The organism is Streptomyces chryseus, from assembly GCF_014650755.1.
GTDB classification, from domain to species: domain Bacteria; phylum Actinomycetota; class Actinomycetes; order Streptomycetales; family Streptomycetaceae; genus Streptomyces; species Streptomyces chryseus.
This window is the reverse complement of sequence record NZ_BMVO01000027.1, coordinates 1-55,725: the sequence shown is the minus strand read 5'-3', so window position 1 is coordinate 55,725 and position 55,725 is coordinate 1. Positions and strand designations below refer to the sequence as shown.

Sequence of the window (55,725 nt, the reverse complement as noted above, 5' to 3'; positions counted from 1 at the left end):
CGCCAAGGTCCGACTGCGCCCCCGAAGCCGGACTTCCGGTTCGCGGAGATCTTCAAAGCGCCTGCGTACCCGGACCAATGGGTGGCTGAGGAAGACACAGACGACTGGGGCGAGCCCGTGGCACCCGGTCTGTGGCGGTGAGTTGATCGCCAATAGCTCTGCTGCTACGGGAAGTCTCAGCAGTGAGGGCCAGCTGGCCAGCCACCGTGCCCTGACAACTCGACACAGCCACGAAACCGTCGGACAGCGGTATCCCACGCGGCCGATACCCCAACCGAGGATGGCCTCGCACAAAGGGCTGCGCGGTACGTCGGCAGGAGTCGCGGGGTCGTAGGCCAGGCTCGCCATCGCCACTCGCCTCGGTGAAGGCGTCGGGTCTGGTGTGCTCAGGCCGTGAAACAGGGCGGCCGGCTGGTAGCCGAACCGGTTGACGACGCCGACCGGAGACCCTTCGGGTCACCCCACCATAACGATCTCCCCTCCCCGTACAACCTGGGACACCCTTCGGTGATCTCTCGTACGACACGTTTGGTTGCTTGAAGCAGGGGAGCCCGCATGCAGCACGTCCCGTTCCGTAGGCGTGTCGTGCCTGGCGCCCTACTCGGCGCCCTGGCGCTCAGCTTCTGCTGCGCGCCGGGGGCCGCGGCCGCACCGGTGCGTTCCGGGATCGAGGCCGACAACAACGGTGACGGGTATCTGGACCTGGCCGTAGGCGCGCCGAACGCGAAGGTCGGGTCGCGGGAGCACGCCGGAGCGGTGGTCGTGCTGTACGGGTCGGCGTCCGGGGTGTCCGGCGGACGGCGGACGGTCGTGCACCAGGACTCGCCGGGGGTGCCGGGGACCGCGGAGAGGAACGACAGATTCGGTCGGTCTCTGGCATCGGCGGACCTGGATGGTGACGGGTACAGCGACCTGGTCGTGGGCTCGCCGAGCGAGACTGTCGGCTCTGTGCCCTACCGGGGGTCCGTCACCGTGCTGTGGGGCGGCCGGCAAGGCATCGCGGGCGGCGCGAGCCTGCCGCTGCCCTCCGACCTGGACGAGGAGAGCGTGATGGGGACGGGTGTCGCTGCCGGGGATTTCAACGGCGACGGGTACGGCGACTTGGTCGTTGGCGACGCCCTGGATCCCGGCGGCGACAGGACCCGCGGGCACAAGGGCGGCCAGCTCACCGTCTGGTACGGAGGCCCCACCGGCCCGGCGCCGGCCCAGCGGCCCACCGTCGTCCACCAGGACACCCCCGGTGTCCCCGGCAGCGGCGAGAGCGCTGACGGCTTCGGAGTGAGCGTGGCTGTCGGTGACATCGACAAGGACGGATACGCAGACGTCGCCGTGGGAGCCCCCTACGAGGACCTGAACGGCAGCGCCGAAGCGGGGGCCGTCACTGTTCTGTACGGTTCAAAGGGAGGCCTGACCACCGCAAGGGCGCGCATGATCACCCAGGACACCGCGGGCGTGCCCGGGTCCCCGGAGCGCTACGACTACTTCGGGCACGCGCTCACCCTGCGCGACCTGACCGGCGACGGACGCTCCGACCTGGTCATCGGGGCACCGGAAGAGAACAGCTACGGCATGGTGACCGTCCTTCGCGGCGCCGCCTCCGCGCTCTCCACCAGCGGAGTGGTATCAATCACGGGCACAGCAGCCGGGCTGTCCGGGGCATCTCAGGAATGGTTCGGCATGGTTCTACCGGACGCCGCCCGCTCACGGCCTGCCACCTGAACCGAATGCGGCACGTGATAGTGCTGCCCGGGGGACGTCGTGAACCCTGGAGCCGGTGGCAGCAAGCCGTCCGGCCACAGCATCGGCCCGCCGACATGGCTGTCGCGCATGCTCCGCCGCCTTGTCCTGGGGTGCAGACGCGAGTCGCCCGGCCCCGGTGAGCGGCCAACCGCGGAACACCGCCTCCACGGACACCGGTCTGGCCGGCGTGGTCCTCGTGATGCGCTGCCAGTGGCCTGCGGTATCTGCGGTCTCCCGGCCGCCACGCGTGGGACGAGGGGGACCGGTGCCGGTCAGCTGGTGCGCGCGAAGTCGCCCCGTACGGTGAGCGTGTCGTCCGTTGTCTTCGCGGTGGCTCGGTACGTGTCGTCGTAAGCGTTGCGGCCGTCTGGAGCATGGTCGTACCGACCGGCGAAAACATGCGTTCCGGGAGGCACGGTTCTGCCTGCTTTCAGTGTCCAGCGGTGGATCAGCGTGCCGTCCCGCTGATCCAGTGAGTGGGTGAAGTCGTCGATGGGCAGCGACTGAGACGTACCGGTGGGTACGATCCCGTCCCTCCGCGCGAGGGAGAGTTCCACGGTCAGCGCCGTGAGCGGTTCCTGGGTCTTGAGGGTGACGTCGCTACGAGCCGTGTTGCTGCTGTCGCCCGGAACGACGGAGCCGTCCGACCACAGTGAACCCTCCTCGGTGTGACGCGCGCCGAGTTCCGGGGAACGGGAGGTCGCCGCCGGGGGCGGGGTGGTGGCAGCCGGCGGGGGCAGTACCCCGGCGGTCGCACCGCCGCGGGGGGTCGCGGTCGTGTCCGGCCCCTGAGGCGGGGATGCGGACGGGTCACCGGTCGGCGCTGCGGGTGACGACACGATGTCGGAGTTCTGCGGCAGGGGGTTTGTGGACACGTGCTGCCGTCGTTCCCCGGCGTCGAGGACGGACTCAACTGCGAATGCGACGATGCACGTCGCGCTCACGGCAGCCGAGACAAGGGCGGTTCGCGGCCAAGCGAAGACCCGGCGTGTTCGCGTTCCTCGCTGCCCGGCCTGATCTGCCATGCCGCGCTCCACACGGGCCAGCATCCGGGCCCGGTCCGGCTGCTGCGCCTGGGCCGCATCGCGCAGTTGCCTGCGCGGATCGCTCATCGGTTTCCCCTTCCCGTGAGCTGGCGTGCGGCGGGCCGGTCGCCCAGTATCCGCTCCAACTCCGCCATCCCCTTGGATGTCTGGCTTTTGACTGTGCCGACCGATATTCCCAGGGCCAAGGCGGTGTCCTTCTCCGACAGGTCGAGCGCGTGCCGCAGGACGACGCACGCCCGCTTGCGGAAGGGAAGCGTCCGCAGCGCCTGCCGTAGGTCGACGGCGGCAGCCACGTCCGGGTCGTCCACCCGCTCGCCCCGCTGGGACCAGAACAGCGCGATTCGACGGCGCTCACGCACAGCCGTACGGATCCGGCTGCGAGCCAGGTTGGTGACCACCCCGCGGGCATACGCCACGGGGTGGTCGGCCGCGCGGACCCGTTCCCAGCGGTCCCACAGCGCCAGCAGAGCGTCAGCGGCGAGGTCGTCGGCGGCGTCCGTCTCGCCCGTCAGGAGACGGGCGAGACGGGCGAGTTCGGCGTGGTGGCGATCGAAGAAGGCATGGAACTCCGCGGCTGCGTCGTCGACCGCCATGATAGGAGCCCTTTGCCTGTCCGCGCCGATAGGGTCAGAGGGGGACGAGCCTACTGGACGGTAACGAGCGCTGGGCACGCAAGCCTCCCCCGCGCTGGTTGACGCGCCCCGCGCTCACGCCCCTCACCTCTCACTTCATTTCCGCACCGATGGAAGGCGTCCCGGTGGTCAGGAACTGTGTCCTGGGGAGCGATCCGTCAGCCCGGCGCGGCCCGTACGCCGTCGCCGGGTCGGTGCTCCGCAGGGGGAAGCGGGCCTGACCTGCCGAGTCCAGGTTCCAGGTGTTGGCAGCCGACACCGTGCGGGGTCCCAGCTTCGCGGCGCTGTCGGCGTTCCGCACGGCGAGGTTCCTGGAGAGGCGGGACCGGGACTTCACGAAGAAGTACCCGCCGGCCTTGTTGGCGTAGGCGGTATTGCGGTGGATCCGCTGTTGACCCGGGTTGCTGTTCTCCGTGAAGCCGTGCTGAGTGTTGTGCCACGCGGCGTTGCCCGTGATGAGATGAGCGGCGCTCGCGCCGCCCCCGCCGAGCTTGAAGCCGTTGCCGTTGCCCTCGAAGGCCGGGTCCTTCCAGCGGTTCACGCCGTTGCCGTACGCCCAGCTGCCCTCGATACGGACCGGGCTCGCCCACTGCCACAGGTCCACACCGTCGTCCGCGTTGTTGTACAACCGTGCGGCGACGACCCTGTTGTTGCCGCCGGATCCGAACTTGACTGCCAGGCCGTCCGCGTTCTGCCCATGATTCTTCGGGTCGTAGTTGTCGTAGGAGTCCAGGTTCTCGATCAGGTTGTCGCTGGTGCCGTCACCCCGCAGCGTGAAACCGGAGTCGCCGTTGCTGTGGGTGGTGAGGTTCTTGAAGACCCCCCCGACGGACGAGGTCACCACGACACCCTGCGCGGGCGAGCCGCGGAACCTCAGGTCGGACAGCGTCCAATGGTCCCCGCCGATCGCGACCAGCCACTCCCCCTGCGGTAGCTTGGAGCCGTCCACGATCACCTTCTCCGAGCCGTAGGCGGCGACGGTGATCCGGCTTCCAGGAGTGCCGTTCGCCTGGCTCTTGAGGCTCTTGGACGGGGAGTAGGTGCCGCCCCGGAGCTGGATGGTCGTCCCGGGCCGCGCTGCGGCGAACGCCTTCTCCAGCGTCGCGGTGGTGGACACGACGACCGGACCGGTGACGGATGCCCCGGCACGGCCGGGGCCCGCGGCCACATAGAGGCCCGCGCCGCCTGCGACCACGCCGACGGCCGCGGCCGCCGAAAGCGTCCGGGCCCTGCGGTGACGTCCGTTGTTGCTACGCACGTGTGCTGATCCTTCGTTCGGTGGGTCGAAAGCTCGTGGCGGAATCAAACTGCGCCGCCGAACAACCAGTTGCCGCCGAGCGCCGAAAGGTTGCCGTCGAGCCGGGATCAGTACCGAGGAGGGGAACCTCTCGTCCCGCGTCAGTGACGGCGCGCTCGAGCTCGTGGTTGCTCAGGCTGAGCCGGCCTGGACAACCTGGAACACCGCGCGAGTGCGGGTGCGGCTGCGGCTGCGGACCGGGTCCAGCAGGGTAAGGCACTCGTCGAGGGCTCGGGTGGCGAGGGCCGGGCGGCCCAGGTCGAGCCAGCAGCGTCCGGCATCGACCTGAAGGTCGGCCGCTGAACATCCAGCTCACCCATGTCGGTGTGGTCCCGGGGTGGCGAGCGCGCGGGTACGGCGGACGTTCAGCAGGGACAGGGCTGCTGGTGAGCGGGTGCGTGTGGCCCCGTGGTCGAGGATCGTGACGGCGTGGGCGGGGTGATGGAGCCAGGTCGCGAGGTAGGCGAAGTCGGCCAGGCAGCACGCGCCCGGGCCGCGGTCGCCCGCCTGCTGCGTGGCGCGCAGGGCGGCGCTCCGCATGCGCTGGACTGCACCGTGGCGGCCCTCGTCGAACAGCGCCAGCCGAATGTGCTGGCGAGTTCGGCGGCGCAGATGTGCAGGCGGAACCCGGCGGAGGTGTCGTAAACACCGGTGTCGATGAGGGTGGCGACCGTCGTGAGGTGCGCCTGGAGCAGGCCGGCCATCAGGGGGCCGTCGATAGTGGCGTGCCGACGAGCGCGGCTGCCTCGGTGTGGAGGAGGGCGCGCCGGTCGATGTGGGCCACGGTGGCCTCCATCGAGGTGAGCCGGCTGCCGGCAGGGGTGAAGGGGAGCACGTCGGTGCGGGCGGGGAGCCAAGTCGGCCAGCCCAGCGCCGGGGCTGCGGCGGTCACTTGAAGGACGTCGGCGAGCAGGCCCTGTGATTCGGGAGCGGCGTGATGCCGTACTCCCACTTGGAGATCCGATGTCCGTCGATGCCGGTGCACTCGCCCCCGCTGCGCTGCGGCGCGGACCAGGAGGCGGGCCAGGCCGCTCTGGGACCCAGCCGCGGTCGCTTCTGATCCACGCCAGCGGGTGAATGAAGGCTCTGCCTGATCGCCTCCGTGGGCCGGATGTACGCGTGCTATCACCGTAGCGAGCAACGTCGTCGCACGGCGTGGGTGTCGGGTGGGCGGGCCCAGGGCGAGTCCCGGGTTGTCCCCTTCGCGGGTGGGGGTGCTGGTCGTCTTGAGGCTGAAGCCGCGGCCGATCGGTGGAGTGAGAGTCAGCACCAACAAAGCCCCGCCCCCCCGAGCGTCACCAGGGCACCGCAGACAGCTTCCCAGGGCCGTGACCGGCCCCCGGGCCTCCTGAAGGCCCGGGGGCGCGCGGGTGTCGGGGGCGGGGTGGTGCGGGCGCTGTCGACCGGTCAGCAGCGGGGGATACCGGGGGCCGGATCGGCGCCCACGTTCACGTTGCCGCCCCACATCCACACGTTGGAGTAGATGTGGCCGATGTCGTAGTCGATGACGGTGCCGAAGTACCAGACGTCGGTGGTGTATCCGCCCGCAGTGACGCGCTGGCCGCGGGTGTAGCACTCGACGCCGGCCTCGGTCACCTTCGTCGTGGTGCCCCAGATGCGGCTGCTGGTGTTGGGGGCGTCGCGCAGGTTGCTGTGCGCCTGCACGGTCGTCGCGTAAGCGGAGGCGCCGGTGGGGGCGGCCTCGGCGGTCCCGGTGGTGCCGAGCAGGGAGACGGCCGCGCCGAGTACGAGGCCGGCGGCCGCGGTCGACAGACTTCGCTTGGTCATGGGTGTGCTCCTCGGTCGAGTTCCGGATTCAGCAGCGGGGGATGCCGGGGGCCGGGTCGGCGCCCACGTTGACGTTGCCGCCCCAGACCCACACGTTGAGGTAGGCGTGCGGTGGGTTGGCGCCGTCGTCGAAGACGTTGCCGAAGTACCAGACGTCGGTGGTGTATCCGCCCACGGTGACGCGCTGGCCGCGGGCGTAGCAGCTGATCGACCCCACGCTCTCGGACTTCGTGGTGCCAAGGAGCCTGCTGTTCGTGGTGGCCGCCGCCCGGATGTTGCTGCCGGTCTGCACGGTGGTGTCCCTCGCTTGCGCGGCGGCCTGCGCACTGCCCGCCGTGCCGAGGAGAGAGAGGGCCGCGCCGAGCGCCAGCCCCGTGGCCGCCAGCCTGGCGGATCGCTTCACCATCAAAGTCCCCTTCGCCGTGGATTCTTCCTGTCCGGCCGTAGGACGGAAGGCGAGGCGCGCCCGTATGACCGTGTCGCCGGGGCGGCCTCGCCTTCTCCCTACAGCGGGTCCTCGGTGCAGGAGTGCACCCAGCGGTGGGCGGAGATGTTGTTCTCCATCTTCTCGCCGCCACCCGCCCCGTTCGCCGGGAACCGATACGCGTACAGGTGTCCGTACGACCAGCCGTTCTGGATGCAGGCCCGGGCGCCGTCCCAGCCTCCGGCGTCGTCCGCGTTGTCCCAGTACACGAGGACGTCCTCGTACGCGCCGGGAAAGCCCCGGTTCTCGACCGAGCTCGCCTGGTTGCGGATACCGCCTCGTGGCGAGCAGGTGCTCCAGTTGGCGTCGTCGCCGGCCCAGGCGCAGTACTCGCCCATGAGACCGACGAACTCGTAGGCATAGAAGTTTCCGTCGGCCGCGGGGGCCGCCGTGGTCGCCGGCTCGGGGGTCCGGGCGCCGTTCGGGTCCGCGGCCTGTGCCGTCGCCGGTACCGCGAACGCGGTGAGCCCGGTCAGAACGGCCGCGGCCAGCCCTGCGCGGAGCGCAGTGGTCCTCATGTTCTCCCTCTTCTCCATGGGTGGGTTGTCGGTGATCTTCGATGGTCTTCCTTGTGGGGCAGCCCGTGCCGTCCGGTGCCGGTCAGTCGTTGCCGACGATCGCGCGTGCCCGTGGCAGCGCCGCGCGCTGCAGGCGGTCCCGCTCGCGGAACGCCGAGTGGTGCTCGGCCTTCAGGGCATCGCCGTACCGGCTGCTCAGTCGGCCGGCTGTGCCGGACAGCCCGCTGCTCAGCGCGCACTCCGCCTCGGCGACCGCCGTGCGCCGTTCCTCTGTGGGCGTGGCATTGCCGGGTGCGTCCAGGAATCGAGCGCGGGCGGCCGCCGGGTCCGGGTGGTGCAGGCCGCGCCGGCTCATGCAGGCGGACCACGCGCGCACGGCCCCGGTGTAGGCGGGGTCGGCGATCACCTGCGACCGGCGCAGGCCGGACAGCACCTGGGTGACGGCTTCGGCACGGAACCAGGCCGCGAGGTCCGCGTAGAGCTCCTTCTCGGCCCCCGCCGTGCATCCCTCGTCACTGCGGCCGACCTCGGCCCCGGAGGGCAGTGTCACCGTCAGCGCGTTGCGCTGCCGCCCGTGCAGCGCGTCCATCGCCTCGGCACGGCGTTCGGCGCCGAGTGACCGGGAGTATCGCCGGTTGGGGTCGGTGTCGCGCAGCGCACGCGCCCACCGCTCCAGCTCGCTCCCGTACCCGTGCTCGCGCGCCCAGGCCACGTCGTCGACCACGTACGGGAAGTCCCGTTGCTCGGGAAGCGGGTGCTCGGGCACCTTCCGGACGGTGAACCCGTGCCGGCTCATGCAGTGGCGGATGAGCGTCTGTTCCGCGTCGTGCAACAGTGACCGTTCGGCGTTCGAGACGGGAGCGAGGGCGGCGACAGGTGCCGGGACGTCGCGAGATGCCTCCGCCCCGCCGCCGACCGAGCAGCCGCCGACGATGAGGGTGACGGCGGCCAGCGCGAGCAGCGGGGGGACCGCCGGAGCCGGGCGGGCCCGGCGTCCTCGGCGGCGGAATCGTGCCATGTCAGTTCTCGCAGTCACTGACGTGTGCCAGGTGTTCGTCCCCCGTGATGTACACGTTGTTCACCCAGCCCCACTGGCCGCTCGGTGACTCCAGGTACGTCCACCACCGGCTGCGGTAGCCCGAGTCGGTGATGAGCTCCCCCTGCTTCTGGCAGTAGGCGGTCACGGTGGCCCGCGACACCGATGCCACGACCCGGCAGTTCGAGCGGGAGGGAAACGTGTAGCACTGATCGAAGGCGGGTGTTCCCGACGGGTGGTTGCGGACATTGACGCCGGTCGCCCACACATGGACCTCAGTGAACTCCATCGCCCCCGCCTGGGTCCTGTCTCCGGCCGTGGCCCCGGTCGCCGTCGTCGCCGCCGGTCCGGCCACCGTCGCGGCGGCGACGAGGAGGGCCGTGGTCAGCGTGCGGACCGTTGCGCGTGCGTTCATCGTGTCCTCCGGTTTCCGAGGGTGCTGGCGGCTCAGACGTACTCGCAGTCGATGGACGGGTCCGTGGGGCTGTCGACCGGGGCGCCGGGCACCGGGGAGTTGTTGGAGCCGCCGCCGGCGTACACCGCCGAGATCCAGCCCAGGGTCCTTCCGGGCGTGATGATCTGGACCCAGTAGGTGTTGGTGTAGGGGCCGTCGGTCACGCGCCCGCGCTCACCCGCGTCGATCTGGCAGTACGCCTGGACCCTGACCCGGGTCAGCCGCTCGGTGGTGGCGAGGGCACAGGTCGTGCTCTGGCACGTACGCACCCGCACGTCGCTCGCCCACACGTACACGGACCCGCTCGGCGGGTGTGCGGCCGCCGGCTGTGCGACCGAGACCAGGATCGAGACGACGGCCACGAGGAGCCCGGCGAAGGAGCGCAGTGCCCTGAAGGGGATACGAGATCCGGGTTCGCCCTGGTGTCTGCGTCCGCCCGTGCGTGGTGACGTACTGGTCATGGTGGAGTCCTCTTCCGGCAGTGGTCGCTCGCGGCGGGTGCCGCGCCGTCCACCTGGCGACGGGGGGTGGTCGCCTCTCGTATGAGTGCCGGGTGAGTACCGGGCCGACTCGCTGGCCGTGCGGGTGCCGGCTCAGCGTCCCGGGGCGTCGTGCGGCTGCAAGGGTTCCAGCGCTTCGCGGCTGCCGAGTTGGCGGAAGACGCGGTGCGCCTCCTCTGCGAGCTCACGCCCCGTTCCGGCCGCGCCCTTGGCCAGTTCGGCGCGGGCGAGGTCCCGCAGTGTGCGGGCGCGCCACAGGGGCAGCTCCAGCTTGTCCCACAGGCCGAGAGCCTGTCGCAGGGTCTCGGTCGCGGTCTCCCCGTCGAACGCGGCGAGGTGCCACTCGCCGATGGTGCGCAGGACGAGCGCCTCTCCGAAGACGTCCTGGCGCTCGCGGGTGATCTCCAGACACCGGTCGAGACGCTGCCGGGCCGTGGTCATCCGGCCCTGCCGGAACTCCACCTTGGCCAGGGACTGGCTCGTGTACATGACGCCGAAGGCGTCGTCCATCTCCTCGAAGATGCCGAGGGACTGCCGCAGCAGGACCTCCGCGCTGGGCAGGTCACCCCGCGCCCGGTGGTACAGGCCCAGTGAGCGCAGCACGAGCGCGTCGCCGTACCGGTCGCGGGCGGTCACGTACAGGCGGTGTGCGCGGGAGAGAGTGGCCCATGCGTCGTCATCGCGGCCCTGATCCCGGTACACACATCCGATGCCGTGCAGCACATGCGCCATGGACGCGATGTCCTGCGGCTCCCGGTAGTGTTCGAGCGCCGAGGTCAGCAGGGCCAGCGCCTCGTCGAAGCGGGCCTGTTCGCGGCGGACCATGCCCATGCCGGCCAACGCGTCCGCGCGGCCGCGTCGTACGGCTCGCTCCTCGAACAGGCGCAGTGCCGCGGCGAAGAACGCGTGCGCCTCGTCGAAGCGGTCCTGTTCCAGGCGGAGTTGGCCGAGACCGTTCAGCAGCCAGGCCTCGCCCTCGGCATCTCCGCCGCGGCGCACCGCCCGCAGGGCCACGTCGTGGGAGCGGGACCAGGCGTCGAACTGGTTGTAGAGCGCCGCGGAGGCGGCCATGAGGGCGGCGGCGAGTTCGCGGGCGGCATCGAACATGCCGTGCTCCGCACAGTGGGTGACCGCGGCGAGCAGGCACCGCTGCTCGGCCGCGAACCACGCGGTCGGCTCACCCGCCAGGTGGGCCGGCGGTTGCGTCAGTGATGTCGGCTCCGCCGCGAAACGTGTCAGCTCCGCCGCGGAATCCATCGGCTCGCCCGCGAAACGTGCCGACCCGCCCGCGCCACCCACCGGTTCATCCGTGCGACGTGCCGCCCCGCCCGCCGAACGTGCGGTCTCGCCCGCAGGACCCATCACCTCATCCGCCGAACGTGCCGACTCGCCCACCGCGGTGGCAGGAAGGAGCCGCGACGCGCCGCCCGGCCCGCGGGCTGCCGCGCTGCGTGCCATGCCCAGCCAGCGGTCGACCAGTCTTCGGACCGCCGTCTCCCGTTCCTGCCGGGCCTCGTCGGCCAGGCAGCGTTCCCGGGCGTACTCGCGCGCCAGGTCGTGGATGCGGTAGCGCGTTCTGCCCGTCTCGTCGGTGCGTACGACCTCCACGAAGTGGCAGTCCACGAGTTGTTCGACCGCGTCCTCCGCGTCGTCCTCGCTCACGTCGAGGAGCGGCCCGGCGACCCATGCGGCGAAGTCGGGGAGATCCATCAGGGCCAGGCGGCGCAGGGCGCCCTGCTGCTGTGGGTCGAGGTCGGCGTAGCCGAGTCCGAGGCTCGCGCGTACTTCCAGGTCGCCCGCCTGCAATTCGTCCAGGCGGCGGCGCTCGTCCTTCAGGCGGGACGCGAGCCGTTCCGGTGTCCAGTGGGGGCGGGCGGCGAGACGGGCGCCGGCGATGCGGACGGCGAGCGGGAGCCGGCCGCACAGCGCGACGAGCTCGGCGGCCCGGTCGGGCTCCAGGGTCGGCCGGGTCGGGCCGGCGACGCGGGCCAGCAGCTCCAGTGCCTCCGTTTCGGAGGGCACACCGAGGTCGAGGTGGGCGGCGCCTTCCAGGGCGACCAGCCGACGGCGGCCGGTGATCAGCACGGCCGAACCGCCACCCGGTGGAAGCAGCGGGCGCAGCAGGGCCTCGCTGACGGCATTGTCGAGGATGAGCAGGACGCGGCGGCGCGCGATTTGCGTGCGGTACAGGCCGAGGAGGTCCTCCTCGTCGCGGGCCGGGGTGTCGGGGTCCACCCCGAGGGCGCGCAGCAGTCGGGCCAGGGCGTCCGTGGTCCGTACGGGCTCGGAGTCCGCGGCGCGCAGGTCCACGAAGAGCTGTCCGTCGGGGAAGAGTGCGGCGGTGCGGTGGCCCACGTGGACGGCCAGGGCGGTCTTGCCGGTGCCCGACCGGCCGGAGATCACCCCGATGGGCGGCGCGGTGCGCAGCGGGTCCCGCACCTGCTCCAGGAGGGCGGTCGCCCAGGCGATCTGCTCGGTGCGGCCTATGAAGTCGGCCACGTCGGGCGGGAGTTGAGAGGGAGCCGGCCGACCTGGGTCGTCGTACGACTGCCCGGGACGGTGGTGGTACGACGGTGTGTCCGCGTCCGGGCGCGAGGAGACCGCCGTCTCCGCGGGCCCGTGGCCCTCCCCCGAGGATGTGGCCCCGCGGCGGACCGGCGCTCCCAGCACCGTCGTGTCCGCCCGGAGCAGGGCCTGGTGCAGTGCGCGCAGTTCCGGCCCGGGATCGACGCCCAGCTCCGTACGGAGCAGACGGCGGCCCTCGTCGTAGCAGCGCAGCGCGTCGGCCACCCGGCCGGTGCGGAACAGCGCGGTCATCAGCTGGCCGCGCGAGCGCTCTCTGAGGGGGTGGGCGGCGACGTGCGCCACGAGTTCGGCGACGAGATCCGTACGACGATCCAGGTCCAGCTCGGCGGCGAAGCGGAACTCCTGCGCCGCGAGCCGCAGTTCTGTCAGGCGCATCGCTTCGACGCGGGCGAAGGACTGGCCGAGCCCTTCCAGGGCGTCCTGACCGCGCCACAGCCGCACCGCCGTCTGCAGCGTCTCGGCGGCTTCCTCGGCCCGCCCGCCGAGGGCCGCGTTCCGGCCGGCGGTGAACGCCTCCTCGAAGCGCCGGGCGTCCACGGCGGAGGGAGGGAACTCGGCGACGTAACCCGGGGAGCGGGTGCGGATGGCGTCGCCGCCCTTTGCTCCGGCCAGGACCCGCCGCAGTCCGGAGACGTGCGAGGCGACGAGCGCCCGCGCGGTGGCGGGTGGCTCCTCCTCCCAGATCAGGTCGACCAACCGCTCGGCGGACAGCACCTCACCGAGATGTACGACGAGAGCCGCGAGAATTCCCGTCGGTTTGGCACCGTTCAGCGGAATACGGTGCCCCCCGCTCGACACTTCGACCGGACCCAGAAGGCGAACGTCCACGGTGTCCCCCCGATTCCACGCTCACGCAATCAGGGCCAACATACCGGCCGACGCCGACAGGCATGCCGCATACCGGACTGCCCGTTATTCGGCAGGCCGGTATCGAGTGCAAGTGGCTGGAATTCTCCGGGTGTCCTGTGTGAATCCCTCCCGACCCGAGGAAATTGACGTCTGCTGTCGACCTGTGGACGGAGGCGAGCGCCCCTCCGTATGACTGCCTCTCGCCGAAACGCATACGGCCGGCTCTCCGGAACCGTCATCCGGGCGTCATCGACGACCCGACTCCAACCGACCCGGAGGGCTCCATGACCGGATCACCGACCGCCGGATCAGCGACCAAACGACCCAACCGACTGCGCCGGACGGCGGTAGCCGCGGTCGCGGCGTGCGGCGCCGGGCTGTCCATGGTCGCTGCCGCACCCGCCCCGCAGGCGGCGGCCACGACGACGGTCTACGTCTGGGCGACCGGCGTGAACATGCGCGCTTGCCCGTCGTTCGAGTGCGCGCCGTACAGCGGGATCAAAGTCAGCCGGATGAACGTCACGGCGTACTGCCAGAACACGGGCGACACCGTCAGAGACGGGCAGTACGTGAACAATTACTGGGTCCAGGTGGACGCCGGCGGGCCCCGCGGCTGGATCAGCGCGGTCTACGTCAGCGGGGGCGACAACTGGAGCCCCATTCCCGGTGTTTCGCAGAACTTCGACGACTGCTTCTGACGAAAACCGAGGCCCATTCGCGCGGGCGGTGCGCGGGGCCCTGACGGCCTTCGGGCGACGTCACTTCCGCGCACCCGCTCTCCGCACTGGCACCGCATGCCATCCTGCACCGGTCCTGCACCGTCCTGCAGAGGATCTGCATCGTTCTTGCAGAGCCCACCTCCACGCTGTGAGCGTGACGGACATCATCCTGCTTTCGGACCACCGAGTGGCCGCCACGCGTGTCGCCGAGAACGGTGAACCCCTGGTCGACGCCCGGGAGGTCACCACGCTTCGGGTCGACACGCGGAAGGCCGACGACGACGGCTCGTACGCACACCTGAGGGCCGACGTGCTACGTCGGCTCCTGCTCGCACAGGACGCGCTGCCCCCGGGCATCCGCCTGCTGATGGTGGAGGGCTTCCGGCCGCACGCGCTGCAGCGCCGCTACTTCGACGCGTACGCGGCCACGCTGCGCACGGCCCATCCCGACGCCCCACCGGAGCGGATACGCGAGCTGGCCAGCGCGTACATCTCGCCCCCCGAGGTCGCCCCGCACGTCAGCGGCGGCGCGGTGGATCTGACGCTGTGCACCGGGGACGGCACCGAGCTCCCCCTCGGCAGCGAGGTCAACGCCACCCCCGAGGAGAGCGCGGGCGGCTGCCGTACCGCCGCGGTCGGCATCGACGCCGAGTCCCGGGCCAACCGGGCGGTGATGGGCCGGGCCATGACGGCCGCGGGGTTCGTCAACTACCCGACCGAGTGGTGGCACTGGTCGTACGGAGACCGGTACTGGGCGCTGCTGACCGAGGCGCCGGCGGCCACGTACGGGCCCGCCTCGCTGAGTCACCCGTAGCGCCGCAGCCCTGAAGCCCATGCCCGGCCTCAGTCCGAGACAGACCCCGGGGGAACACCGTGGAGAACACCCGCATCTCGCCGACGATGACCACGTCGCCCAAGACCGCCAAGAGCACGACGAGGACCACGACCGCCACGACGACGACCACCAGCGACCACATGACCGCGGCCGAGTTCGACGAGGCATTCACCGCCGTGATGCCGAGACTCCGGCGCAGACTGCTGGCCCTGACCGGCAATCCGCACGACGCCGACGACCTGCTGCAGGAGACGTACCTGAGACTCTCCCGCCGGGCGCGTGCCCGCAGCCTGGCGCGTCAGCAGCAGCCGTACGCCTACACCTGCGCGGCGGCGCTCAACCTGCTCCGCGACCTGTGGCGGCACCCCTCGCGCCGGGAGTGCTGCACCGACCGGCTGCCGGAACGCGGCTGGGACGGCGGCTTCGCGAGCAGGGAGGCCGAGGCGGCGGTGACCGCGCTGTTGCACGGGCTGTCCCCCAAGGAGGCGGCCGCCGTGATCCTGGTCGACATCGAGGGACTGACCCACGACATGGCGGGTGAACACCTCGGCTCGCACCGCGGCACGGTGCAGCGCAACCGCATGCGCGGCCTGGCCAAGATCCGCGCCGCACTCGACGCATACGAACCGGCCTCCGCTCCCGTCTCCTCCACGCGGGCCGACGGGCCCGCGCGGCCCCTCTCGACGGCGGGCACGACGACGGCATGAGGCTGCCCGGCCGACCGCCGGACACGGCTCACCCGCGCCCGGCTCATCCGTGCACCGCTCACCGCACAGTTCATCCACCCGTTCATCCGCACCTCGCGAACCAGACCAGGGGAACCACATGCGCCGCACCAACCGCACACTGGCGATGGCAGGAGGACTGCTGCTCGCCACCACGTTGAGCTGTACCGGTACGGCGATGGCCGCCGCGCCGCCGCTTCCCTCGAAGGCCGTGGCCGCCGCCGACTGCCGTCCCCTGGCGAACGCACCCGCTCAGGCCCAGGCGATCGTGGGCGCCGCCTGCTCGCAGATCGGGGTGCCCTACTCGTGGGGCGGCGGCTCCATCCACGGGCCGACGTACGGTCAGGACTACCCCGGCGGCGGTCCCGGCGCCCACGACAGTCAGGTGAAGGGCTTCGACTGCTCACACCTGGTGCAGTACGCGGCCTGGCAGGGAGCGGGCACAGCCATGCCCGAGGGTTCCTGGAACCAGGCCCAGTGGAGCGGCGCCACCGCCCGGTTCGGCCGCGCCCAGGGGCTCGGTCCGTTGCAGCCGGGCGATCTGCTGCTGTGGGCGTCGGACCCGGGCAATCTCAACAGCGTCCACCACATCGCCCTCTACCTCGGTGACGGCAAGATGGTCGAGGCCCGGGAGTCCGGAACGCTGGTGATGGTCAGCGACGTGCGGCTGAACGCCCAGTACGCGGGCGCCCTGCGCATCACGGGCGGCAACGAGCAGCCGCCGGCCGGCACGAAGCGGTTCATGACCTGGGGCACCGGTGTGAACCTGCGTCCGGAAGCCGGCACCCAGAAGCCTCCCGCAGCCCTTCTGCCCGGCCCCACCGCGGTGGACGTGCTGTGCCAGACGCACGGAGAGATGGTCCACGCCGAGGGCTACAGCAACGACGCCTGGTCGTACCTGCCGAAGTACAAGGCCTGGATCTCCAACATCTTCATCGACGACCCGGCGGCCTGGCTGCCCGGAGTCCCCACCTGCTGAACACCGACCCCCGCCCCGACCCCCTCCACAAAGGAGAATCTGCCATGCGCGTGCTCAAGCGCACCAAGTCCATCGGGATGCTCGTCGCCACCGTCGCCGCGACCGGGCTGATCCCGCTCACTGCCGGCACGGCACAGGCCGCGCCCACCGGTTACGCGGGCTCCTGCCCGACCGCCGGGACGGTCACCCAGTGGTGGCACTCCGGCCACGACGGCGTCGACATCGCCAACAACCGCGGTACGCCCATCCACTCCACCGGGCCGGGCACGGTCATCGTCTCCGGCACCGCCAGCGGCTACGGCCAGTGGATCCGCATCAAGCACGACGACGGCACGGTCACCGAGTACGGCCACATGTACGAGCGGCTCGTCTCCGTGAACCAGCGGGTGAGCAGCGGTCAGCTGATCGCCCGCATGGGCTCCGAGGGCGACTCCTCCGGCAACCACCTGCACTTCGAGGCGCACAGCTCCACGTCCAGCACCCGGGGCATGGACCCCGTTCCATACCTGAGAGAGCGCGGTGTGGGCCTGCCGTGCACTCCGGGCAGCGGCACGCCCGGGACCAACTTCACCACCTGGGGCACGTCGGTCCGGGTGCGCGCCGACGCACGGCTGAGCGCGACGGTCGTCCGCACGCTGAGCGGGCCGACGCCGGTCTTCGTGGAGTGCCAGAAGCGCGGTGACGTGGTCAACGCCGAGGGCTACAGCAACGACGCCTGGTCCTACATCCCGGCGCTCGGTGGCTACATCAGCAACATCTACATCGACCACCCCGCCGCCTGGCTGCCGGGGGTGCGAGAGTGCTGACCGGCGTCCCTGCCGGTACGAGGGGTGTCGCGGCGGTCGTTCTGGCTCCCGCGGCGCTCCTCTCCCCCCGGCCTCACCTCGTCCGCGCAGGCCAACGACTCCGAGGATGACCATGATGACCTTGAGCAGCACGCATGACGGAACGGTCGTCCGGTTCGCACGTCGTGGCGCGGTGCGGGCGGGGGTGCTGGCCGCCGCTCTCGCGGCACTGGTGTGCACCACCGCGCCCACCGCGACCGCCGCACCCACTGAGTCCCCGTTATCGCCCCCGGCTTCGGTTCGAGCCGACGTGCCGGCCGGGGTGACGGCGGGCGTTGCCGTCTTCGACCGCCACACCGGCACGTTCACCGAGCAGTTGAACACCGCCGGGCAGTTCCGGTCGGCGTCCGTGGTGAAACTGCTGATCGCCCTGGACGTGCTCTGGAACCGCGGCCCCGACGCCCTGCCGGCCGCCGACCGGTCCCGGATCGACAGCATGCTGCGCGGCAGCGACGACGCGGCCGCGAGCACGTTCTGGGCGAACAACGGCTCAGGCGCGATCGTCGACCGGATGGTCACGCGGCTCGGTCTGACGGACACCGCCCGTCCGCCGTCCACCCACCCCGGCTACTGGGGCTACACGGCCCTCTCGGCCCGTGACACCGTGAAGATCTACCGCTACCTGCTGGACTCCGCTCCCGCGGCGATACGCGACTACGTCCTCGGCAACCTGCGCCAGTCCACCCGCTGCGCCACCGACGGCTACGACCAGCACTTCGGCATCGCCGGCTCTTTCAACCGCCCCTGGGCCGTCAAGCAGGGCTGGTCGGGCTTCAGTTCCGGAGGCTGTACGGCGACGACCGCGACGGCGGCGAACGAACCGGCCGGGACGGTCGCACGGACGCCCGCAGGCGCCGAGGCCGTGGACCTCGCACGTCCGGCACTGCACACCACGGGTGTGGTGGGCGCGGGCGACCGTTCCATCGTGGCGGTCTTCACCCTGCATCCCGGCGGAACCTCCTACGGCAAGGCCTACACGGATGTGGGGCGGCTGACCCGTTCGCTGAACGTCCCCGGCGCCTCACGCCCGGCCGGTACGTGGATCGGCACCTGGGGCAGCGGGGTCCGGGTCCGCACCCAGGCGACGACCGCCTCGGGCGCGGTCACGACGCTGCCCGCCGGCGTCGAGGTCCTGGTCGGCTGCCAGAAGCGCGGTCAGCAGGTCAGCGTCCCGCCCTACACCAACGACTGGTGGGCCCATCTGCCGCAGTACGGCGGCTACATGAGCAACATCTATCTCAGTGTGCCGGAGAACCAGGTTCCCGGGGTGCCGGTCTGCTAGTACTCCAGTCAGAAATCGTTGCCTGAGCTGGTTCTTCTTCGGTAGTGGCAGCGGCGGGCGACGGCTTGGCGCCGTATGCGCCAGAGGGAGACCAGCGGACCGCAGGCCAGGTTGCGTCCGCGGCCCGCGTCCCGCAGCGCCGCACCGTACCGTACCGCCGGGCGGTCTCGGCGGTGCCGTCGGCGTGCGGCGCCACCGGGACGCCGACCACGGTGATGAAGCAGCCGACGTCGGGCAGCGGACCCGCAGGGAGACCGCGGTCAGCAGCCGGACGTCCGCGCGGCCCGCGACCCGGGTCCAGGACTCCGCGAGGGCGGCGCTCCGGAACTGATTGACCGTCATGCCGTCGGCCCGGCACCAGGACCTCAGCTCCTCGGTCTGCCGGGCGGACCGGTCCAGGGCGGTGAAGTCGGCCGCACGGTCCGCCCACCGGGCGGTCGCCTCGAACGGGACGGGCGCCGGGTCGGCCGTCCACGGCGGGGCGGCGGAGGCGGGCGCGGACGGCGGCCGGTACTCCAGCCGTCCGCGTCGGGCGGAAGCCGGTACACGTCCTCGAAGGGCCTGGCGGCAGCCGGCGCCAGACACGGGTCCGGAGCACGGTCCCGGTCGGGGCCGGAAGCGGGGTGGTCGGGCAGATGGTCGAGGAGCCTACGCGCCGCCGGTCTCGGCGCTCTCGCGGACCTCGGCTTCCGCGGCCTGGACAACGACGTACGCGACCCCGTGATCGTCACGGGCTTCCATGCCAGCCGCACCCACAAGCTCACCGCCGGTCAGAAGGACGCCAACCGAGTCCTCGCCATCGGACGCGCGCCAGTCGAGCACGGCTTCGCCCACCTCAAGAACTGGCGGATCCTCGCCACGCTCCGCACCGACCCCGCCCGCGCCACCCAGCTCCTGCGCGCCCTGCTTGTCCTGACGAACATCGAAGTCAACCGCTGACGGAGGTGGGGCCGCACCGTCTGAACGTTCAAAGTCACTCAGAGAGGGTGAGTGAACGAAGGTCAGCGTCCAGCATGCGGATCAACTCACCAACCCGTCCGCCGCCACTCGGCGCCGTTGGAAAGCGTTTGAGCACGTCAACGACGACCGGTGTCGCACGATGCACCGTCTGCTCAAGGTGTTCGGCACCAACGCTCCGATCGTCGTCGGCGACAAGTTCGGCCGCTCTGGCCGCGTGAGCGCCGGCTCCGAGAATGTGCTTGACCTGGGTGGCCTTGGCCAGCGGATGCAGGTAGGCGGCGCCTGCCGCAGACATCGCTGCCCGAGCCGCCTCGCGCGCAGCCGCAGTGTCCGCGCTCTTGGCTGCCTTGAGTGCCGCCCACGCTCCGTCTCGCAGAGCCTTCCCTCGCTCACCACCTCGAGCGAACTCCCACGCGGCGCCGATAGCGTCTCGAGGCCGCAAATCGTCCGGCTGATCGCCCTCGAACACCTCGAGCACCACTTCCGCGCACGCTGCAGCGAACGCGGTGACCTCACGAAGATCCTGCTTACTCAGAGCGATCTCGCTCACTTCCCCTGTCATGACTCCATCCTCGACCATTGCGCTGGGACAGCCAGGCGGTTGAGGCGGCTCGGGCCGGCTCCGGGCCGGCCCCATGCCGACTGGCTCCCGAGCAGACCGGATCGTAGAAGGCCACCCAGCCACAGCAGGCAGGAACCGGCGAGCCGACCGCTCTGCCGGCCTACCTGCGGCCCTACACCTCGAACGACGAGCGGACCTGGGACGTCCCTCGCCCTGGGGCGCCCCGAACGTCGTACATGCTCCATCCCGTCCACGGACGCCCCGAGCCTCACACGGCGCTTCAGCGGCAGGCGTGGCCCAGGGCCCGGTGGCTCATCCACACCACGTCGCACACCCGCAGCGCGCTCACCGTCTCCGGCAGCCCCGCTGCCTGTCTCAGCTCAAGCAGCCGGCGGTACAAAGCGGCGCCGTCCTCGCCCAGCGCGGCATGCAGATCGAGCCAGAAGGACGGCGGGCTGCCGAGGGCGCAGCGTACGACACGGTCGTAGACCGGGAGCAACCGTGGGCGCTTACGGGCCAGAAGCTTGCCTGCGATCACCCAGCCGACGTCCGCCTGGTCGCGAAGGAGATGCCAGGCCTGGTCCGCCGGCGAGCCGTCGGCCACGACGGCCGCGTCGACATCAACCATGTCGACGTCGCTGGGAATAGCGTGCAGCAGAGGGGACAGGCGCGCGCCGAGGCTGCGCCCTCAAGGATATCGAGGGCGACCGGCGCCGGAACAGTGACCGACAACGTTTGCACCGCGACGAGATCCTCCGCCGTGACGGTGTCGGCGACCTCCGGCCGGCCTCCCCCGCCGGCCAGATGCTCGAAGCGGCTCCCCGTGAGAGCAGCCACGCCCAGCGGCAGACCGATGCCGAAGTAGCGCCGCGCATTCCCCATGGCCTGAGGATCGGTGATGGCAGCACGCAGCCGTTCTTCGAACGGCCGTGAAAGACCAGCCGAGGACATGGGCACTCCGGTTCTGACGGGGTTCGACGGTGCCGGGAACTCTATGTGGCCCGTGGCCGGGTGGTCCCCGCGGTGACGCCAGCTCTGTGAACGCGACCGCCAACGGGCTGGTCGCACCCTGAGACGGTGCAGGAGGTCGTCTGCCGTCCGTCATCGCTGCCGGTTCGGAGTGCACGTGGACCGGGGGATGCCGCTTGCGGATTCGTGCCCGGCGTGGGGATGTAAGACCCGCCCAATCGCTCACCGCCCTGGCATTCCGGATCGTTGAGCTCAGGAACAGTGCAACCATTCGACCCACCCGAGTGTCTCCCTATATATCCGACACACCACCTTTCTAGGGGATGAAATGGGACGAAACAGAGCCGCATGGACAACGGTAGTCGCGCTCGTGGCTGCCACGTCGGGAGTGGCGGCGGTCCCGGCCGCGGCCACAACGACCACCACCACCCAGACCGCGGACTGCCCCACCGGCTGGGGCAGTCCGGCCAAGACCCGCTCCGCCGCGACGGTGGAGCCGGTGACGAACATCAGGACCGGCCGGCACGCCTGCTTCGACCGCATGGTCGTCGACGTCCCCGGCGCGGGCACCAGCGGCCTCGGCTATTCAGTCAGGTACGTCAGCCGCCTCCACCAGGACGGTTCGGGCAAACACATCCCCGTCGGCGGCGGCGCCGTCCTCGAGATACGGGTCAACGCCCCCGCCTATGACCCCGCCACAGGGAAGCCCACCTATCCCGTGCGGGCCGGTCAACACCTGAAGGGCGTTGACCTCACGGGATACCGCACCTTCACCGACGCCCGGTTCGCCGGCAGCTTCGAAGGAGACACGCAGATAGGGCTCGGCGTCCGGGCGCGGCTGCCGCTCCGGGTGTCGGTGGCAACCGACCGGGTCGTGATCGACGTGGCCCACAACTGGACGGGGGCACGCTGAGACTCCGAGGGGTGCTGGCACCGCAGCTCCCTGGCCCGAGCAGCCGTCACCGTGGGTCCGCGGTGAACCGCTTGGCCCGTCAAGCGGTCGGCTTGACCAGTTCTTCCAGCACTTCTTCACCACGCAAGCGGCTACTGCACTCCTAGTATGCCGACCAAGACAAGCACGCCACAGAGAGCGATTCCGCAACCAACGATTACCGGCATCATTCGCGCGAAGGAAGGGTTGCTCGCGTTAGCTCTGCCGAAGACGTTCTGCTGGCTCGTCGCACCCTTGGCGAAGTACGAGCGCGACAGCACCAGGACCACTCCAATGACGAGGGCCGCAACTCCGACTACGGTCTGCTTGTCCATTGATCCCTTTCTCTGCGGCACGGATCGCTGATATCGCACAGCTCTCAGCGACGTTGAGAGAGCTTCACGACGACAAGAACAGCGAAGGCTACGGCCACACCGATCAGTACGTACAGCAGAGGGCCTGTGACGGGCTCTTTCCCTTCGGCTGCCCATTGCAGTACGTGTTCCATTTCGTCCTCCAGTCAGGTGCCTCCCGGGCGTGGCCGCCCGGGAGGCAGGTGATCAGAACTGAACCTGCAGGCCTCCGGAGCACGTGGGGGTGGATGCTTTGGTTCCCAGACCGCCGGTCAAAGCCGGGTCACCACCCTGTGCGATGTGGCCGCCGATCATGCCGAACCCAGCTGCGCACTTCCCATAAGCCGATGTTGGGGTCGTAGTAGCGGGCCTCGAAGGGGGTAGAGGCCGGTGGGGTCCTGGTAGCCGCCGGCGAACCGGTGCGGCTGCAGAATACTTTCGGACGTGGCGGCGCGGGTGACGCCGCGGAGGCTGTAGGAGTACGGGTTGACCTTCGTGCCCCCTTCGTCGGCGAGCGCCATGACGGAGCCGAGCGCGTCGCTGAGGTAGTAGCCCCCGGTCGTCATGGGATTCAACGTGCCCCCGGGTTCCAGGTTGAATCCCATTTCCCACACCGCCAGTTGACTTGGCGGACAGGCGGCCGAAGGGCCCGTTACAAAAGAACGTGTCGCCGAGCTTGCTCCGCTCACTTCGGTCGGTCGATCCGTACTGGCCGGCGTACGTCTTGCCGCCCACGGTCAGCGAGGTGAGCTGAGAGCAGTCCGACCACTTCTCGGCGGTGCTGGCTTCGGCTGTCGTGGCGGCTCCGGCGGTTTCGTTGCCGAGCTTGTCGTAGGACCAGCCGGTGGTGACGCCGTCCTTCGCCGTCAGCTGCGAGGCGTCGTTGTACGTGAACGTCGAACCGGAGCCCCGGCAGTTTCCGGTGTCCGCTTGGGGCGTGAGGTTGCCGGCCGCGTCGAAGCAGTACACCCACGTCGTCTTCAGTGTGGTGCCGGCCGTCTCCTTGGCCAGCGTCATCCGCCCGCCACTGTCGTAGGTGCACGACAGGTTGGTCAGGGCGCCCTTGGGCGATGTCACCTTGATCGTGGTCGGGCGGCTGGACTTGTCGAGCGTGATGTCCTGCACGGTGCCGCCCGGGGGTGGTCTTGGTGCGGGTGTCGTTGTCGTTGTCGTTGTAGGTGTACGTGGTGATTTCGCCGGTCGAGTCCTTCAACTCGCTGAGCTTGTTGACCTTGTTCCAGATGTAGCCGGTGACGCCGGCCGGGTCCTGATAGGTGTCGACGTTGCCCGCCGGGGTGCAGGTCAGGCGGGTCTACGAGCCGTTCCGCGCTGACATCGGCAGCCCGCAAGGCCGGTGACCGCCATGCCCGCCGGTTCGCCGGGCCGGCGTGCGTCAGCCATCGGTGTGATGTGCGTTTGCCCGGCGCAGCAGCGGTCAGATGTAGGGCGTCCACTCGCCTGATCGGAAGGACGTGAGTGCTGTGGCCGATGAGAAGACCGAGGCCAAGGTCGAGCAGGCCAAGGGCAAGGCGAAGGAGGTTGTCGGCCGAGCGGTCGGCGACCAGTCAATGGAAGCCGAAGGCCGAGCCGAGCAGACCAAGGGCGACGCTCGCCAGGCGAAAGAGAAGATCAAGGACGTCTTCAAGCACTGAGCTGTGACACACGCATCCCATCAGGGCCCGGCAACCTCCCCTGCCGGGCCCTGACGCATGAACCCGGCCTTGCCGCCGGCGTGAGCGGGACGCGCCGAGCCTTGAAAGTGACGTGAACCAGGTCACCGAGCCGGCCTGGACACAACCAGCCACCGCCCCCTGTGCGTATCGCCTGCCGCCGCAGCGCGCGGAACGCGAACACCCTCATCGTCGTCGTCACCGCCGGCGGCCTGCGCGGCGGCGAGCCCTGGCCTGCCACCGCCGCCGCCCTGGCGGACCTGGAGGCCCAGCTCGCCGACGGCGTCTGGCGGCCGGCCGAGGAGAGCGACCCGCGCATCGAGGCGTGGCACGGCGCCTACCGCTCCTTCGGCACCAACCCCCGCCGCATCCGCCCCAGCGTCGACGCCCTGGGCCGCCGCATGGCCAAGAAGGGGAGGCTGCCCCGGATCAACCCGGCCGTCGACTCCTGCAACGCCGTCTCCGTCCGCCACAGCCTGCCCGCCGGTGCCTTCGATCTCGACGACGTCACCGGCGACGTCGTGATCTGTCACGCCGACGGCAGCGAGACCTTCATCCCGCTCGGCGAGCCCGGCACCGCCGAGAACCCCAAGCCGGGCGAGATCATCTACGCCGACACCACCGACGTGCTCACTCGGCACTGGAACCACCGCGACGCCCACCGCACCCGCATCGCCGAAGACTCCACCCACGTCGCCTTCGTCCTGGAGACTGTCACCGCCACCCGCGGCGGGCACCTGCTCAAAGCCGCGGCCGACGACCTGCAGACCCTGCTCCATCCGCACTGCGAGAAGAGCGCCGTGCACTACCTCAGCCCGGCACACCCCGACACCACCGTCTGACCACCCCCCTGGCCCGCCTACCCTGCACGGCGGCCCCAGGTACCCGGCGGCGCGGCCTCAGCCGACCGCCGCCGATGGATCACCCGCGCCTCTGGAGGTTCGCCTTGTTCACCGGTCTGAGCGCCTTTCCGCTCACCCCCATCCCCGGCAACGGCAGCGTCGACGAGAAGGCTTTCGCCACGCTGGTCAACCGGCTCGCCACCGCCGGCGTCGACTCGATCGGAGCGCTGGGCTCAACCGGCTCCTACGCCTACCTGACCCGCGAGGAACGCGCCCACGTCGCCCGCGTCGCGGTCGACAACGCCGACGGAGTGCCGGTCATCGTCGGCATCGGGGCGCTGCGCACCCTCCAGGTGCTCCAAGCCGCCGAGGACGCGCAGAACGCCGGGGCCTCCGGCGTGCTGCTGGCGCCGGTGTCCTACCAGCCGCTGACCGACGACGACGTCTTCGGCTTGTACGAGGAGGTCACCGCGAACCTGTCGATCCCCCTGGTGGTTTACGACAACCCGGGCACCACGCACTTCACCTTCACCGACGAGCTGTACGCGCGCCTGGCCCGGCTGCCGCAGGTGGCGTCCATCAAGATCCCCTCGCTTCCCGCCGATACAGCGAAGGCCCGGGCTCGCGTCGAGCATCTGCGCCGGCTCCTGCCCGACACGGTGACGGTGGGCATCAGCGGAGACGCGGCCGCAGCCAGGGGCCTGAACGCCGGATGCGACGCCTGGTACTCGGTGATCGGCGGCACGTTCCCCGAGCCGGCCCTCGCCCTTACCCGCGCAGCCCAGACCGGCCAGCACGAGCGGGCCCTTGAGGAGTCCCAGCGCCTCCAGCCCCTGTGGGACCTGTTCACCCGGCACGGAGGATCTCTGCGGGTCGTCGCCGCGGCCGCCGCGCACCTGGGCCTGACCGCCCAGCGCAACCTCCCTCTACCGCTACGCGGCCTCGACGCCGAGGAGCGCGCCCACCTCTCCACGGTGATCGAGCGGCTCCAGCTCCACACCTGACAGCCCGCCGCCCTCGCGCACACGAGAGGGCCGCAGCACTAGGGCCTGTGTGATGTCGTGATCATTCGGCGGTTTTGATCAGGTCGTCGATCCAGATCATTGCGGCGCGGAGGTGGAGGCCGGCGAGGTAGCTGTCAGGGCTCTTGTCATAGCGGGTCGCGATGCCTCGCCAGGCCTTCAGCTTGTTGATCAGGCGCTCGACCGTGTTCCGTTCCTTGTAGAGGTCGGCGTCGTGGCCGACGGGCCGACCACCTCGTGAGCCCTTCTTCCTCCGGTTGGCGGCCTGGTCCTTCTTCTCCGGGATGACCGCTTTGATGTTGCGTTTGCGCAGGTAGGAGCGGTTGCCGCGAGATGAGTAGGCCTTGTCGCCAGCGACTGCGCCGGGCCTGGTGCGGGGACGGCCGACCGGCAGACGGACCCGCACCTTCTCGAGCACGGGGATGAACTGCGGGCTGTCCGCGGCCTGCCCGGAGGTCAGGACGAACGCGAGGGGACGGCATCCGCGGTCCGCGGCAAGGTGAACCTTGCTGGTGAGGCCGCCCCGGGACCGGCCGAGCAGGGCTTCCTTCAGGCGGAGCTTGCGTCGGCGCCGGATGCGCCGGCGCTCGGCCTGTCCGTTCTGTTCCTCCGTGCCGCCCCCTTTTGCCGGGTTGTTTCCTGCTCCTGCGCGGCTTCTTCCAGGGCCGACATGAGGTGCTTGCTGACGCGGAGCCCTGCGGCGTCGTGGTGGGCACGGACCGTGGTCGAGTCCACACTGACCAGCGACAAGTCCGTTCTTCCCGCCCGGGCACCCTCGGCGATCAGGCCTTCCAGCAGGGCGGTGAACACACCGGCGTCCCGCCAGACGCGAAAGCGTCCGTAGACGGTGGCCCAGGGGCCGAACTCGGCAGGCATCTCCCGCCACTGGGCACTGGACCGGAACCGCCAGATCACACCCTCGAACTGCTCCCGCAACCGCTCCGGATACGGGCCGTACCTACCGATCGGCAGATACGGCTCGATGAACTTCCACTGGGCATGGGTGAGTTGCCTGCGCGTCACGACCACAGTCCTACCGGATCCCGCCCCTCGAACAGGACAGAATCCAAGAATGATCACGACATCACACAGGCCCTAGAGCCATCCCTCTGCCCGGCATCCGTACAGGAGAGCGCACGGCCATGCGCGCCCAAACGCCGACCACCCTTGCCGACGAGCCCGGCTGCGGACCGCCGGCCCGCTACGCCATCGCAGCGGCCCCCGCCCGCACCTCGGAGGTGGCGGCGCCGTCTGGGCCGTCGTGGATGGTCAACACCAGCGCGGCCTGGTTGGCAAGCGTCCTGGGCGCCTACATCACTGCACCCCACCTCCCGGGCTGCTTCGTCGCCGCAGCCTGGCCACCGCTCGGGACAACCGCACCGACATCGCCGCGACACGTTCCGCCACTGGAACACCGAAGCGATACGGCTCGCCACCCGAAGGCCGGGTAGGGGCGCGGGCCTCCGCCGCAGTGGTCGGGTGCTGCTCGTTCCGGGTGCGCGCTGTGGCTGTGTTGAAGGAGCGTGCCTGCCGGGGGCAACCGTCAGCTCGACTCGTCGTACACCACCGACCACGGGCGGGGCGGCCCGTCCGGCGGGCGCGGGCCGTCGTCGCGGCGCGGGGCCGCTGCCGTACGGTCGCGGGCGAGCACGTCGGCCGCGAGCTCCGCGAAGTGAGGGGCGGCCGGGTGGGCGGACCGGCCGGCGGGCCAGGCCCCGGTGGTCCGCCGGGTGAGGGGGCGGCCGGCCAGCGGCCGCCAGACGACGCGGGGCTCCTTGCGGGCCACCGGCCCCTGGTCGAAGGCGATGCCGTGGCCCGCGTGGACGAGGGCCAGCACGAACTCGGGGTTGGAGGCGTGCCGGAGGCGGCCCGGCACGAAGCCCTCGGCGCGGCAGGTGTCGAGGATCCGGTCGTACCAGCCGGCGGCCTGGGCACGGGGGAAGAGCACCAGGTCGTGGCCGGACAGTTCGGCGAGCGCGACCTCGGGGAGCCGGGCCAGCGGTGAGGTGCGGGGCAGAACGACACCGAGTTCCACGCACACCTCCGCGCCGAGGCGGAGTTCGGTGGCGTCCACGGGCTGGTGGACGAGGCCGACATCGAGCCCACCGGAGGCGAGCAGCCGCAGTTGTTCCTCGGTGGTGATCTCCTGGAGATCGACGGACAGGCCCGGGGAGTGCTCCGCGCAGGCCGAGAGCAGCGTGGAGAGCATGGCGACCGTGGTGTCGGGCGGCACGCCCGCGCGCAGGGTGCCCAGGCCGCCGTCCCCGGCGCGGCGGGCCAGCGTCCGTAACCGCTCCTCGCGGGCCAGGAGTTCGCGGGCCTCGTCCAGCAGCACCATGCCGGCGGCGGTCAGCCGGACCTGGCGGTGCGATCGGTCGAACAGCTCGGCGCCGAGGTCCTTCTCCAGTCTGCGTACCGCCTGGCTGAGGGGTGGCTGAGCCATGCCAAGCTGGTCGGCGGCCCGGCTGAAGTGCAGCTCGTCGGCGACGGCGACGAAGATACGCAGGTGGCGCAAGAGATCCACAGCCAAGGACCTTACGTGAGGGGCGAACCGATGGTCGAGGAACGGATCCGCGAGGTCTTCGCGGGGGCGGGTGCCGAGGGGGTGCTCCATGCCGTCGCCATCGACACGGAGCCGGGCACCCAGGAGGTGGCGGTCGGCGCGGACGGGCCGGTCGTGATCGCCTCGGTCTTCAAGGTGCTGCTGGTCCTGGAGTTCGCCCGGCAGGTGGCCGCCGGCCAGCTCGACCCCCGGGAGCGGGTGCGGGTGACGGCGGCCGACCGGCTCGGCGGCTGGGGCACGGCAGGCTGTGCGGACGACGTCGAGCTGTCGCTGCGCGATCTGGCGTTCTTCGCGATCTCGGTGAGCGACAACTCGGCGGCGGATCTGCTGCTGGCACGGGTCGGCCTCGACACGGTGCGGCTTCTCGCCGGGGAACTCGGGCTTCCCGGGACCCGGATCGTGGGCGGTCCCCGTGACGTACTGGAGTCGATGCTCGCCGAGGTGGGCGCCCGTGACGAGGTGGAGTTCGCCCTCCGTTACCCAGCTCTGCCGGACGATCGCAAGAGACGGCTGAGCGTGCTGGATCCGTTGCGGACCAACGCCAGCACGCCCCGTGAGATCACCCGGCTGCTGCGTCTCGTCTGGCGTGACGAGGCGGGCCCGCCCGAGGCGTGCGCCCACGTACGCGAGCTGATGGCACGTCAGGTATTCAGGCACCGGCTGGTGTCGGGGTTTCCCGACGAGGTAATAGTCGCGGCGAAGACCGGAACCCTGCCCGGGCTGCACATGGAGGCGGGAGTCGTGCGGTACCCCGACGGCGGCCGCTACGCGGTCTCCGTCTTCGCCCGTACGCGGGGGCTGGCCGCCTCGCGTCCGGCGGTGGACGCCGCGATCGGTGCCACGGCCCGGATCGCCGTCGACTTCCTGCGAAGTAAAGGGCTGTGACGTGCGCTCATATGCGTCCGCATATGAGGACCCAAGGATTTTGATCTTGGACGGCGAGGGCCACGTCCTGATCTCCTGACGCCATGAGCGACGACACAGACGCACAGCGCCCGAAGCGGCGCATCCAGGGGTTCGGCCGACGTACGGTGCTGCGCGGCGCCGCGCTCGGCGCGGCCGCCCCGCTGCTTCCCGCCACGACCGCCGCCCCTGCGGCGGCACCCCGCAGGGCCCCGGCGGCCGGTTCGGTGTCCTTGCGCTGGCTGGGCACCTCCGGCTGGCGCATCGACGTCGGCGGCCGTACGGTGCTCTTCGACCCGTACCTCACCCGGTTCAAGACCGGCCTGTTCGACGGGGGCTTCAAGCCGGGTACGAAGCTGAGGTCCGATCCCGAGCTGGTACGGGAGCACATCGGCCACCCCGAGATCGTCCTGGTCAGCCACTCCCACTGGGACCACATTGCCGATGTGCCCCTCATCGCCAAGTCCACCGGCGCCCGCGTCGTCGGCACGGAGACCACCTTCCATCTGCTGGTCGCCTTCGGTGTCGACCCGGGGCAGATCTCGGTGGTGAAGGGCGGCGAGGTGCTGGACTTCGGCGGGCTCACGGTGGAGGTCGTATCGAGCCTGCACAGCCGCAACAAGCGGTACTCCTACTTCGCCCCGGGCACGCTGAACGCGCCGCCCGAGGCTGCCCCGAGGACCATCTCCGACCTGCCGGAGGGCGACACGCTCGCCTTCCAGGTGACGGCCGGGAACGACGGGCCCTCGGCGTTCCTGACGGGCGCCAGCGACTTCTCCGAGCGGGCCGTGCAGGGCCTGAGCCCCGATCTCGCGATGGTCGCGGTGCCGTCCAGCGACTCCACGTCCCGCTATGTGCCCCGGCTGCTGCGGGCACTGGGCCGGCCCGGCGTCGTCGTGCCCGTCCACTGGGACAACTTCGAGGAGCCGCTGAGCGAACCCCCGCGCCGCGACCCGACGATGGACCTGGACGCGTTCACCGCCCAGGTCCATCAGGAGTCTCCGACGAGCCGGATCGTCGTCCCGGACTACCGCACCACGTACGGTGGAGACATGCGGCCGAACCCCTGACCGGCGTACCAGCCGCAGGTGGGCCGGTGCGGCCCAGGCCGGTTCGTTCGGACCACTCCCGGAAGACGCCCTCGGGGGAGCAGCGATCGTTGGAGCCGCGGTGATCAAGGCACCATTCGTGTGAAGCAGAGCGGGCGCACGCCGTGCTCGGAGCAGGCTCGGCCCGCTCCTTCCCGCGAAGGCGGCCTGCAGGCGGAGACCGAGCGGCTCCTCCTGATCGCCGCGGCTTACGCGGACGCCTACGCGGACAACGAGATCGTGCGCGTCACTGCCGGTGAGCCGACGGCGACTGGCACAGTGTCAGGATCATGACCGACCCGCTGCTGGACCCTCAGTTCTTCAAAGACCCGTACGCGACGTTCACCCGTCTTCGTAGCGCAGCGCCCGTACACAAGGTGCCCACCGGCTCGAAAGGGCGCTACAGCTACGTCGTCACCGGTTACGCCGAGGCGCGGGAAGCGTTCGCCGACCCTCGGCTGTCGAAGGACACAGCGCGCTTCTTCACTGGTCAGCCGTCGCGTCGCAATCTCCACCCGGCGGTCTCCCAGACCATGTTGGCCACCGACCCTCCGCGGCACACACGGTTGCGCGCGGCCGCAGGACCGGCCTTCACTCCCGGTGCCGTGGCACGTATGCGTCCGTACATCACCGAGGTGGTCGGCGCCCTTCTCGACGTGTGGGCACCCGGCGAGCAGGTCGACCTCGTGGCCGGCCTGGCCGTGCCGCTCCCCGTCACGGTGATCTGCCAGCTGCTGGGTGTGCCCGGAGACGACCGGACCATGGTGGCGCGATGGTCGAACGGACTCTTCGCGGCCGGCGAGTCCGATCGGATCGATGCCGCTTCCCATGCCCTCGCCGACTACATGGCCGACCTCGTCGAAGCGAAGCGAAGGGAGATGGACGACAGCCTCCTTTCCCACCTTCTTGTCCGGAGCGCCGCAGGGGAACTCACTGGCGACGAAGTGGTCTCGCTGGCTGTCCTGCTACTGGTCGCCGGCCATGAGACGACGACCAACTTCATCGGCAACGCGGTCCTCGCACTGGTACAGCATCCTGACTCGCTCGCGAGGCTGCGGGACGACCCCGGCCTCATACCCACCGTCCTGGATGAGCTTCTCCGCTTCGACTCGCCCATAGGCGTCGCAACCTTCCGCTACAGCACAGAAGCCCTGGTCATCGGCGGGACCGAGATCCCGGCGGACGTCCCGGTCCTCATAGCGCCAGGAGCAGCCAACCGCGATCCAGCACAATTCCCTGTTCCCGACCAGCTGGACCTCACCCGCAACGCCAAGTCGCAGCTGGCCTTCGGGCACGGGATCCACCGATGTCTGGGCGCCCCCCTCGCCCGAGCGGAAGGCGAGATCGTGCTGACCGGACTGCTCACCCGATTCCCGGAAATCGAGCTCGCGGTCCCCAGTGAGAATCTCAAGTGGCGTCAGACGCGGCTCATGCGCGGTCTCGATTCCCTGCCGGTGCTGCTGTAGCCCGATCGCGGACGGGGCGCCCTCTCCAAGCGTCGTGGTGCCCAGGGTCACGCAGCGGGCGCAGGACACAGGGTGGCCGGGGGCGGAGGCGGTGAAGCTCCAGGGGCCGGCCACATTGGTCGGATCGGCACCGGCGACCTCAGGGGCTGGCCCAGCCGCCGGCGGACCGTGCCATGCCTCCCGGAGCCAGAAGCACAGCGGTGACTCCGGGCTCGACAGCGGCACCGTCAGCCCCCGCGCTCACTGGGCCGACGCGGCTCTGCGATGCTCCTGTGGGCTGATGCCTACACCCGCTTGAATGCCGAGCTGAGGGCGAATCCGCTGCCGTAGCCGACCTGCCGGGCCCCGGTGTTCCAGGTGGTGTCGGATTGGCGCAGCAGGTCGGCGGCCAGGGCCAGGCGCCACTCGGCCAGGTAAGTCATCGCAGGCGTGCCGACGGCGTTGCGGAAGCACTCGGCCGGCGTCGCCCGTGACACGCCGACCTCGGCGGCGACCCGCGCCATCGCCGGGTCCTCGTGGAACAGGCGCAGCGCCTCGCCGGCCACCGGGTGGGTGTGGGCCCGGTACCAGGCCGGAGCCTCGGTCTCGGGCCTGGTACCGGGCCCACACCCGCAGTACGAGATGAGCAGCAGGTCGAGCAGACCGTCGCCGGCGTTCAGTCGGCCTACCTATGTACCACCCCGAGGTCGAGTGGCCCGGCGCCGGCGACGCCATCGCCGCCCCGGCTGGCTCTGCCCGCGGCGGCCACGCCGACCCGTTCATCGACGCCAACGACATCGCCGATGTCGTGGTTGCGGCCCTCACCGAGGACGGCCACGTGGGCGAGCGCTACGAGTTGACGGGCCCCCGCCTGTGGACCCGAAGGCGTCGACAAGATCGCCCGGGCGACGGGCCGAACTCTCCGTTACGAGCCGATCATCCGGGCCCAGTTCACCGATGCCATCGTCAACGACGGTGCCCCGCGCGATTCTGCCGAGCCGCTGGCCACGCTCATCTCGGCGTTCCTCGACGGCCGCAACAGCTCGCCGGCCGACGGCGTCGAGCGTGCCCTCCACCGCAGCCCCGCGACTTCGCGGACTGGTGGCCGAGATCGCCCCCACCGGCGTGTGGGACGCCGCTCAGCCTCACGACCCTACGACTGCTGCTGGTGCAAGCCGCGCCCGGCGAGGGTGAGGAAGGTTTCACCGACGGCCTCGGAGAGCGTGGGGTGGGCGTGGATGTGGCGGGCGACGTCGGAGGGTTCGGCGTCCCAGCCGACGATCAGCTGGCTCTCGGCAATCATCTCGGAGACATTCGGTCCCACGAGGTGGACACCGAGCACCGGCCCACCGCGCGCGGCGACCACCTTCACCACGCCGCCCTGGCCGTGCACCATGCCCTTGGCCACTGCGGTCAGGGGCATGGTGTTGATCATCACGTCGTGGTCGCGTTCCCGTGCCCCGGCCTCGGTCAGACCGACCGACGCGGTCTGCGGCGAGGAGTACGTGACCCTTGGGACCGCCGCGTAGTCCAAGGGCGGCGAGGGCAGACCCGCCAGGGTCTCGGCCACCAACATGCCTTCGGCGAAGGAGGCGTGGGCCAGACCGGGTGAGGGCGGCGGCAGCAGATCACCGACCACGTGGATGCCCGGTACGGATGTCTCCAGCCGGGACCAGTCGGCAGGAGCGACGAATCCGCGCTCGTCGGTGGTCAGTCCGGCCGCAGCCAGACCGAGCCCGTCGGTCACGGGGGCGCGGCCCACGGCGACCAGCAATCGCGCGACCTCGACCGTGCGGATCTCGCCGCGTGAGGTGCGGACCTGTGCCCGTACACCGTCGTCGAGCACCGTCGCCTCCATCAGCCGTGCGCCCACCTGCACGTCGATGCCGCGTCTCTTCAAGCCGCGCGCCAAGTGGCGTGACACGTCCAAGTCCTCGAGAGGCAGCAGCCGGTCCGCGGCCTCGACGAGGGTCACCTCGGCTCCCATGGAGCGGTGAAACGAGGCGTACTCGACGCCGATCGCGCCCCCGCCGAGCACCAGGACGGAGGTTGGCAGTCCGGCCGCGAACAGGGCGTCGTCGCTGGTGACGACGCGGTTCCCGTCCGGGGGCAGCCCCGGCAGGGTACGGGGCCGGGAGCCGGTCGCCAGGACGACGCCGCGGCGCGCCGTAAAGGTGCCACCGCTTGTCACTCGTACGTTCCGTGGGCCGGTCAGCTGCGCACTTCCGCGCACCACTTGGACGCCGGCGTGCGAGAGTTGCCCTTCGACACCCTTGTGGTTGCGGGACACGATGTCGTCCCTGGTGGCCACGAGCGCCGGCCAGTCCACAGACTCCAGGGTCGCCTTGACGCCCCACCGCTCGCGCGCCTCGGCGATGCCGTCGACGAGCTCGGCGGCGTGCAGCATCGCCTTGCTGGGGATGCAACCACGGTGCAGGCACGTACCGCCCACCTTGTCGCGCTCCACCAGGACGACTTCCTGGCCGAGGGACGCGGCGCGCAGGGCGGTGCTGTAACCGCCGGTGCCCCCACCGACCACGATGACATCGACTTCATGGATTTCCGTCATGAGCACAACCCTGCGACCCATCCCTACCATGAGTCCAAGGCAATGTTCCTCTGACATCGATGCATAGCGTTTATAGGAGCTAAAGGGAGAGCGGGATGAGTCTGCGGCAGATGGAGTACTTCCTCACGGTCGTCGAGGAGGCGTCCTTCACCCGGGCGGCCGAGCTGCTGCACGTCACACAGCCCGCCCTCTCGCACCAGATCAAGGCACTGGAAAAGTCCGTCGGTGGCGCGCTGCTGGAACGCATGCCCCGCGGCGCACGGCTGACCGTGATGGGCCGTGCCTTCCTTCCGCACGCCGAACTCGCCGTGCGCAGCGCCGTCCAGGCCCGGCGGGCCGCCAGGGCAGCCGCCGGGGCGGAGGGCGGCGAGCTGCACATCGCGACGGTGCACTCCGTGGCCGTGGGCATCCTGCCCGACGTCTTCGCCCGATGGCGCCGCGCGCACCCTGGCGTGGCCCTCGTGCTGCACGAGTACGCGACGACCGAGGCGCTGGAGGAGCAACTGGAGCGGGGGGTGGCCGACCTGGCGGTCGGGCCGGCCCCGGCGCGCTCGTGGCAGGGCCCGGTGGTGCCGGTGGGTGAGGAGGAGATCGTACTGGTCGTCGCCTTCGACGACCCTCTCGCGGGGCGCAGTGCGGTGCACTTGGCGGAGCTGGCCGACCGCACCTGGGTGCGGTGCGCGATGGAGGCGGTGATCGACGGACAGCGGTTCCTCGACTGGGCGTGTGCCAGGGCAGGGTTCGTACCACGCACGGCGGTCCGTACCGAGCACACCTCGACGGCGGTGCGCATGGCGGCGGCCGGCGTCGGCGTCGCCACCGCGCCATCGCACGTCGTGCGCGGTGCGGTGGGCGAGGACTGCGTGGTGCTCCCGGTCGACCCGCCGTGGCGGCGCGCCCTGACCGTCTTCTCCCGCGTGGAACTGACGGGCGCGGCGGCGGCTTTCGCGGGCCTCCTCTGTGAAGCGTGGCCGTACGGGAAGCCCGGGAATCATCCGGAACAGGCGTACGAGACGTCCGAGGGCTGCGCCGCGGCAACGTGACGCGGAGTACAGCGTCCGGGACCCCGGACGGCCCAGGTGGTCGCACGACAGTTGGCGGCCGTCCGGCAGCACGTCGCTCTGTCCTGGTCGCAAGCTGCCTAAACGCCTTCACCTCGGTGAGCAGTCTGCTGACGACGGCCAGAGCCCCGGACGGGTCGGCAGAGGCTGGTTTCAGCTGTTCCATGCGGGCCAGGACAGCGGCATCGTCGAGTGATTGGTCCAGGCGCGGAGGGCCTCAGCGCGCTGACCAAGTGGGCACAGGGGCGCGCGCCGCAGCGAAATCCGGCTCGGGGAACCGCTCTCACATTGGGGGGGTCCCCCAGCCCGTGGCGGCACGCTCCCACGCCGCCCAGTACGCGCCCCCACCCAGGCGTCAGCCTCGCGCAGGAAGGCTCCCCGCCAGGAACTGCTCGAACGTGACCTCGCCCAGGGCCCGCTGCGGCGTCAGATGCCCACCCGCCCGGAACCCACGGTAGGCCTTGCCGGCCAGTCGCACGTTCAGCAGGGTACGGCGCCGTCCGCTCGCGCGCAGATACGCCCGGGCAAGCTCCGGAAAACTGCGGACCTCGGGGCCGCCCAGGTCAAGCACCCGCCCCGCGGGCGCCCCGGTCGCGAGCTCGGCCAGGCGGGCGGCGACCTCCGCCACTTCGATCGGCTGGACGGCGACACCCGCCGGGAGCAGCATGACAGGCAGCTTCGCCGAGCCCTGCAGGAGCTGCAGCACCAGGTCGTGGAACTGGGTCGTGCGCAGCACGCTCCAGCCGAGCCCCGACTCCTCGATCAGCTTCTCGACGGCGAGCTTGCTCTGGTAATAGCCGAGCGGCACCTGATCGACGCCGACGATCGAGATGTACACCAGATGCCGCACCCCGGCCGGGCCGGCCGCCTCGACCAGATGGCGGGCCGCCAGCTCATCGCCGCCGCGCGGAGTGGTCGCGCAGTGCACGATGGTGTCCACACCCGCGACGGCCTCGGCCAGCCCCGTACCCTCACGCAGATCCACGGGGTACGTCCGCGAGTGCCGGCTCAGCACGCGGACCTCGTGCCCGTCCGTGCGCAGCCGTTCAGTGACGAGTCTGCCGAGTGTTCCGGTGCCGCCGGTCACCAGGATCGTGGTCATCGCACTTCTCCCCTTCGGTGGGCATGCGCTCCCCATGGAACGCACGTCTTTCGACGAGAACCGACCAGCACCCAAAGATGTGACAGGCTCCTCGTACCCACAGTCTCACCCGTGGGTCACGCCCCCAGGGCTGGCCCACGAAGGCGAGTTCGTCCGGGTCCACAACGACCTGCCTGCGCGATGGCGCCGTCCCGCAGTTCGTAGGACGCAACAGTGATGAGGTGCTCCGCCGCGTGCACCCCCGGCGCAGGCGCCCGTGACCTCGGCCACCCTGAGGCCCCCGCCACGCCCGAACCGCCACGCCCACCAGGAAGCTCTATGGGCGGCCCTTGGCGGAGGTCCCGGGACACGCGCGCGCAACCAGAGCTGATCCTGACCCCACCGGGCGGTCCGCTGACCACCAGTTACCGTCAGCTCAGTTGCGGGGGTGTCCAGTCGGCATGGCTCAGGATGGCACCGACGGTCGCGCGGGACGGGGCCAGGCGCAGCGCCGTGATCTGACTGAGGTAAACCCGCTCAATGTCCGTCAGGCCGAGAAGGAGATGGCCGCCGGGGATGTCCACCTCGCACCCCAGCGCCACCATCACCATGTCCGCCGAGGCCGTACTTCTACTCGGCCTGAATCGCGTCTGCCGAAACCTCGAAGACGAGCGCGATCCCGTCGCGTTCGTTCCCCCGCTCGCCGACACGCGTGAACCCGAAGCCCGCGATGGTGGACAGGGAGGCATTGTTGTCGGATCCGACAGTGGCCCGCACGGTCCTGACACCGGGTTCGGCGGCAGCCCTGGTGAGCAGCGCCGCCAGCATGGCGCGGGCATAGCCCTGGCGGCGGTACTCGGGCACGACGGTGTAGCCGACCTCGACCAAGCCGTCCTCGTCCGGCGGCCCGTGGAACCCAGCGTCGCCGACGACGAACCCGTCCGGGTCGGACACGGCGACCCGCGTGACCCAGGGCGCGGCAGAGGGGTCCCCGGCGACCTGGTCAGCGCGATAGCCGAAGATCCAGCGGGCCCGGTCGCAGACGAAGTGTTCGTCAAGGGCGACTCCGGCCTCGGCGCTGCCGCCGGCGAGGTCACCGTCGGCAAGCGCCCGCAGCGCCTTCGCGTTCAGCTCGACAAAGCGGACGCGTTTGGCCATGGGTGGAAGTTCGTTGTTCATCGCGCAGATGCTCGCCCAGCATGAGAGTGCTGTCCACCGCTTTACGGCCTCGGCAGACGTCATGATCGTCTCGTCGGGCCATAACGTGAGAAGAGGGAGATAGGCGTCGGGGCATGCCCGCGAGGGCTGGTCGCCTTCGAGGCCGACGCCGGCGGACCAAGCCTCGCCTCCGGACTGGTCGCGGCGGGGCAGGTCCACATCGTCCGGGGATCCGTCTTCCGGTACTGGCGAGAGAATCTGGCGGTCGGGGAACGTCTGGCCCCTGGAGTGAGGCCTCCGGTGTGATCGGTCTCCGGTCTCCGGCTCATGCAGCTGCCGCACCGAGGGCTTCGCCTGAAGTGGGAGAGCCACGTGTTCATCGAACGGTCGGCGGGCCGTGAGGCAGTGGTAGAGCTTGCCGAGCGTTCGGTTGACGAGGTTGCGCTGGGCGGAGGCGGGCCAGTCCGCGTGCTCGTTGCGTCGGCGCCGGTGATGCTCGGGGGAGGCACCGGCGTAGGCCATCTGGCCACAGCCGTCACGAACCGCTGACGGTCGTCTCCGATCTCGGCGAGCACCCGGCCGCCGAGCTGGCTGCCGAGACCGGAGAGATTGAGGATGCCTGCAGCCTGCCGGGCGCTGCGGGAAGGCCGCTCAGACAGGTCGTCAGGCAGACAGTGACCGTGACGCCTCCTGGCCGCGTTGCCTCACCGCGCTCCGCGCACCGATGGGCTGAGCAGCCAGCTTCTTCCGCGAGTAGTCCGCGAGCGACACGCTCATGCACCTCCTACGGACGCTCCCGCGGTCCCCGGCATCGCCGACTCGTAACGCTCAAGACGCCGTTGGGTGGCCGCGCGCGGCCCGGGTGCCGGTCGACGGGCACGTCAGGGAGTGGCGGGCCATGAGCTTCGGGCCACGCGCGCTTCACACGGTTGTCAGCTCTGGGGGCGCTGGCCGATCCTGTCCACCACCCCCAGGTCTTCCAGACTCCTGGTCTCGTAGTACCAGCCGTCCTGTTCCCACCCCCCCTTGACGCGTTTGAGGCCGCTGCCTTTCGTGCGCAACCCCAGGTAGTCGTAGGTTTCACGGTCGAACACGAACGTGAAGGCGGCTTTGGGATGAGAGATCGCGATCCCGGGCCGGCCGAGGACGTCCACCTGGTTGTGGTCCAGCCTGACGCCGGGGATCTTCGCGAGTGCCTCGAACGCGGCGGCCTGCAGCCCGGGAGGCATGACCCGCGGCCCCTTCATCAGCTGGCAGGCTTGGAGGAACGCGGAGGCGTCGTTCTCCGGCGTGCTCTTGAAGCCATGCCTGAAGAGGTCGAGGAGCTTCTCCGGGTCGGTCGGCAGCTTCTTGAGATCCGAGTACACGGTGGGCGGCCACAACCGTTCGTGCTTGCTCCGAGGGGGGTCGTTGTGGATTTTGCCGTGTTGCTGGCGCTTCGAGGGCTTGGAGCCGTCCACCGACAGCCAACTCTCGTCCGTCCACGTCTTGGTCCTACCGCCCTCAAGGGGCTTTTGCGTGATGAACGTCCTGGTGTAGAAGTACTGGTCGTCGCGTGGGACCGGCAGCCCGGCGCTGTCGGACCGGGACCTGTCCGCGGCCCGGTGCAGCACCTGCGCCGCACTGAGCGTGGTCATCCGAGACGCGTCCTCGCCGCCTCTCGTGGTAACGACAGCGGTTCCCGCCACCGCGGCAACCGTCGCGGCAACCGCCACCCGCAACACCAATCGCCGGGACAGAGCGGCACAACGGCGCGGACGCTTCTCCGCAGAGATAGCGCTCCGCAACCGCACTCGGGCGGCGGAGCGGGCTTCGTGGGTCAGCGGCGGCGTGCCGGTTTCCATCTGCCGCACACGCGTGAGGTCATCCACGATCGGGTTCCTCCAGGTCGTCTCGAAGGGTTGTGGGATCCGAACCGCCCAGTGCTTCTCGCAGTGCGTTCCGGGCGCGGTGCAGCCGTGAGCGCACAGTGCCCACCGGTATGGCCAGGGCGTCTGCGGCCTCCGCGTAGTCGAGATCGCCCCAGGCGATCAGCAGCAGGACGTCCCTGTTGCGGGCGGACAGCCCCGCGAGGGCGGCTGCCAGGCTGCGCCGGGTGTTCTCGGCGCCGACCCGCGCCACCACCCGGTCCGCCATCGCGTCACCCGCGCCACGCCCCTCGGCCGGAGCTGTGACGGCGACACGCGACAGCGCCCGCAGGCGACGGGCCTCGGCCCGTCTGTGTCGTCCGATGAGGTTCGTGACGATCCCGTACAGCCAGGGCAGGGCGTGCGCCCTCGACAGGTCGTAGCGCCGGCGCTGCTGAAAGGCGATGACGAAGGTGTCGGCCATCAGATCGTCGGCAGCCTCGGTGCCCAGCCGCCGGGCCGTGTACCGGTGGATGTCGTCGGCGTAGCGGTCGAACAGTACGGCGAACGCGTCCGGGTCGTTCCAGGACCGCTCGATGACCGAGGCATCGGAGCCGGCTGTTCCGTCAGCTACATCGGAACGACCTGTCCCGACGTACGGCGAGACGGTCACAGGTCGCCTCTGAGATTCATGTAGTTCCTTCGACGGTGCGGGTACGGACACCCCTTCTTCGCCGATGTCCACATCCGAGTTCCACATGACCGCTCACCCCCCTCGCGCCACACCCGCGAGAAGGTCGGAACACTGCGGTCAACAGCGGTGAGCTGCACGAACTTGACCCATCTGCGCGCGCCTGCGGTGCGCCTTCCGTCCGCGCTTTCATCGTCGATTCCCTCACAGCAGCCGGTTCGCGTGGGCTCGATCGGCGCTCTGCGTGCTGGTACACCGTTCGCCTCGATCAGGTACTCGACCGCGTCGACTGCCGGCACCCCCCAGGGCCGCCGCACGACGACCGGAAATGCACAGGCGGGGCGCCGTGTTGCCACTGGTGATACCGCGCTGCCCGTCTCGCAGGCCGGCAAGAACGCGTGCAGCCGTCTCGGTGCCCGGCAGGGCGAGGCCTTCCGGAACGGAGCGGATCTCCCGCCGCCCCAACGTGCGGCCCTTGCGGCGGGCCAGGCAAGGCCCACTGGTCCACCGCCTCCAGTGGATGCCATGCGGCCTCCACTGGAGAACGGGTCATTCGCTAGACGGTGCCGATTGCGGCAAGCACCGCCACCGGCAGCAGCAGTATCCACTGAGGCAGGCGCAGCAGCGGTCTCGACCAGCTCGCCGCCAGTGACACGGCGAGAAAGGCGCCCGAGTAGGCCACGAAGTGGGCCGTCAGCAGCCAGGCCATGGTGTCACCGCCGGGGCGGCCGCGGCCCAGGGCCAGCCAGATCAGGGCGGCGGCAGCCAGGACGAGGTCGGCGGTGACCATGTGCCAGACCGCGTGCAGGACCCGGCGTGGCTCGTCGGCGAGATTGCCGGCCAGTAGGGGCCGGACGACATCCCGACTACCCGCGATGGCGTGGAGGGCGGCGACCGCACCGGCGGTTGTGCCAGCGGTGAGGAACCAGCCGTTCATCGAGTCTCGATTCCGCGGCCGGCGACGGCCGCCAGTTGGGCGGCCAGCTGCGGACCGGGCTGCTCGCCCACCAGGCCGACGTGGAAGAAGACAGCCCCTGCCAGCGTGTCGAGAACCAGATCGACCGGCACGTTGGGGTCGGTTTCCCCGCGCTGGACAGCTCGCTCGAACACCGTCACCAAACCGCTCTTGGCCGGGGCCAGGAACTCGGATCGGATGCGGGCCCGCAAGCCGGGGTTGGCGGCGAAGTCGGCCAGCAGGCCAGGGAGAGCAGCAGCGGCGGCCGGAGCGGTGAACTCCTGGATGAGGGCCTCGAGGAGCGCCGTGAGATCACCGGCCAGGGTGCCGGTGTCCGGTGCCGGAGTCGCTTCGGTCTCGGTGAAGACCGCCTCGTACACCAGCTCGGCTTTGCCCGACCAGCGGCGGTAGATGGTGTCCTTGCCGACGCCGGCCCGCGCGGCGACCGCACCGATGGAGGTGGCCGCGTAGCCGAGTTCGGTCACCAGCTCGGTCGCGGCGGTCAGGATCGCTTGATGGGCACGGTTGTCCCGGGGGCGTCCGCGCGGGGCGCTGGAAAGCATCATGACTTAACCATACGGGAAGACCCGTAAGTTTAATCGGAGTTTAGGACGACGGCCTGGGTTGAGCCGGTAGCCCGTATGCACGCCTTGCCTGGTCCGCGCCGGTGATCACGCCGAGGCTGGTTCCGGTGCCCTGGGTCACAGGGCGTGAGACTTGGAAGGATTGGCATGACAGAACGCAATACGGCCCTGCGGAGCCTGCACGACATCGGGTTGGCGGCCTGGTTCGGTGGCTCCCTCATGGGTGCCATCGGCCTCAACGGGGCGGCGAACAGATCAGCCGACGACGAGATGTCCACCGCGCGTATCGCCAGCGCCGGCTGGGCCGCCTGGACGCCGGTGAACGCAGCAGCGATCGGCGCTCACCTGGTGGGAGGGGCCGGCCTGCTGGGAGCGAACAGCGCCCGGGTGGCCTACCAGCAGGGTGTGGGCGCCTCCACTGTCGCCAAACTGGTGCTCACGGGAGCGGCCCTGGCCGCGACCGCCTACACCCGCGTCGTGGGCAAGAAGGTAGAGCTCGCCTCGTCCCTGGACCCCAGGGACGCCGAAATGGCCGCGGAGCATCCGATCAAGTTCGGCCAGGCGCAACGACAGCTCACGCTGCTGCAGTGGGCGGTGCCCGCGCTGACCGCTGGGGTGCTGGTCCTCAACGCCCTGCACGGTGAGCAGCAGCGCCCCGAGCAGCAACGCCTCGGGATGATGCGCCGGGCCGCCTCGCCCCTCGTCACAGCCGGTGGCACCGGTCTGGCAGCCGTTCGGCGGGTACGCGAGCGCGGCATGCCGGGGCGGCACTGCGAAGCGTGATGCGCCGTCTTTGGCCGCCGGGGCCCCGCCCGTTGCCCGAGCCGAAGGCTGCCTCCCTCGCGGCCGCCATGTGAGGACCGCGTCGGGAGTGCCCACAAGAACATCGAGCGGTACTGAACCCCTCCCACCCAGCCCTGCCTCCGAAGGAGAAGATTCATGGCCAAGGTCGCGCAGCCCGTCACCGACGACAGCATCAAAGTGCGTCAGCTCAGCCACTACCAGTTCACGTGGGTGGCCGGTGGCCCAGGTACCCCGGGGACTTTCACCTTGCAGTTGGTGCTCGACGAAGGCGCGTGGGAGGAAGTGCTGACCGTCAACGCAGACGACGCGGACGTCCTCCAGGACCTGCTCTCAGAGACGCCCACCGTGCACTACGACGTCAGCCGCCGCGCCCTGATGTTCGGTGTCACGTCCGTCGGCAGCTGACACGCGCTGCGCCGGAGACTCGGGGGGCTCAGGCCGGTCACCCGGGCCTCGCAGCGAACGTGTCCGGCCCGGGCTTCGCCGCACCGGGCCGGCTGCGGAGTCTGCGAGGCCCGGGCGACCGCGCGTGTACGCGGACATCCGACGCCCCGGCACCACCGGCTCCCCCGGGTGGCCGGCTTGCATGGTTCCCGGCCTCCCAGCCGCCAATGACGCGGGCTTTGCCCAGGGTCGCCATGGGCTTGCCGCGCCGTCGGAGGAGGCTTCTCCGGCGGCGCGAGAGCCAGCCGCCGCGAGGGCGGATATTCGGGGCGACCGCCGAGCCTCGGGCACCGTACGATCGACGGCACCGTCGAGCAGCAGGGGCCCCTATGACCAGCGCCAACACGGCCGCAGAGCAGGCGGCGCAGAAACTCGCCCAGGGGCAGCCCATCGCCTCCGTGATCGACCCCGGCGACCCTGCGGCCTGGCTCGCGCTGGATGCCGCGGTGCGCGAACTCTCCCGGTACCCGCTCCACCGGGAGCTGCCCCCCGAGCGCCCGCCCCGCAGGTGGCTGAGCCGGCTGCTGGCCCCCGCCGACGCCGAGCCCGGCGTCGGCCGCACGTCGGTCTCGTACGACACCGAGCCCGGCCTCGCCCTCGCCCTGTGCGACGCCGACGGCCACGTCCGCGAGTCCGCCCTCGCCCAGGTCCCGGGGGGCTCCGCCCTGCTCCCGCTGATCGTGATCCGGTGCGCGGACTGGGTCACCGCCATACACAACCGTGCCCGCAAGCACCTGCAGAGCGCCCTTCCCACCCTGACCCCCGAGGAACTGGCCGCCCTCGCACCCCTCATGCTCCGCGTCGACCGCCGCGAGCGCGGCACCTTCGCCACCGGGCTCCTCGAAGCGGTGCTCCGCACACCGCCGTACGACCACCTCAAAGCCCAGACAACTAGCGCCGACCGCGACACCCGGCGCTTCGCGCACCGCATCGCGGCGGCCGAGCAGGTCCTGACTCCGGTCGAGTTGGCCCGCACCGCGGCGCAGGACCCGGACGTGGTCGTACAGAACCGTTGCGCCGAGGCCGCGCTCGCCGGCGTACAACCGGATGCGTACGACGAAGTGCTGGCTCCGCTGCTTGCCGCGCGCAGCCCACAGGTACGCGCCGCGGGAGTCACCGCGCTGCGCAAGGCGGAGCGGCCCGCGCAGGCGGAACCGTTCCTGGCCGACCGCTCCCCCGTGGTGCGGGCCTGCGCCCGCTATGTCGTGCGGCAGCACGACATCGATCCGCTGCCCCTCTACCGGGCCTGGTGCGCGGAGCGGGGAGCGGCAGACGTGCCGGCCGGTGCGCCCATCGGGCTGGCCGAGTGCGGGGACCGCCAGGACGCCCGGCTGCTGTGGCCGCTGACCGAGCACCCGAACCCCGCGATCCGGTCCCGTGCCGTGGCCGGCCTGCGCACCCTGGACGTCTTCGACGCCGTGCGCCTGATCCCGCTCCTCGACGACCCGTCACCTGCCGTGACCCGCGAGACCGTCACCTCCCTCACCCCGTCCGCGCAGCGGATCCCCGTCGACCACCTTGTCGACCGGCTCGCCCCGGACCGGCCCCGGCACCAGCGGCTCGCCGCCACCCGGCTGCTCGCCGCACAGGGCGGGCTCCGGCAACTCCGGATCCTGCAGACCCTGTTGCGGGACGAGGACGCCAAGGTCCGCGAGCGGGCCGGAAAGACGGTCGGTGCAGTTCCTACCCGAAGTCGGCCATGAGTTGATCGACGACGGCGGCCCGGCGCTCCCCACTGGCTGCCGGGCCGGAGGGAGGCTCGGCGGCGCTGGAGACGGTGAGGTCACGGGCGGTCTTCGACAGGGGTGAGACGTAGAAGGGGAGATCGGGCAGGGACGGGGTGGTGAGGCGGCCGCCGGGCGCCTCGTCCAGACAGAAGCCCGCGTAGAAGGAATTCCCGGCCAGCGCGTGGTCGGCCATCGCGCGGTAGGAGTGGAAAGGGACTTCGCGTGGGAAGCCGGTGCCGTGCGGCCAGATTTCCTCCGCGATGGACCAGATCTGTTCCAGGCGTTCTTCCTCCTCCAGATCGAGGCCGAGGGAGTGGAAGCCGCCGGAAATGTCCAGGCGAAGCTCGCCGACTGCGGATTGCGTTACAACGCCTTCCTCTGTGCCAGGCCCACGGTCATACCGTCGGAGAGGCGTGATGAGGCATCGAGGTCGAGGTGGTGTGCTGACGCGAGGCGGGTCAGCACACTGAGCGGTACGCCTCGGTACTCCCGCGGAGGCAGGTCGACGCACTTCTCGGGGCCGCTGTCGGACAGCCCCACGAGTCGCACCTGATGATGGATGTACGTACGCCAGCTGAAACTCTGCTGCCTGCACTCCTGCGACAAACGCGCGAACTCCCTGTTCAGGTGAGCTTCATGCTTGGCCGGACGGTGCGACATCCGCAGCAGGAGCTTGCGCGGGGAAAGGAAGCGCGCCAGTGCGTCCAGCGGGCGCAAGTACATGTCGTCCGTACCGTCTCCGAAGACGAGAGCGACCATCCAGACGATGCGGGCGACGAACTCCGCGGGGATCAGGACCCACTGCAGGACGAACCACAGCATGAGCCCCAGCCGCGAAGGGTGCGGAAGAACCGGGTCTGCGAGCGATTCGGGAACTGGTGCGGCGGACATGCCTACTCTCCCGTCACGCTGTCGTAGATACCGCTGACAGTGCCCGGCAGGGACGGGGCGAGCGCCGGTCCCTTTGCCCACCACGACAGCGGGTCCAGGCTCCCATCCGGGCGTATGGCCGCCTCCAGTGAGGGGTACTGGTCGCTCACTGCGCCCCGCCCTTGCCGGCGAAGCCGTCCCGGATGGCCGCCTCGGCGTCCCGGTACGTGTCGCGAGTCTGCTTGAGCTTGTCCTCGATGACCTGCGTGCCATCGGGCGATCTTCTTGATCGCTTCGTCCCAACTGTCGTGGAACCTGTCACAAGCGTTGTCGAGTTCCTTGCTACCCGTGGTTCTCGGGCCGGTATCACGCACCGCGTTCAGAGCCGCGCGCATCTCCTCCTGGCTTCGGTAGAGCTCTCTGACGAGCCCGTCGAGCTCACTTACCTCGACTTTGAAGCCTGCCCCCATCACGCCACGCTCCCCCTTTCTCGCAGTCCGCAGTAGTCAATCCGTAGATCACGCTAGCCAGCAGCTGCCAGGCGGGTTCAAAGGGGGTTCTTCCCGTTCGCCAAATCTTCACAGCGCGTCCGGCGACCGAGCGTATGTGCAGCATGCGAGTGCTTGTCTCCGCAGCCTGGGACGCCATGTCGGCAACTGCCCGGCTGTGCGCGCGCGTTCCCCGGGTATGGCACACCGTGCGGCAAACTGCCTCGCGCAGCATGCCTGAGCCGGCTGAGGGCCCTGTGGGCAGACTACGTACATGCTGCTGCCCGCCGAAGCCGTTGCCGCCACCGCGCTGATCGAGCTCGTGAGGATCTCCGCCCTCCCGAGCAAGCAGGGCGCCACCTGTCCCGGCAGGGCGGTGGCCCACTGAGCCGGGAGCGAGGCCGCCGACGCGCTGACCTTGATCGAGAACCTGCCCGGCAGTGTGCGGCACCGTTGCGGCTTCTCGCCAGGATGGAGCGTCCGGGCGTACGAGGACTCCCTCGACCTGGTGCTGTTCGAGGCGGCCTTCTGCTTCAGGTGTCACGAGGTCCGCCTGAACGGGACGGCCGTGCCACCCGCGCTGGCCCAGGCCCTCTTGGCCCTGTTCCGTGCCGCGGCCCCGTAGCGGGCCGACTGGATGAGCGGGCCGACCGCCACCCTCGTGCCGTTGGCACCCCGCGCATCAGTGCAGGTTCCGCCCGACTGGGTGACACCGGGTTCCGGCGCGGCGATGAGTTCGCGGGGTTCCGCGGGTCTACCTCTTGAGGGAGACAACCGACTCATCGGGAGCAAGCCATGGGCCTCATCCACATCGAGATGTTCGCGACCCTCGACCTCGTCGGACAGGCGCCCGGCGGCCCCGACGAGGACCCGGTGGGGTTCCCCTTCGGCGGCTGGCAGGCGCGCCTGCTGGACGAGGTCGCCGGGGCGCAGGTCGGTGCCGCGTACGAGGGCACGGACGCCCTCCTGCTCGGCCGGCGAACGTACGACATCTTCGCCGCTTACTGGCCTCACCAGGAGGGCGGCGAGGACGACGAGATCGCCACACTCTTCAACAGCGTCCCGAAGTACGTGGCCTCTCGCGGCAAGCCCGACCTCTCGTGGGCCGGGTCCACCCACCTCGGCCCGGACCTCGCCGACGCGGTGCGCGAGATTCGTGACCGGCACGAGCACGTGAAGGTCGTCGGAAGCCTGAACCTCGTGCAGACCCTTCTGCGCGAGAAGCTCTTCGACCATCTCGACCTCTGGCTGCACCCGATCGTGCTCGGCGTCGGGAAGAAGGTGTTCGACGACGGCGCGGTGCCCACCAACGTCACGCTCCTGGCGCCCCCGGCAGCCAGCCCGAAGGGCACCGTGTACCTGCGCTACGGCCTCGCCGACGGCACTCCCGCCACGGGAGACATGAGCGCACCGGATCGCGGCGCCGGAAGCGACACCTGACGCCACCCCGCGTTGCGTGTGTTGCTTGTTCCGGGTCGGGTCGGCGTCACCGCACGCCCTTGCGGCCGTCGAAGGGACCGGAAGCCTTGGCCTCGGAGAGGGCCTGCGGCTGCGCGGTCCGGAGTCCGGGGGCCGCTGTGTTCTCTGCGGCCCCGTCAGGATGCCGACGGCGCCAGTACGGGTTGTCGTGGGACAGCTTGCTGGAGACCCGGCCGTACATGCCGAACGTCGCGACGACCAGCCCCATGACGAAGCTGAAGACGACGTTGGTCATGCCGAAGTCCAGAATGTTGGCGGGGCGGTCCAGCACGAAGATGTGGGCGAAGCCGCTCAGCCCGAACAGTCCGCCCACGGTCATGTTGAGGGTGGAGGCGAAGTTGCCGCCGATGACGGCGCCCACGAGAAGTGCCAGACCCACGACGGTGGAGATGACGCTGAGCGCGACGTTGGTGGTCATGCCCGCGATCGTGTCGCCCGCCGTGCCGAAGGGGCTGAGAGCGTCGGCGAATAGCCGTCACCACGGCGTCCAGCCCGCCCAGGGCAGCCGCTGCGCCGTGCACCGCACGCGCGCAGGACGTGGTGTCGTACGCGTCGAACAGGAGGGTCGGAGCACCCGCATACGCTCGGGCCGCCCGGGCGAGCCCGGTCGTGTCGCGTCCGGCCAGCGCCGGGCGTGCTCCCCGGCGAGTGAGTTCGGCGGTGATGGGCGCCACCGAGCACGCCGGTGGCGTCGGCCACCAGCACGCGCGCGCCGTTGATGTCCATGTCTCGATCCGTTCGCAGGGGCAGGCCGGCTGCCCGGCTTTCCGTACTGTCGACTCGATGCGCCGGACACGGCGGAACCGGAGTCAGCCGCGTGCCCAGGTCGCTCAGCTCCTCCCGGGCCGCCCGCGCGCGGACGGAACGGGTCGTGCGGGGCCCCCGCAGACGTACCTGCCGGCGGTGAAGCACGTCGTACGGTCCAGCGGCCACGGCGGCTCCATCGCGGGCGGTACCCGACGGTGTCCACGGCGACCTGCCGCCAGCCGCTCGGGCCGGCGCCGTACCGCGGCAAGGCCTCACCCGCGCACAGCCGACTCCACAGCCGTGACGGCCTGCGCCGGCCCGGGGGGGGATGCGGCAGCCCCAGTACGGTCTGACCGGCCCAGCCGGGGCCGAGCGTCAGAACGACCGGCTTCCTCCGAGCACCACGCCCCCCCATTGGCCGCACGAGCGACGCCCCTGCACTCCAGGCGCGCGTCCCCCAGCCCGAGACCGGCGCCGCGTCGGGCCGTCGGCCGCGAGGCCCGAGCGGTGTCCACCTGCGGCGGAGGCGCATCCGGGCCCACCCCGTCGCGCGCCAGGCGGGGCGGCCTCGGCGGGGGGCAGCCCGGCCGCCGTCAAGGCACACATCCGCTCCAGCCGCGCCACGTCCCCGGCGGTCCAGCGGCGGCGCCGGCCGCCGGTCTGGGCGTCGGGGCCCAGGCCATAGCGCCGGTCCCCCGAACGGACCGTGGTGGGGGCCACCCTCAGACGCCTCGCCATCTCATCCGGTGGTGAGCCCGCCGCCACGCGGTCCGCCCCCGTCGCCGCTGTCGTCGCTGCTCACACTCCCACCGTACGACGCACAACCGACGCATGTTGTGTGCGTCGTTTCTCCTCACAAGACTGGTCTGCGGGCGCTCGGTCACCGCGCCGCAGGGACCGGCAGGACCGGCACGGCGGGCGGCCGTCCGCCCCCCGAACAGGACGCACGGCAGGAGGAACAAGGCCATGAGCACGATCACGCCCTTCACCGGTGTCCGCTCTCCGGCCGCGAAGGAAACGTTGTACGAGGACGAACTGGCTCGTGGCCTGTGCGCCGCGGACGAGGCCGCGTTCGCGGCCGTCTACCGGCGTTGGGGCGCGCTCGTGCACACCATGGCCACCCGCTCGCTCGGCGACACCCACGAGGCCGAGGACGTGACGCAGCAGGTGTTCATCGGCGCGTGGCGCGGGCGGGACGGCTACCGGCCGGAGCGTGGCCCGCTCGGCGCCTGGCTCGTCGGCATCACGCGCCGCAAGATCATCGACGCACTGGCAGCCAGGACGAGGCGTCTGACGCTGATCGCCTCGGCGGCCCACGACGCCGACGCGCGGCGCTACGACGAAGGGGCGCCGGACGACATCCTGGACCGGGTGCTTCTGGTCGACGCGCTGTCCCGGCTGCCGCGTCACCAGCGCGCGGTGCTGTGCATGGCCTTCTACGAGGACCTGAGCCAAGCCCAGATCGCCGAGCGCACCGGGATGCCCCTGGGCACCGTCAAGAGCCACGCCCGACGCGGCCTGCACCGGCTGCGCCAGGCGATGGAACAGGGCCTCGTCGACGAAACCGCCGCGTAAAGACCGGCGTCGTGCCTCCACGCCGGCGCCCGCGCGCGAAACAGGGACGAGCCTCCGCATCCGGTGGAAACCTCACCGAAGGGATGGTCCTCATGAACTCCCGGACCCCCCTCACCCTCGCCGCCTCGGCAGGCGCGTGCGCTTTGGCCCTCGGTGTCACCGCGCCCGCCATGGCGGCCCCCGCCGCCGGGCAGGACGACAAGGCCATGGTGCCCGTCTTCCATGGCGTTCCCGGGCTTGTCGTCGATGTCTACGCCAACGGAGACGAGCTGCTCGGCGACTTCAAGCCGGGCGCCGTGACCGCCCCGCAGTCCCTCGACGCCGGCACCTACGACATCCAGGTCTTCGCAGCCGGCAAGGGCCCCGACGGCACCCCTGCCATCGAGAAGACGATCGAGGTTCCCGCTGGGGCGAACGCCACCATCGCCGCCCACCTCTCCGCCGACGGCAAGCCCCAGCTGACGGCTTTCGTCAACGACGTCTCGAAAATCGACGCAGGCAAGGCGCGGCTGACGGTGCGTCACGTCGGTGCCGCACCGGCCGTGGATGTCCGAGCAGGCGGCCAGCCGGTCTTCAAGGACCTCGAGAATCCGAAAGAGGCCACCACCACGGTCGACACCGGCACCGTCTCGGCCGACGTAGTGCTCGCCGGCACGAACACCGTGGCGATCGGCCCGGCCGACCTGAACCTCAAGGAGGGCACCAGCAACGTCGTCTACGCCTGGGGCAGCGCCCAGGACAAGAACCTCGCGCTGGCCACCCAGCCGTTCAGCGGCATGCAGTCCGCGCCGAACGCCGTCAACGCGGGCGCCGGCGGCGCCGCGGTCACCTCGAACTCCTCCGACCAGTGGCTGGCCCGGACGGCCGTGGCCGGGACGGTGACAGTGACAGGCGTCCTGGTCGCACGCCGGATCAACGTGTGGCGCCACCGGGCCACGACCGTGGCGGGACCCGGACGTCGCACAGCACGCGTCACTCCCCCAGCGCGTTGTGACACGCGACGTGGGCCTCGACGCACCGGTCCGGCCGGTGGGCGTCACCGGGCAGGGCGCCATGGCCGTCCCCGCGGATCCCGCCGTCGCCGGGTGGTACCGCTTCGGACCGGCGCCCGGCGGCCCCCAAGGGTCGGCCGTACTCGTGGGGCACGTGGACGGCGACACCGGCGCCCCCGGCGAGTTCGCCGCACTCTACGACGTACGGCCAAGAGCCCGGGTCGAAGTACGGCGCGCCGGCGCCGAGCCGGCGGTCTATCGCGTGGTGTCGCGTTCGACGGTCGCGAAGGTCGGCCTTCCGTCCTCGACGTTCCGCCGGACCGGCCCCCCGGCTCTCACACTCATCACCTGCGCGCCCCCGTTCGTCCCCGAAGAGGGTGGCTACTTGGCCAACCTGGTCGTCACGGCGGAGCCCTGGCCGGCCTGAGACCCGGCGAGCACGCCGGGCGCAACCGCGCGCGGACATCACCCGGAACCGGTACGGCGAGACAGCGACGGAGCCCGAGAAACTGGAGGGTACGGTGGCACACGTCGAGCCCACGCACCTGATGCGACTGGCACTGGGCAACGACGCTTCGAGCGACGACGCCGGCGCTCTGCGGCACATCGCCGTATGCGACCGTTGCAGGGACGAGCTGAACCGGACGAGGCGTGTCGTGGTCGCCGCACGCACCGTAGAGGCGTCGGATCTGCCAACCGCGCCCCCGGAACGGGTGTGGCAGCACATCACACATGAGTTGTGCCGGACCAGGGAACCGGCTCCGCCACCGGCCGCTGGCGTACTCCCCCACCACCGCGCCGAGGCGGCCGACGAACACCGCGCCGACCGCTCCCGCACACCAGGCAACCCGACACACCACCTCGCGCTCGGCCTGCTCGTCGGAACCGCTGTGTGGTGGACAAGACGCGTCCGATCACGACGGTCCGGCCGCAGCGACTGAGCCTCGGAGTCGGGGTGTACACGATGCGGCGGTGGCTGCGCCGCCACGGGATCACCGTGACCGCCACGGCGGCCGCGCCGCCGGGCGCGCACGTGTACATGGACGACACGGGCACGCACCGGGGCCTCTTGCGCGGCGAGGACGGCCCGTACGTCACGGTCAACCACGACCCGCGCGATCCGGCGGACGCGCTGCTGCCACAGGCACCGCATCTGCGCCTCCTGAACTCGGTGCTCGGCTCGTTCCTCCTCTTCTGCTCGCTCAGCGGCATGGCCCTGCTGGTCCTACTCGTGGTAGACGCGTTCACCGGCGGCGAGTTCACCCGCGGCGAGCGGACGGCGTCCAGGCGATTCGCGGGGATCTGCCGACCACGCGCGCCGAGTGCGCCGGAGGTGTGAACGACATGAGCCATGGACGACGCGACTGAGGCGAGAGGGCTGCCCTCGCCGGAGTGCATTCCGTTGTCCACCTCCGCCGAGAGCCGGGCGAGCAGGAGGTACGCTGCCGCACGCTGAGAACCGCTCCCAGAAGGAGCGACAAGGGGGAGCAACCATGCGCGCTGCCAAGGGAATCCGGCACAGGGGGATGGTGGCCGTCGCCGTGCTGGCCTCTGTGCTCACGGCCGCGTCGTGCGGCACGGGTTCCGATGCCACCGGCTCCCGGGCCTCGGGCTCTGCCGAGGCGGCGGACTCCGGCGGCAAGAACGCCGCGCCAAGAGCCTCCAAGGGCTCCCTCACATGGGAGTTCGAGCACATCGCGGGCGTCAACGGAGAGCTCACCGATATCGCCGTCCTGGCCAGCGATGACATCTGGGCGGTCGGGACCCGGTTCGACGGTGACCGCAACGCCGCCCACCTGCTGCACTACGACGGTACGCAGTGGAAGCGCGAGCCCCTTCCCGAAGCTCTCGGCGCCGGACTCCACCCGCCGTTGCTCGAAGAGATAGGCGAGGAAGCGCTGTGGCTGCGACCGCGGACCGCTGAAGACGCCACCGCCGCGAACCGCTGGGCACAGTGGGACGGCACCCGCTGGTCCGCGGTACCGAACCCCCCGCCGGGTAATCCGGGGGACTTCGAGGCGGCGGGCCCGAACGACATCTGGGCGCAAAGCGGCGAGAGAACCGCTGAGCACTGGGACGGCACCCGCTGGACCTCGACCCGGCTGCCGTACGACACCTCCGACCTCGCGGTGGTGGGACCGGGAGACGTCTGGGCGGTGGGCCGCCGCTCGACCGGGCCGGGCACCGAGCTGGGCGACGACCAGTCGTACAGCCAGCCCGCCTCGACGCACTGGGACGGTACGTCCTGGAAGTCGGTGAGGACTCCGCAGGCACGCTTCGAGAAGCCGCTCCCGCCGGAGCCCAGCGCCGGCCTTCTCCAGGTCATCGCACTCGGCACCGGTGAGGTGCGTGCGTACGGCGTCCACACCTTCAACCACGGCGAGGTGGAGAACGAACCTGCCGACCAGTCCGTCCGGCTGCGTTGGGACGGCTCGCAGTGGGTGGAGCAGGAGCCGGCTCCGGGCGGGTGCGCGCGGCGGACCCCGGTCGGCTCGGAGGGCAAGGCACTGTTCCTCAACGGCAATTGGTACATGACCGACGACGGCCGGTGCGTGAAGATCAAGCGTCACCGATTGCCCCTGCAGACCGGCGCCCGCAAGGGCTCGAACCAGTCGCTGTGGCTGAAGGAGATCCATCGGGTGCCCGGCACCGATGAATGGGTGGGCGCCGGACACGTCCAGGTCAACCAGTCCGGCGATCCCTTCAGCGCCCCCGTCGTCGTTCGGCTCAAGCGCGGCGGATGACCTTCTCGGCAGTACGCCCACCGATGGTCGGGCCCGGGCCGTGACGCAGGCGTAGTCGGCGCCTCGCTTCGCGGCTCCGCCCCGACTCACCGCGGTGACTGCGGCGATCTACGCGCGGTACTGCCGCCGCGCCGCCCCGCTCGCAGCGGCCCTGCCCCGGTCCCGGCCGCCCTGCGGGCGGGACCTGTCATGCCGCCAGTGAGCGGCACGGCTCAGCGGCGGACCACTGAAGGGGGCATACCACCTTGATGGCGTCACTTGACGCCATCCGGTGCCACCCGGTGCCACGCCGCGTTCTCGCACCCACACGGGATCGCATGGCGCCACCTACACCCAGGCGAGCACCAGCACGTTCTCGCAGGTCAGCGCAGCCCAGTCGACCATCCGCCAGGACGTGCCGCCTCAGGGCTTGCACGTGGAGCCATTATGGTGCCATGATGACGCCATGGATCTCACCCCCTATGTCGACAACCTCCGCCGCGAACTGGCGGTGGCCGCCGAAGCAGGCGGCGACCAAGCCCGCGAGCTGGCCGAGAGGCTCACCGCCCCGCTGGAGTCGGCGACCCGCCTGACCCTGCTCAACGTGCTCTCCGCCGCGATGGACGAGATCACGCGCGAGCTCGCCCCCGGTTCGGTCGACGTACGGCTGCGCGGGCTCGACCCCGACTTCGTGGTGACGCCGCCGCCCACCGACAGGGGCGCTCCCTCAGAGCCGACCGTATCCGTCGAACCGTTCAGGGGGCAGGCGCCCGCCGACGGCGACGAGGGAGGCACCGCCCGCGTCAATCTGCGCCTGCCGGCCCACCTCAAGGCACGCGCCGAGGAAGCCGCGAGTCGCGAGGGCCTTTCGGTCAACGCGTGGCTGGTACGGGCCGTGTCGGCCGCGGTCGACGGCGGCACCCGCCCGCGCACCCCGGAGAAGTCCCAGACCGTCGGACAGAGCTTCACGGGCTGGGTGCGCTAGCCGCGCCCCCACCCCCACCACTTCACCCACACCACGTCCCACCAGCGGGGACACTCCGAAGACCCAAGAGGACGGGACAGCCATGCCTTCTTTCGACACTCCCGAACCGATCTCGGTCACCGCACACATCGAGGCCGGTTCCATCCAGTTCACCGCGAACGACCGCCTCGACACCGTCGTCGAGCTGCAGCCCCGCGACCCGAAGAAGGACCACGACGTACGGGCGGCCGACCAGACCGAGGTCACCTGCACGGGCGGCGTACTCAACGTCAGGACACCCAAGGGCAATCTGTTCGGCCTCGGCCGCACCGGCACCGTCGACGTGACAGTCGAACTGCCCACTGGCTCGCGCATCGACGTGACCGGCGCCTGGGCCCAGGTGCTCGGGGAGGGCCGGCTCGGCGAGGTTCGGGTGAAGACCTCTTCCGGCGATGTCCGTCTCGATGCGACCGGCCCGTTGAAGCTGACCGCGTCGCACGGCTCGATCACCGTGGACCGGGTCGAGGGCATGGCCGAGATCACGACCAGCTCCGGCAGCCTGCGCGTCGGCCTCGTCGACGGCCCCGCCGTCCTCAAGAACTCCCACGGCACCACCACCGTCGGCGCCGCCACCGGCGAACTGCGGGTGAGCGGCGCGAACGGTGACATCGAGATCCGGCGCGCCGAGGACTCGGTCACCGCCACCACCGCCCACGGCACCCTGCGCGTGGGCGAGGTGGCCCGCGGCACGGCCCAGCTGGAGACCTCCTACGGCGCCATCGAGGTCGGCGTCCGCGAGGGCACAGCCGCCTGGCTCGACGTCAGCTCCGGCTCCGGCCAGGTGCGCAACTCACTCACCGCGTCCGAGAGCCCGGAGAAGACCGAGGACACCGTCAAGGTCCGCGCCCGCACCCGGTACGGCAACATCGACATCCGCCGCGCCAAGGCCTGACTTCAGAAGCACCGGCCGCAACTCAGCCACACCCCATCCACTTCAGCCTTCGAACGGGAGGGCCTCATGCCTTCTTCTGTCATGCCCACATCAAGGCAGGCTGGCGGTCACGCGTCGCCGGCCGCCGTCTCCACCCTCGGTCTGCGCAAGTCGTACGGCGACAGGACCGTCCTCGACGGCATCGACCTGCGCATCCCGGCCGGGTCCGTGTTCGCGCTGCTCGGACCGAACGGCGCCGGCAAGACCACCGTCGTGAAGATCCTCTCCACGCTCATCGGCGCGGACGGCGGGCAGGCCCAGGTCGCGGGCCACGACCTCGCCACCGACCCGCAAGCGGTGCGTGCCGCGATCGGTGTCACCGGGCAGTTCTCCGCCGTGGACGGGTTGATCA

Annotated in this window: 57 protein-coding genes and 4 pseudogenes; 29 read left to right on the top strand and 32 right to left on the bottom strand. The window is 70.7% G+C overall.

Annotated features, from left to right (window positions below):
* Positions 1-585: 585 nt before the first annotated feature.
* Positions 586-1,719, top strand: a complete 1,134-nt coding sequence (locus IE185_RS28360) for an FG-GAP-like repeat-containing protein (RefSeq protein WP_229843742.1) — start codon at positions 586-588, stop codon at positions 1,717-1,719.
* Positions 1,720-2,012: 293 nt separating this feature from the next.
* Here IE185_RS28360 and IE185_RS28355 read toward each other — a convergent pair whose 3' ends face one another.
* The 12 genes from IE185_RS28355 to IE185_RS28300 form a co-directional block, all read right to left on the bottom strand.
* Positions 2,013-2,615 (bottom strand): hypothetical protein, encoded by a 603-nt coding sequence (locus IE185_RS28355; protein WP_189716283.1) that lies wholly within the window; start codon positions 2,613-2,615, stop codon positions 2,013-2,015.
* 233 nt (positions 2,616-2,848) lie between these two features.
* Positions 2,849-3,379, bottom strand: a complete 531-nt coding sequence (locus tag IE185_RS28350; protein ID WP_138898835.1) for a SigE family RNA polymerase sigma factor — start codon at positions 3,377-3,379, stop codon at positions 2,849-2,851.
* 130 nt (positions 3,380-3,509) lie between these two features.
* Complete coding sequence (locus IE185_RS28345; RefSeq protein WP_138898836.1) at positions 3,510-4,676, bottom strand: right-handed parallel beta-helix repeat-containing protein; 1,167 nt, start codon at positions 4,674-4,676, stop codon at positions 3,510-3,512.
* Positions 4,677-5,027: 351 nt separating this feature from the next.
* A complete protein-coding gene (locus tag IE185_RS28340; protein WP_138898837.1) occupies positions 5,028-5,255 on the bottom strand; it encodes a hypothetical protein in 228 nt (75 codons plus the stop codon).
* A gap of 163 nt (positions 5,256-5,418) precedes the next feature.
* Entirely contained in the window at positions 5,419-5,667 is a 249-nt protein-coding gene (locus tag IE185_RS28335; protein WP_189716281.1) for a hypothetical protein, read from the bottom strand.
* Between the two features lie 455 nt (positions 5,668-6,122).
* Complete coding sequence (locus IE185_RS28330; protein WP_138896573.1) at positions 6,123-6,503, bottom strand: hypothetical protein; 381 nt, start codon at positions 6,501-6,503, stop codon at positions 6,123-6,125.
* Between the two features lie 28 nt (positions 6,504-6,531).
* A complete protein-coding gene (locus IE185_RS28325) occupies positions 6,532-6,909 on the bottom strand; it encodes a hypothetical protein (RefSeq protein ID WP_138896574.1) in 378 nt (125 codons plus the stop codon).
* A gap of 98 nt (positions 6,910-7,007) precedes the next feature.
* A complete protein-coding gene (locus IE185_RS28320) occupies positions 7,008-7,505 on the bottom strand; it encodes a hypothetical protein (RefSeq protein WP_138896575.1) in 498 nt (165 codons plus the stop codon).
* 82 nt (positions 7,506-7,587) lie between these two features.
* Entirely contained in the window at positions 7,588-8,523 is a 936-nt protein-coding gene (locus IE185_RS28315) for a hypothetical protein (RefSeq protein ID WP_138896576.1), read from the bottom strand.
* Between the two features lies 1 nt (position 8,524).
* A complete protein-coding gene (locus IE185_RS28310) occupies positions 8,525-8,956 on the bottom strand; it encodes a hypothetical protein (protein WP_138896577.1) in 432 nt (143 codons plus the stop codon).
* Positions 8,957-8,988: 32 nt separating this feature from the next.
* On the bottom strand, positions 8,989-9,456 hold the full coding sequence (locus IE185_RS28305) for a hypothetical protein (RefSeq protein WP_138896578.1): 468 nt from the start codon (positions 9,454-9,456) through the stop codon (positions 8,989-8,991).
* Positions 9,457-9,588: 132 nt separating this feature from the next.
* A complete protein-coding gene (locus tag IE185_RS28300; protein ID WP_138896579.1) occupies positions 9,589-12,909 on the bottom strand; it encodes an AfsR/SARP family transcriptional regulator in 3,321 nt (1,106 codons plus the stop codon).
* A 305-nt stretch (positions 12,910-13,214) separates the two neighbouring features.
* On the opposite strand from IE185_RS28300, the gene IE185_RS28295 reads away from it, so the two are divergent.
* The 7 genes from IE185_RS28295 (at position 13,215) to IE185_RS33890 (ending at position 19,254) form a co-directional block, all read left to right on the top strand.
* Entirely contained in the window at positions 13,215-13,628 is a 414-nt protein-coding gene (locus tag IE185_RS28295) for a hypothetical protein (protein ID WP_138896580.1), read from the top strand.
* Between the two features lie 175 nt (positions 13,629-13,803).
* Positions 13,804-14,463 (top strand): M15 family metallopeptidase, encoded by a 660-nt coding sequence (locus IE185_RS28290; protein WP_138896581.1) that lies wholly within the window; start codon positions 13,804-13,806, stop codon positions 14,461-14,463.
* Between the two features lie 161 nt (positions 14,464-14,624).
* Complete coding sequence (locus IE185_RS28285; protein ID WP_138896583.1) at positions 14,625-15,191, top strand: RNA polymerase sigma factor; 567 nt, start codon at positions 14,625-14,627, stop codon at positions 15,189-15,191.
* 118 nt (positions 15,192-15,309) lie between these two features.
* Positions 15,310-16,188 (top strand): C40 family peptidase, encoded by an 879-nt coding sequence (locus IE185_RS28280; protein ID WP_189716279.1) that lies wholly within the window; start codon positions 15,310-15,312, stop codon positions 16,186-16,188.
* 44 nt (positions 16,189-16,232) lie between these two features.
* Positions 16,233-16,994 carry a M23 family metallopeptidase gene (locus IE185_RS28275; RefSeq protein ID WP_170198355.1) on the top strand — a complete coding sequence of 254 codons (762 nt, stop codon included), beginning with the start codon at positions 16,233-16,235 and terminating at the stop codon, positions 16,992-16,994.
* 172 nt (positions 16,995-17,166) lie between these two features.
* Positions 17,167-18,315: an SH3 domain-containing protein gene (locus IE185_RS28270; protein WP_138897128.1), complete on the top strand. Its 1,149-nt coding sequence runs from the start codon at positions 17,167-17,169 to the stop codon at positions 18,313-18,315.
* A 327-nt stretch (positions 18,316-18,642) separates the two neighbouring features.
* Entirely contained in the window at positions 18,643-19,254 is a 612-nt protein-coding gene (locus IE185_RS33890) for a transposase family protein (RefSeq protein ID WP_308432829.1), read from the top strand.
* 34 nt (positions 19,255-19,288) lie between these two features.
* On the opposite strand, the gene IE185_RS28260 is transcribed toward IE185_RS33890, so the two are convergent.
* The 3 genes from IE185_RS28260 to IE185_RS33740 form a co-directional block, all read right to left on the bottom strand.
* Complete coding sequence (locus IE185_RS28260) at positions 19,289-19,837, bottom strand: putative immunity protein (RefSeq protein WP_170198354.1); 549 nt, start codon at positions 19,835-19,837, stop codon at positions 19,289-19,291.
* 280 nt (positions 19,838-20,117) lie between these two features.
* On the bottom strand, positions 20,118-20,465 hold the full coding sequence (locus tag IE185_RS33745; protein WP_268246675.1) for a DUF6308 family protein: 348 nt from the start codon (positions 20,463-20,465) through the stop codon (positions 20,118-20,120).
* The gene (locus IE185_RS33740; protein ID WP_268246676.1) at positions 20,372-20,719 is read right to left on the bottom strand and encodes a DUF6308 family protein; all 348 of its coding nucleotides are present in this window, start codon (positions 20,717-20,719) and stop codon (positions 20,372-20,374) included. The genes IE185_RS33745 and IE185_RS33740 overlap by 94 nt, the downstream gene beginning before the upstream one ends.
* A gap of 415 nt (positions 20,720-21,134) precedes the next feature.
* Between IE185_RS33740 and IE185_RS28250 the strand changes: the two genes are divergently transcribed.
* The gene (locus tag IE185_RS28250; RefSeq protein WP_138897125.1) at positions 21,135-21,719 is read left to right on the top strand and encodes an AMIN-like domain-containing (lipo)protein; all 585 of its coding nucleotides are present in this window, start codon (positions 21,135-21,137) and stop codon (positions 21,717-21,719) included.
* 682 nt (positions 21,720-22,401) lie between these two features.
* On the opposite strand, the gene IE185_RS33885 is transcribed toward IE185_RS28250, so the two are convergent.
* The gene (locus IE185_RS33885) at positions 22,402-22,695 is read right to left on the bottom strand and encodes a hypothetical protein (RefSeq protein ID WP_189716277.1); all 294 of its coding nucleotides are present in this window, start codon (positions 22,693-22,695) and stop codon (positions 22,402-22,404) included.
* 876 nt (positions 22,696-23,571) lie between these two features.
* On the opposite strand from IE185_RS33885, the gene IE185_RS28240 reads away from it, so the two are divergent.
* The 3 genes from IE185_RS28240 (at position 23,572) to IE185_RS28230 (ending at position 25,606) form a co-directional block, all read left to right on the top strand.
* Positions 23,572-23,742 (top strand): CsbD family protein, encoded by a 171-nt coding sequence (locus IE185_RS28240; protein ID WP_229843740.1) that lies wholly within the window; start codon positions 23,572-23,574, stop codon positions 23,740-23,742.
* Positions 23,743-23,903: 161 nt separating this feature from the next.
* Positions 23,904-24,602: a B3/B4 domain-containing protein gene (locus IE185_RS28235; protein WP_138897121.1), complete on the top strand. Its 699-nt coding sequence runs from the start codon at positions 23,904-23,906 to the stop codon at positions 24,600-24,602.
* A gap of 104 nt (positions 24,603-24,706) precedes the next feature.
* Positions 24,707-25,606, top strand: a complete 900-nt coding sequence (locus IE185_RS28230) for a dihydrodipicolinate synthase family protein (protein WP_138899642.1) — start codon at positions 24,707-24,709, stop codon at positions 25,604-25,606.
* Between the two features lie 61 nt (positions 25,607-25,667).
* Here the strand turns inward: IE185_RS28230 and IE185_RS28225 are convergent.
* A pseudogene (locus tag IE185_RS28225) lies at positions 25,668-26,647 on the bottom strand (IS5 family transposase).
* 520 nt (positions 26,648-27,167) lie between these two features.
* Entirely contained in the window at positions 27,168-28,139 is a 972-nt protein-coding gene (locus IE185_RS28220) for a LysR family transcriptional regulator (protein WP_167518910.1), read from the bottom strand.
* A gap of 39 nt (positions 28,140-28,178) precedes the next feature.
* Between IE185_RS28220 and IE185_RS28215 the strand changes: the two genes are divergently transcribed.
* The 3 genes from IE185_RS28215 (at position 28,179) to IE185_RS28205 (ending at position 31,644) form a co-directional block, all read left to right on the top strand.
* A complete protein-coding gene (locus IE185_RS28215; protein WP_138898225.1) occupies positions 28,179-29,072 on the top strand; it encodes a serine hydrolase in 894 nt (297 codons plus the stop codon).
* A gap of 83 nt (positions 29,073-29,155) precedes the next feature.
* Complete coding sequence (locus IE185_RS28210) at positions 29,156-30,160, top strand: MBL fold metallo-hydrolase (RefSeq protein WP_138898226.1); 1,005 nt, start codon at positions 29,156-29,158, stop codon at positions 30,158-30,160.
* A gap of 308 nt (positions 30,161-30,468) precedes the next feature.
* Positions 30,469-31,644 carry a cytochrome P450 family protein gene (locus tag IE185_RS28205; protein ID WP_138898227.1) on the top strand — a complete coding sequence of 392 codons (1,176 nt, stop codon included), beginning with the start codon at positions 30,469-30,471 and terminating at the stop codon, positions 31,642-31,644.
* Between the two features lie 240 nt (positions 31,645-31,884).
* On the opposite strand, the pseudogene IE185_RS34115 reads toward IE185_RS28205, so the two are convergent.
* Both IE185_RS34115 and lpdA read right to left on the bottom strand, forming a co-directional pair.
* Positions 31,885-32,291 (bottom strand): annotated as a pseudogene (locus tag IE185_RS34115) (helix-turn-helix transcriptional regulator); the annotation flags it as partial.
* Positions 32,292-32,776: 485 nt separating this feature from the next.
* On the bottom strand, positions 32,777-34,192 hold the full coding sequence (gene lpdA, locus IE185_RS28195) for a dihydrolipoyl dehydrogenase (protein WP_189716275.1): 1,416 nt from the start codon (positions 34,190-34,192) through the stop codon (positions 32,777-32,779).
* 95 nt (positions 34,193-34,287) lie between these two features.
* Here lpdA and IE185_RS28190 point away from each other — a divergent pair, with 95 nt between their 5' ends.
* On the top strand, positions 34,288-35,235 hold the full coding sequence (locus IE185_RS28190; protein ID WP_138898802.1) for a LysR family transcriptional regulator: 948 nt from the start codon (positions 34,288-34,290) through the stop codon (positions 35,233-35,235).
* A 373-nt stretch (positions 35,236-35,608) separates the two neighbouring features.
* On the opposite strand, the gene IE185_RS28185 is transcribed toward IE185_RS28190, so the two are convergent.
* From IE185_RS28185 to IE185_RS28155, 7 genes are all read right to left on the bottom strand, one after another.
* The gene (locus IE185_RS28185) at positions 35,609-36,355 is read right to left on the bottom strand and encodes an SDR family oxidoreductase (RefSeq protein ID WP_189716273.1); all 747 of its coding nucleotides are present in this window, start codon (positions 36,353-36,355) and stop codon (positions 35,609-35,611) included.
* A 410-nt stretch (positions 36,356-36,765) separates the two neighbouring features.
* Entirely contained in the window at positions 36,766-36,945 is a 180-nt protein-coding gene (locus tag IE185_RS28180) for a hypothetical protein (protein ID WP_138897657.1), read from the bottom strand.
* A 19-nt stretch (positions 36,946-36,964) separates the two neighbouring features.
* Positions 36,965-38,014: a GNAT family N-acetyltransferase gene (locus IE185_RS34060; RefSeq protein ID WP_373303765.1), complete on the bottom strand. Its 1,050-nt coding sequence runs from the start codon at positions 38,012-38,014 to the stop codon at positions 36,965-36,967.
* Between the two features lie 410 nt (positions 38,015-38,424).
* Complete coding sequence (locus IE185_RS28170; RefSeq protein WP_138897658.1) at positions 38,425-39,363, bottom strand: CU044_5270 family protein; 939 nt, start codon at positions 39,361-39,363, stop codon at positions 38,425-38,427.
* A complete protein-coding gene (locus IE185_RS28165) occupies positions 39,356-40,012 on the bottom strand; it encodes an RNA polymerase sigma factor (RefSeq protein ID WP_229843739.1) in 657 nt (218 codons plus the stop codon). The genes IE185_RS28170 and IE185_RS28165 overlap by 8 nt, the downstream gene beginning before the upstream one ends.
* 574 nt (positions 40,013-40,586) lie before the next feature.
* Positions 40,587-40,967 carry a hypothetical protein gene (locus IE185_RS28160; protein WP_138897660.1) on the bottom strand — a complete coding sequence of 127 codons (381 nt, stop codon included), beginning with the start codon at positions 40,965-40,967 and terminating at the stop codon, positions 40,587-40,589.
* Positions 40,964-41,551, bottom strand: a complete 588-nt coding sequence (locus IE185_RS28155; RefSeq protein WP_138897661.1) for a TetR/AcrR family transcriptional regulator — start codon at positions 41,549-41,551, stop codon at positions 40,964-40,966. The genes IE185_RS28160 and IE185_RS28155 overlap by 4 nt, the downstream gene beginning before the upstream one ends.
* A gap of 165 nt (positions 41,552-41,716) precedes the next feature.
* Here IE185_RS28155 and IE185_RS28150 point away from each other — a divergent pair, with 165 nt between their 5' ends.
* From IE185_RS28150 to IE185_RS28140, 3 genes are all read left to right on the top strand, one after another.
* Positions 41,717-42,352 (top strand): hypothetical protein, encoded by a 636-nt coding sequence (locus IE185_RS28150; protein WP_138897662.1) that lies wholly within the window; start codon positions 41,717-41,719, stop codon positions 42,350-42,352.
* 156 nt (positions 42,353-42,508) lie between these two features.
* Positions 42,509-42,778, top strand: a complete 270-nt coding sequence (locus tag IE185_RS28145) for a hypothetical protein (RefSeq protein ID WP_189716271.1) — start codon at positions 42,509-42,511, stop codon at positions 42,776-42,778.
* Positions 42,779-43,146: 368 nt separating this feature from the next.
* A complete protein-coding gene (locus IE185_RS28140) occupies positions 43,147-44,520 on the top strand; it encodes a hypothetical protein (protein WP_189716269.1) in 1,374 nt (457 codons plus the stop codon).
* Here the strand turns inward: IE185_RS28140 and IE185_RS28135 are convergent.
* From IE185_RS28135 to IE185_RS34160, 3 genes are all read right to left on the bottom strand, one after another.
* Entirely contained in the window at positions 44,501-44,737 is a 237-nt protein-coding gene (locus IE185_RS28135) for a hypothetical protein (protein ID WP_138895697.1), read from the bottom strand. The two genes, IE185_RS28140 and IE185_RS28135, sit on opposite strands and share 20 nt — an antisense overlap.
* Positions 44,738-44,907: 170 nt before the next feature.
* Positions 44,908-45,435: a hypothetical protein gene (locus tag IE185_RS28130; RefSeq protein WP_138895698.1), complete on the bottom strand. Its 528-nt coding sequence runs from the start codon at positions 45,433-45,435 to the stop codon at positions 44,908-44,910.
* Between the two features lie 2 nt (positions 45,436-45,437).
* Positions 45,438-45,884, bottom strand: coding sequence for a DUF6317 family protein (locus IE185_RS34160; protein WP_500809315.1), 447 nt, complete (start codon positions 45,882-45,884; stop codon positions 45,438-45,440).
* A 436-nt stretch (positions 45,885-46,320) separates the two neighbouring features.
* Between IE185_RS34160 and IE185_RS33320 the strand changes: the two genes are divergently transcribed.
* Both IE185_RS33320 and IE185_RS28120 read left to right on the top strand, forming a co-directional pair.
* Positions 46,321-46,527 carry a hypothetical protein gene (locus IE185_RS33320; RefSeq protein ID WP_229843738.1) on the top strand — a complete coding sequence of 69 codons (207 nt, stop codon included), beginning with the start codon at positions 46,321-46,323 and terminating at the stop codon, positions 46,525-46,527.
* A gap of 170 nt (positions 46,528-46,697) precedes the next feature.
* A complete protein-coding gene (locus tag IE185_RS28120; protein WP_138895699.1) occupies positions 46,698-47,342 on the top strand; it encodes a dihydrofolate reductase family protein in 645 nt (214 codons plus the stop codon).
* A gap of 46 nt (positions 47,343-47,388) precedes the next feature.
* Here IE185_RS28120 and IE185_RS28115 read toward each other — a convergent pair.
* A pseudogene (locus IE185_RS28115) lies at positions 47,389-47,850 on the bottom strand (DUF4383 domain-containing protein); the annotation flags it as partial.
* Between the two features lie 653 nt (positions 47,851-48,503).
* Complete coding sequence (locus tag IE185_RS28110) at positions 48,504-48,866, bottom strand: MerR family transcriptional regulator (RefSeq protein ID WP_373303764.1); 363 nt, start codon at positions 48,864-48,866, stop codon at positions 48,504-48,506.
* A gap of 228 nt (positions 48,867-49,094) precedes the next feature.
* Between IE185_RS28110 and IE185_RS28105 the strand changes: the two genes are divergently transcribed.
* The 8 genes and pseudogenes from IE185_RS28105 to IE185_RS28070 form a co-directional block, all read left to right on the top strand.
* A complete protein-coding gene (locus IE185_RS28105; protein ID WP_138895701.1) occupies positions 49,095-49,703 on the top strand; it encodes a sigma-70 family RNA polymerase sigma factor in 609 nt (202 codons plus the stop codon).
* 92 nt (positions 49,704-49,795) lie between these two features.
* Positions 49,796-50,614 (top strand): annotated as a pseudogene (locus tag IE185_RS28100) (DUF4397 domain-containing protein); the annotation flags it as partial.
* 79 nt (positions 50,615-50,693) lie between these two features.
* Entirely contained in the window at positions 50,694-51,122 is a 429-nt protein-coding gene (locus IE185_RS28095; RefSeq protein ID WP_138895702.1) for a class F sortase, read from the top strand.
* Positions 51,123-51,590: 468 nt separating this feature from the next.
* Positions 51,591-52,034, top strand: coding sequence for a hypothetical protein (locus tag IE185_RS28090; RefSeq protein WP_138895703.1), 444 nt, complete (start codon positions 51,591-51,593; stop codon positions 52,032-52,034).
* Positions 52,035-52,188: 154 nt separating this feature from the next.
* Complete coding sequence (locus IE185_RS28085; RefSeq protein WP_138895704.1) at positions 52,189-53,439, top strand: hypothetical protein; 1,251 nt, start codon at positions 52,189-52,191, stop codon at positions 53,437-53,439.
* 445 nt (positions 53,440-53,884) lie between these two features.
* Positions 53,885-54,403 carry a toxin-antitoxin system HicB family antitoxin gene (locus tag IE185_RS28080; protein WP_138895705.1) on the top strand — a complete coding sequence of 173 codons (519 nt, stop codon included), beginning with the start codon at positions 53,885-53,887 and terminating at the stop codon, positions 54,401-54,403.
* An 82-nt stretch (positions 54,404-54,485) separates the two neighbouring features.
* Entirely contained in the window at positions 54,486-55,334 is an 849-nt protein-coding gene (locus IE185_RS28075; protein ID WP_138895706.1) for a DUF4097 family beta strand repeat-containing protein, read from the top strand.
* Positions 55,335-55,415: 81 nt separating this feature from the next.
* The coding region (locus tag IE185_RS28070; protein ID WP_189716266.1) for an ATP-binding cassette domain-containing protein at positions 55,416-55,725 on the top strand (310 nt) is incomplete at its 3' end.

Bases quoted from the DNA above. Each gene is read 5' to 3' on its own strand.
- IE185_RS34060 (WP_373303765.1), bottom strand. From the start codon at position 38,014: ATGGCCTACGCCGGTGCCTCCCCCGAGCATCACCGGCGCCGACGCAAC.
- IE185_RS28120 (WP_138895699.1), top strand. From the start codon at position 46,698: ATGGGCCTCATCCACATCGAGATGTTCGCGACCCTCGACCTCGTCGGA.
- IE185_RS28150 (WP_138897662.1), top strand. From the start codon at position 41,717: ATGACAGAACGCAATACGGCCCTGCGGAGCCTGCACGACATCGGGTTG.
- IE185_RS28325 (WP_138896574.1), bottom strand. From the start codon at position 6,909: ATGGTGAAGCGATCCGCCAGGCTGGCGGCCACGGGGCTGGCGCTCGGC.
- IE185_RS28155 (WP_138897661.1), bottom strand. From the start codon at position 41,551: ATGATGCTTTCCAGCGCCCCGCGCGGACGCCCCCGGGACAACCGTGCC.
- IE185_RS28215 (WP_138898225.1), top strand. From the start codon at position 28,179: ATGGTCGAGGAACGGATCCGCGAGGTCTTCGCGGGGGCGGGTGCCGAG.
- IE185_RS28210 (WP_138898226.1), top strand. From the start codon at position 29,156: ATGAGCGACGACACAGACGCACAGCGCCCGAAGCGGCGCATCCAGGGG.
- IE185_RS28250 (WP_138897125.1), top strand. From the start codon at position 21,135: ATGGGACGAAACAGAGCCGCATGGACAACGGTAGTCGCGCTCGTGGCT.
- IE185_RS28190 (WP_138898802.1), top strand. From the start codon at position 34,288: ATGAGTCTGCGGCAGATGGAGTACTTCCTCACGGTCGTCGAGGAGGCG.
- IE185_RS33745 (WP_268246675.1), bottom strand. From the start codon at position 20,465: ATGGTTGATGTCGACGCGGCCGTCGTGGCCGACGGCTCGCCGGCGGAC.
- IE185_RS28080 (WP_138895705.1), top strand. From the start codon at position 53,885: ATGGATCTCACCCCCTATGTCGACAACCTCCGCCGCGAACTGGCGGTG.
- IE185_RS28350 (WP_138898835.1), bottom strand. From the start codon at position 3,379: ATGGCGGTCGACGACGCAGCCGCGGAGTTCCATGCCTTCTTCGATCGC.
- IE185_RS28260 (WP_170198354.1), bottom strand. From the start codon at position 19,837: ATGACAGGGGAAGTGAGCGAGATCGCTCTGAGTAAGCAGGATCTTCGT.
- IE185_RS28085 (WP_138895704.1), top strand. From the start codon at position 52,189: ATGCGCGCTGCCAAGGGAATCCGGCACAGGGGGATGGTGGCCGTCGCC.
- IE185_RS28285 (WP_138896583.1), top strand. From the start codon at position 14,625: ATGACCGCGGCCGAGTTCGACGAGGCATTCACCGCCGTGATGCCGAGA.
- IE185_RS33740 (WP_268246676.1), bottom strand. From the start codon at position 20,719: ATGGGGAATGCGCGGCGCTACTTCGGCATCGGTCTGCCGCTGGGCGTG.
- IE185_RS28160 (WP_138897660.1), bottom strand. From the start codon at position 40,967: ATGAACGGCTGGTTCCTCACCGCTGGCACAACCGCCGGTGCGGTCGCC.
- IE185_RS34160 (WP_500809315.1), bottom strand. From the start codon at position 45,884: ATGGGGGCAGGCTTCAAAGTCGAGGTAAGTGAGCTCGACGGGCTCGTC.
- lpdA (WP_189716275.1), bottom strand. From the start codon at position 34,192: ATGACGGAAATCCATGAAGTCGATGTCATCGTGGTCGGTGGGGGCACC.
- IE185_RS28140 (WP_189716269.1), top strand. From the start codon at position 43,147: ATGACCAGCGCCAACACGGCCGCAGAGCAGGCGGCGCAGAAACTCGCC.
- IE185_RS33885 (WP_189716277.1), bottom strand. From the start codon at position 22,695: ATGGGATTCAACCTGGAACCCGGGGGCACGTTGAATCCCATGACGACC.
- IE185_RS28105 (WP_138895701.1), top strand. From the start codon at position 49,095: ATGAGCACGATCACGCCCTTCACCGGTGTCCGCTCTCCGGCCGCGAAG.
- IE185_RS28110 (WP_373303764.1), bottom strand. From the start codon at position 48,866: ATGGCGAGGCGTCTGAGGGTGGCCCCCACCACGGTCCGTTCGGGGGAC.
- IE185_RS28305 (WP_138896578.1), bottom strand. From the start codon at position 9,456: ATGACCAGTACGTCACCACGCACGGGCGGACGCAGACACCAGGGCGAA.
- IE185_RS28145 (WP_189716271.1), top strand. From the start codon at position 42,509: ATGGCCAAGGTCGCGCAGCCCGTCACCGACGACAGCATCAAAGTGCGT.
- IE185_RS28205 (WP_138898227.1), top strand. From the start codon at position 30,469: ATGACCGACCCGCTGCTGGACCCTCAGTTCTTCAAAGACCCGTACGCG.
- IE185_RS28310 (WP_138896577.1), bottom strand. From the start codon at position 8,956: ATGAACGCACGCGCAACGGTCCGCACGCTGACCACGGCCCTCCTCGTC.
- IE185_RS28185 (WP_189716273.1), bottom strand. From the start codon at position 36,355: ATGACCACGATCCTGGTGACCGGCGGCACCGGAACACTCGGCAGACTC.
- IE185_RS28135 (WP_138895697.1), bottom strand. From the start codon at position 44,737: ATGGCCGACCACGCGCTGGCCGGGAATTCCTTCTACGCGGGCTTCTGT.
- IE185_RS28315 (WP_138896576.1), bottom strand. From the start codon at position 8,523: ATGGCACGATTCCGCCGCCGAGGACGCCGGGCCCGCCCGGCTCCGGCG.
- IE185_RS28320 (WP_138896575.1), bottom strand. From the start codon at position 7,505: ATGAGGACCACTGCGCTCCGCGCAGGGCTGGCCGCGGCCGTTCTGACC.
- IE185_RS28275 (WP_170198355.1), top strand. From the start codon at position 16,233: ATGCGCGTGCTCAAGCGCACCAAGTCCATCGGGATGCTCGTCGCCACC.
- IE185_RS28295 (WP_138896580.1), top strand. From the start codon at position 13,215: ATGACCGGATCACCGACCGCCGGATCAGCGACCAAACGACCCAACCGA.
- IE185_RS28280 (WP_189716279.1), top strand. From the start codon at position 15,310: ATGCGCCGCACCAACCGCACACTGGCGATGGCAGGAGGACTGCTGCTC.
- IE185_RS28075 (WP_138895706.1), top strand. From the start codon at position 54,486: ATGCCTTCTTTCGACACTCCCGAACCGATCTCGGTCACCGCACACATC.
- IE185_RS28330 (WP_138896573.1), bottom strand. From the start codon at position 6,503: ATGACCAAGCGAAGTCTGTCGACCGCGGCCGCCGGCCTCGTACTCGGC.
- IE185_RS28130 (WP_138895698.1), bottom strand. From the start codon at position 45,435: ATGTCCGCCGCACCAGTTCCCGAATCGCTCGCAGACCCGGTTCTTCCG.
- IE185_RS28180 (WP_138897657.1), bottom strand. From the start codon at position 36,945: ATGGTGATGGTGGCGCTGGGGTGCGAGGTGGACATCCCCGGCGGCCAT.
- IE185_RS28340 (WP_138898837.1), bottom strand. From the start codon at position 5,255: ATGCGGAGCGCCGCCCTGCGCGCCACGCAGCAGGCGGGCGACCGCGGC.